The following is a 57,490-nucleotide window of genomic DNA, read 5'->3' as shown; positions in this document are numbered from 1 at the left end:
CCGGCATTGTCGACGGCGAAGACTGCCGCCTGCGCATGAACTTCAGCGACGAGTCCTTCCTGGAAACGGACCTGATCGTGTTCTCCGCCGGCATCCGCCCCCAGGATGCCCTGGCCCGGTCCTGCGACCTGGAGATCGGTGAACGTGGCGGCATCGTGATCAACAACCAGTGCACCACCTCCGACCCGCATATCCACGCCATTGGTGAGTGCGCCCTGTGGAACCAGCAGATCTTCGGCCTGGTAGCACCGGGCTACACCATGGCCCGTACTCTGGCAGCAGCCCTGAACAACGACAGCGAGGCCGCCTTCACCGGCGCCGACATGAGCACCAAGCTCAAGCTGCTGGGCGTGGACGTGGGCTCCATCGGTGATGCACACGCCAGGACTCCTGGTGCTCGCAACATCCGCTTCAATGACGAGAAAGCGGGACACTACCGCCGTATGGTGGTCAGTGAGGACGGCAAGAAAGTGCTGGGTGCCATCCTGGTGGGCGACAACAGCCACTACGATACCCTGCTGCAATACGCCCTCAACGGCATCGACCTGCCGGACAATCCGGAATCCCTGATCCTGCCTGAGAGCCAGGGCGGCGCCCCGGCCCTTGGGCCGGATGCCCTGCCGGAAACAGCCTCCATCTGTTCCTGTCACAACGTTACCAAAGGTGATATCTGCTGCTCCATCGACGCTGGTGCTACCGACCTGGGTGCCGTGAAAGCGGACACCAGGGCCAGCACCGGCTGTGGTGGCTGTGCCGCCCTGCTCAAGAATGTGGTGGACAGTGAACTGGAGAAACGTGGCGTGGAAGTCAGCAAGGACATCTGCGAGCACTTCCCCTACAGTCGTCAGGACCTGTTCAACATCGTCAAGGTGAACGGTATCCGCACCTTCCGCACGCTGATCGAACAGCATGGTCGCGGCCATGGCTGCGATATCTGCAAGCCGGCGGTGGCCTCCATCCTGGCCACCTGCTGGAACGACCATATCCTGGCCACGGACCATGTGCCCCTGCAGGACACCAACGACACCTTTATGGCCAACATGCAGAAGAACGGCACCTACTCCATCGTGCCCCGGGTGCCCGGAGGCGAGATCACCCCGGAGAAGCTGATCGTGCTGGGTGAGGTGGCCAGGGACTACAACCTGTACACCAAGATCACCGGCGGCCAGCGGGTGGACCTGTTCGGCGCCACCCTGAGCGAACTGCCGGAGATCTGGGAAAAACTGATCGCCGCCGGCTTCGAGACCGGCCACGCCTACGGCAAGTCCCTGCGCACGGTGAAGTCCTGCGTTGGCAGCACCTGGTGCCGTTACGGGGTGCAGGACAGCGTGGGCATGGCGATCTTCCTGGAGAACCGCTACAAGGGCCTGCGCTCCCCACACAAGATCAAGATGGCGGTGTCCGGCTGTACCCGCGAGTGCGCCGAGGCCCAGAGCAAGGACATTGGCGTGATCGCCACCGAGAACGGCTGGAACCTGTACGTCTGCGGCAACGGCGGCATGCGCCCCCGCCACGCGGATTTGTTCGCCACCGACCTCAGTGACGAGGAACTGATCCGGGCCATTGACCGGGTGCTGATGTTCTACGTGCGTACCGCCGACCGCCTGCAACGCACCAGCGTGTGGATGGAGAACATGGAGGGCGGCCTGGAATACCTGCAGAAGGTGGTACTGGAAGACAGCCTGGGCATCGGTGAGGAACTGGAACAGCACATGGCGGACCTGGTCGGCACCTACCAGTGCGAGTGGAAGACCGCCGTCGAGGATCCGGAGAAGCGTAAGCGTTTCCGCGAGTTCGTTAACGCGCCCGAAAAGAAGGACCCGGTGCAACAGTGGACCACCGAGCGGGAGCAGCGCCGTCCGTTGCTGGAGCCGGCCTGAACATTCAGGTTCGTCGTGACACCGTTGTGGCGACCCTGGGAGCTATTTCTTCCGGAAATCGAAAACTCGCTGCGCTCAGACAACGATTCCCTGCAGAAATAGCTCCCAGCGCCACCACAACTCCTGGATAGACCGCATGACCTATTACGATTGATCGAAGGAGAGATACCATGAAAACCACCAGTCAATGGAACATCGTCTGTACCGTGGATGACCTGGTGCCTGAATCCGGCATCGCCGTCTGGACCCAGGATGGGCCGGTCGCCATTTTCTATATTCCGCACCGCCTGCCAGCGCTATTCGCCATCAGCCACACCGACCCGTTCAGCGGCGCCAATGTACTGGCCCGGGGAATCACCGGCGACCTGAAAGGTCAGCCCGTGGTGGCATCGCCCCTGTACAAGCAACACTTCAACCTGGTCACCGGCCAATGCCTGGAAGACGAGGACGTCAAAGTAAAAACCTATCAGGTACTGCTGGATGGCAACGCGGTACGGCTGGAAGTCAGCAAGGCCAGGGCCGACTACGAAGCGGCCTGAAAGCATTATTGCCGGAACGGTTCCTGACCTCACTGGACACAACCCCGCTGTTCCCCTTATGCCGGGGTGGAAATCACACCCGCCCCGGCCTTTTACTTACCTGATCGTCAACGCCCCTCAAGCCGGAAACAAAACCGTCAATACCAGCATGATTCTGCTACAGTTAAAGCGGTGTTCTGTAGCGGCCAACCCATAAGGACCTCATCTATCCCCGAATTAATGGACCTGTAGGGTTGCAGGCGATATTTGTAATGCGCTGGCGTCTCAATGGTCCGATTTCGTGATAATCTTGGCGCACTTTAAAACAACTGTATAAAAATCGTTCGAAACATGTCGGCAGAAAGCATCGAACAAAGGATTCAGCGTGCCCAGTCCCTCCGCCTGAAACGCATGATCTGGGGGTTTGCCAATCACGCCTGCACCGCCCTGGCCGTCACCGGCCTTTATCTGGGGGGCTTCCTGCCGCTGGCTCCAGTGATGGTGTTCTTTGCCAGCAGCATACTGATCGGCACACTGTTGGTGCTGGTATTGCAGTTCGGCATCAACCTCCGCTTTCGCGACCCGAGTATGACCATGTTCCAGATCCTCTGGCCCGTGGTGCCCTCGCTCTATGTCATGTTTTTCGTGGCCCTGCCCCAGGGGCGCCTGGTTTTCCTGCTACTGGCGGTGGGCGGACTGATGTTCGGCACCCTTGCCCTGAACCGTCGCCAGATGCTGACCATCGCGTGGTTGTTCTGGCTCGGCTACCTGTCGCTGGTCCTCCTGCTCACCTGGCTGAGGCCGGATTACGTCTATTGGCCACTGGAAGCCGTCACCCTGTTTGCCTATGGTTCGGTACTGTCCATCATCGCTTACCTGGGCAGTTTCATCTCCCACCTTCGCCAACAGCTCGGGACCCGCAACCGGGAGCTCAAGCATGCCAACCTGGAACTGGTGGAACTGGCCACCCGTGACCCCCTCACCAGCCTGCCCAACCGCCGTACCGTGATGGAACAGTTCGAACGGGAAGTCGCCCGCAGCGACCGGCAGACCGCCGGCCCCAAGGCCCTGGGTATCAGCGTGCTGGATATCGACCACTTCAAGCGTATCAATGACACCTACGGGCATCAGGCGGGGGATGAAATACTGCGCAAGGTCAGCCGCACCATCGAGGCCACCATCCGCAAGGGGGATTACATCGGTCGGATTGGCGGCGAGGAGTTTCTGATCATCTTCCCGGAAACCTCACCCGATATTACCGTGCCCGCCGCGGAGCGTATCCGTCGCGCGGTGGAGGCCCTGAGGTTCGATGCCCTGCCGGAAGGCTACCGGGTGACCGTCTCCCAGGGCGTGGCCCTGCATCAGCCCGGGGAATCCCTGGAGATCACCTTCAAGCGGGCCGACGAAGCCCTCTACCAGGCCAAGAACAGCGGTCGCAACCAGGTGCTGGCGGCCTGAGCGTGACCATTCCAGGACACTCATGGCACGGACGCTATTGCTCACCACCCAGCAAGTGATCCAGTGGCTGGCTATAGCCCGGCGCGAACACCTCCAGAAAGTAATCCACCTCCGGCAGGTTCTCCTCTTCGAGTCGTTGCCGTATCTGCTGGGCGGCGGGTTCAAATTCGCGGTTGCCCGCCTGTATCTCCGCCTCGCACTTGAGCAGCGCGGACAGGCGGTCGGCAGCCTTGACCAGTTCCGTGACATCACTGTCCCACCGGGATTCCTGGATATAGGGCGCGAAGTCCCCCCGCAGATGCTCCGGCAGCAGGGCCAGCAGTTCGTCCGACGCCTTGTGTTCAATGTCCCGGAATGCCTCCCGCATGACCGCAGAGTGATACTTCACCGGTGTTGGCATGTCACCGGTGATCACTTCCGTGGCATCATGATAAAGGGCCGCTGTGGCTACTGTCTCCGGGTTGACGCTGCCGCCACACACCCGGTTGCGGATGACGGCCAGGGCATGGGCGATGGTAGCCACTTCCCAGGAATGGGTGGCCACGTTTTCCTCGATGGCGTTGCGCATCAACCCCCAGCGGCGAATCCACCGCAGGCGACCAATGTAGGCGAAAAAATGGCTGGCGCGCCGCCCGCTCATCTTGCCTCCAGCTGGAACTCGATGGCCACCTGGTCAGCCTCATCCTCGCCCGGCTCCACCCTGTGGGCCCGCAGGAAAATCTGCTCGGCGGGCACGTCGTATTCGTCTGTCAGCAATCGCCTGAGTGTCTGCCCCCGCTGCTCGGCCAGACCTTCCAGGGCCCCCTCCTGCAGGGTTTCATCTTCGGCCAGTCCGGCTTCCAGGGCGGGCAGGTCAACGGATTCCAGGGCCCGGCCACGAATAGCCAGAACCAGCCCCTCACGGGCCTTGAGCGCCTCGGCAACCGTTTCCATTTTGGTGTATTCACCCATCACCAGTGTGGTCTCCCCCGGCAGGAACGCCACCTCACCCAGTTCATCCGGGGAAAAGCCCGCCAGGTCGACCACGGAGCCCAACAGGCTGAACGGTGACATGGCCGTCTTAACCAGCACACTGCGGAAGGTTCTCATCATCACCGGCCCCAGATCGAACTCCGGGTCCGCCAGGTCGCCGTTGACCGGCAGATCCAGGGTGACCCGGTTATCGTCATCACGCAGCAAGGTCAGGCCCAGCTTGACCGGGGCCGTTACCGAGCTGTCACTCTGCACGGCCTCTCCCAACTCCAGCCGATCGAGGGTCAGGGTGGTATCGGATTCAAGCCGGGTTCCCCGGAGTGTGTAGTTACCGTCCGAGGACAGCTTGCCACCGTCGACCCGATAACCCAGATAGAAGGCAAAGTAGGGGTTCAGCACCGGCATGGACAGGCCGTCCATGGTCACGGACAGGCGTGAGGGGTTGTCGGTACCCAGGGTGGCTATAGTGCCGTCCGCCTGCAACTCGCCGGAGTCGCTGACGGTGGCCCTGAGGTTGAATTGCCCTTCCTGGGGGGTGATGTTGCTGAGATTGGAGACCGACGCTTCCAGGTCATGGACCCTGCCACTGAACGCCGGCTGCGAAACGTAGTCGGTGTACCGGATCTCGGCATTGGCCAGTTCCAGTTGCCCCAGCCGGAATATCAGCCCCTCATCGGGGGCGTCGGTCCCGTCAGCCGCAGCTTCCCCATCCGCGGCAACACCATTGTCAGGGACCACCGGCTGCAGCAGACGGGTGACATTGTGAGGTCTGTCGCGATAGTTGATCACGCTCAGTTCCGGTTCGGATACCGTGACGCTGCCAATTTCCAGGCGTGCCGGTGCAAAGTTGTATTCGATGGGATCCAGGCGCAGTTCCCGCCACACCACCACCGGTTCGTCCTCATCCGGGAACTGGCCGTTGAAATGGCTGATGCTGCCACGGCCACTGAAGGTACCTGTCAGGGGGTCATCCTGCACATCGATATCGATATTGCCGGCCAGGTTCAGGGTGCCGTCGTTAATCTGCAGCTGACTGCCCTGTTGTATATAGCCGTTGAAGGGAGCCAGCACCACCTGGTCCAGGTTGACGCCGCCCTCGAAGGTCAGCGGGTGCAGGGTGAACTGGCCATTGGCTGAGGCACTACCACCCCCGGCGAGCGCCGTCCGGAGTTGGTAACTGATGGGTTCCTCCAGTTGTTCGGTCATGGCGCCGAGGTTGAGCTCCAGCTCCTGCAGGGTCAGCTCCACCGGCGAGTCCGGACGATTGTCCCGCCAGTCCACGGTGCTGTTGCTGATGGCGAGGTTGCCCACCGACCAGCGAAAGCCACTGCCAGCACGTCCGCCATCGTCCTCGTCCCCGGACATGACTTGTAATGGCCTGGTGAGGTTCAACTGCCCTTCCTGGTCCATGACGGCGTTCAGGTGCAGCTCTTCCCCCTGGATCATGGACACCACCAGCTCGGGGCCCTCCAGATTAAAGGCCACGCTGTCCAGGGTCAGGTGGCCGGCACTCGCCAGGGTCTCCTCCGGCGTGTCCGGGTCCGCCAGTGCCAGTCGGCGGGCCGTCACCTGGCCATTGCGGGTGGCAAGGGCCGCCCCCTGGTCGTCATAGGCGAACTGGAAGGCGGTGGACAGGGAAAGTCGCCCATCCTGCAACGACCAGGGCAGATGGTGCCCAAGCCACTGCTGCAGGGTCTCCGCTGACACATTGGAGAGAGACAGGCGACCGTTGGACCACAACGGCACCAGGTTGAGAGTGCCACTCCAGTCCAGCACCTGCTCACCCATGACCGCCTGCACGGTGTATTCTCCGGGCTCCTGCTCCTCACGCTCGCGGCTGGTCACGTCCGACAGGGTGAGCCCCAGGGACTCGATGACGATTTCCCGGGATCTGCCGTTGGCGCCATCGGTAAAGTCCCGGAACCGCAGGCGCCCCCCATTGATCAGGGCTTCATCCAGCACCACGTGGTAGGGCACAGGCTGTTCCGCGTCCTCGTCGCCGTCACCGTCGTCAGTCGCCTGTTGCTGATTACGCCAGTCCTCGATAAGGTTGAGCCGGCTGCCCTCCAACAGGTCCACACGCAGGAACGGGTTATCCAGTTCCAGGTGCTCCACGTGGATCGTCCCCCGTATCAGGTCGATCAGCCCCAGGTTGAGCTGGAGTTCCTCAACCGCCAGTACCCGTTCACCCTCCGGGTCGGTGGCGGAGAGTTCCTGAACCGAGAAGGAAAAGGTAAACGGATTGAAGCCCACCTCGTCGAACCCGGCGGTCCAGCCCAGGTGCTGCTGCAACCGCTCGGGAAGGGCCGAGGAAAGGTACAGGGGGATCAGGCCGAAGCCTGTCACCAGATAGACCAGCCCCAGAACCAGCAACCAGAACCACCACCGGCGGTAGGCGGGCTTGCGTTGGGCAGTTTCGGTCAATGCATCGACTCCTTTGCGGTTCTCAAGTGCACCTGATCCTGAAAGAATATAGAACCGACGATCCGAACCCAACCTTTATAGCAGGAAAGCCCGATGGACATAGGTGATATGCGCCGCGATTTCGAGAGTGAAGGCCTTGATCGCCAGCACCTGGACAGCGATCCTGTCCGCCAGTTCGAGCACTGGTTCGACGATGCCCGCAAAGCCGGCATCCTGGAACCCAATGCCATGTCCCTGGCCACCACCGGGTCGGACCTGCAGCCGGACCTGCGCACGGTGCTGCTGAAATACTTCGATCACGAAGGCTTCGTATTCTATACCAACTACGGCAGCCGCAAGGCCAGGGAACTGGAAGAAAACCCGAAGGCTGCGTTATTGTTCCCGTGGATCGGCCTCAACCGGCAGGTGATTGTCCAGGGCGAGGTCAGTCGCGTCAGCAAGGCGGAGTCCCTGCGTTACTTCGCCAGCCGCCCCCGGGGCAGTCAGCTCGGGGCCTGGGTCTCCGAACAGAGCCGGGTGATCCGTTCCCGTGGGTTGCTGGAACAGAAGGTAGCCGAAATCAAACGCAGGTTCGGAGAAGGGGAAGTGCCGCTACCCTCGTTCTGGGGCGGCTACCGGGTCGTTCCCCACCGCATTGAATTCTGGCAGGGGCGACCAAGCCGCCTGCACGACCGTTTCGAATACCTCAGGAGCCCCGATGGCTGGAACATCCAACGACTCCAACCCTGAGCCGGTGCGCGCCAGCGTTTCCGTGTGGCTGGGCCGCCAGCCCCTGGAGCCGTACGACTTCCCCGACTGGCTGGGCGAGTATGAGCGTGAGGTGGCCTCCAGCATGGCCACCGGGCGGCTCATGGAATACGTCCACAGCCGATGGCTGATTCGCCAGTCCCTCTACGGCGTCAGTGGCAAGGCACCCCATCTGTGCCGGCCGGTGCATGGCCGACCGGTTGCCTCTGCCGACCCGGAGGGCTGGTTCCTGTCCCTCAGCCACAGTCACGGCATGTCCGCCTGCGGGATATCCTCCCACCGGGGTATCGGCGTGGACATCGAACCCGTGTTCCGGGATTCCAACTGGCGCCGGATCGTACGCCGCTGGTTCACGGAAAAGGAACAGGACTGGCTGCTGGCCCAGTCCAGCCAGGAGTCGTTCCTCAAGGCCTGGACCCTGAAGGAGGCCTGGCTGAAGGCCACCGGGCGGGGCATTGCCAACAACCTTCGCACCCTGGAGGTCACCGCGGACCTGGAACTGACCGGAGACCGGCCCGGAGAGAACTGGCACGCTGCCCTGACCGAGGCGGAAGGCTTCATGATTGCGGTGGTCTGGCAGGACGAATCCGCCGAGGCGGCGCCCCAGCTCCACCTGGTCCACAACAACGACGAAGCCCACATGCAGCCGGCGGAACTGGAGCGATTGGGGGAACAGCCCTGGGTGATCTGCCCGCTGCAGCAGACAGCAGCGGCAAAGGAGAACGGACAGTGACGGTCATGAATCAGCCAAACGACGATGAACGCTGCCCCTGGTGCGGTACCGACCCGCTCTATGTGGATTATCACGACACCGTCTGGGGCCGACCGGAGACCGACGACCTGGCCCTGTTCGAGAAGCTGTGCCTGGATGGCCAGCAGGCGGGCCTGAGCTGGATCACCATCCTGCGCAAGCAGCAGGGCTACCGGGAGGCCTACGATCACTTCGATCCCGAGAAGATCGTTCGCTACGATGACGCAAAGGTGGCGGAACTGCTGGCCAATCCCGGCATTATCCGCAACCGGCTAAAGGTGGAGTCCATCATCCGTAACGCCCGCGGTTTCCTCGCATTCCGGGAACGGGACGAATCCTTCGCCGAATTTCTGTGGTCCTTCGTGGACTACCGTCCCATCCAGAACCAGTGGCGGGCATTCGAGGAGGTTCCGGTGACCACCGGCGAGGCCGAGTCCATGTCAAAGGCACTGAAGAAACAGGGGTTCAATTTTGTCGGGCCGACCATTGTCTACGCCTTCATGCAGGCCACCGGCATGGTCAACGATCACCTGGTGCAGTGCCCGGCCCACGGGCCCTGCCGCGAGCTGGGGACGAAAGCACCCCTTTTCTGAGCCGCCGGATGATCCCCACCTGACCCGTTCCCGTACAAACCCGCATATGGAACCGTTCCTTCACCACCGGGGATCTGCCTGTGCGTATTACCCTCGCCGAACTCTACCGGGCCGATACCGGCCCGGTCACGCTAATGGAAATCCTGTCCCTGGAGGGCCAGCGCTATATGGCTCGCCTGCGGATCGGAGACCAGACCCTGATACTGTCCGACCCGAAAGGCCGCACCCGGCTGTTCCGCAGTAGCTGGGAAGTCCAGGATACCCTGAGGGAGATCCCCATTGCCCGCACCGAGGTGGTACACGCCTCGGCCTACAACGAAATGGTGGGTATGGCACCGTCCCCGGTGGCTCCCCTGCGCATCCGGTTGCAGAGGCAGGACCGGTGATTGCCGTCAAGCGCCTGGCCATCCTGGTGGGGCTGACAGGCCTGATCCCGTTCCTTATCGGCGCCTTCGGACTATTCCTCGTACCGGCCTACAGCGACTGGCTGATGAAGTGGTTCTACATCTACAGTGCCGGCATCCTGGCCTTCATGTCGGGGGTCTACTGGCCGGTGGCCATGCAACTGGAGAACCGCTGCTACCCCCTGTCGCCCATGGTCACGCTGATGATCAGCCAGGTGCTGTTCCTCACCGGGAGCCTGACGCTGCTGCTCCCCCTGGGCTGGCGGGCGATCATCTACCCACTGCTCTACATCGCCCTGTGCCTGATCGATGTACGCTGGCTCTACAACTACTGGCCACAATGGTATCGCCAGCTAAGGCTGTTGCTGACGGCGGTGGTGGTTATCTGTCAACTGATGGTGCTGGCAGGGACCCGTCTTCTCTGAGAGCAGGATCACGACGTTCGGGCACTCTATCGAAGCGGCACAACGGGGGCGCGGGTCAAAGGACTGTGCTGTCAGGGTATGGCGGGAAGGGTAGAGGGACCAGAGGACACCCGGCACATTGGTACCGGGTGTCCTGGTCAGGAGGCAAGACATCCTCCCTTACCAGCGGGTGAAGCGACCGGTTCCACCCGCCAATAACCCGTCCGCCCGAGGAGGGGCACTCAGGCCGCCACGATGGCGTATTCGTGATTATGGGGCTCGATCAGCACACCGTGGAGGGCCACGATGGCCTTCTCGTAGTGATCCTCGTCCACCACGAACTGGATATCCACCTGGCGCATGCACTGGTGCAGGGCCAGCACACTGATTTCCTCATCGGCCAGCGCCTTCACCGAGCGGGCCAGAATGCCCGGCACCTTCATGTCACTGCCAATGGCGGACACCAGGGCCACCTTGCGGGTGCTGAGTTCGGCATTGGGGAACTCTTCCTCCAAGGCCTTCACCACACGCTTGACGTGTTTCAGGGTGCTGTCCACGTAGTGGGTGATGGTGTTGGCGTTGGTGTCCTTGGACACGAAGCGCACCTTGAAGCGGGTCAGGATATCCAGGATCCGCCGATCACAGCCCGGCTCCCCCTGCATGTCCTGATCGAACACCTCGATGGCGAAGATGCCCTTGGCGCCGGCGATGATTTCCACCCGGGCCTTCTCACTGACGTAGTCGCCGGTGATCAGGGTGCCGGTATGCTCCGGCTCGAAAGTGTTCATTACCCGCAGGGGAATCTCGTTCTGGCGCATGCCCTTGCCGGCCCGGGGATGGATGGCCTCCATGCCCAGGTTGGCCAACTGGTCCGCCACGTCGTAGTTGGTGCGCCCCAGGGGGACCACCTTATCGGCACCGACGATGTTGGGGTCGGCGGAACTCAGGTGATATTCCTTGTGGATAACCGCTTCGCGGGCTTCGGTGATCACCGCAACACGGCTGAAGGTCATCTCGCTGTAGCCCCGGTCGAAGGTGCGCATCAGACCTTCCTTGCACTGGGCATAACCGGTCACGATGGGCAGTTCGCGGGTCAGGTCGACCGCATCGAAAGCCTGCTTGAGCTTCTCATCCAGGGGCAGCAGTTCGTTGTCGCGCCAGCCGGTGAGATCCACGAAGCGGGCGTTGATGCCTTCCTGCTGAAGCTTCAGCGCGGTGTTGAAAGCGCTGTGAGCCTCACCGATACCTGCCAGCATTTCGCGCACAGTCAGCAGGTGTTCCTCAAGCTGGAACTGGCCGTAGGAACACAGCCGCTGCAGATCGATCAGGCAGCCGCGGACCCCTTCAATACGATCGGTGATGAACTGGTCCGCCTGCTGCTTGAGCATGGGATCGGCGAACAGCTCGCCGTTGATATCGGTGAGGAACTTCACCAGCTTGGTGAGATCGTCGCCCCAGGCCCAGTCGGACTCGGCATCGGCAAACAGGGCGTAAACGCCCGGCTCGCCGGTCTTCTTGTGTTCCAGGAGCTCGTTGGTGACGCCACCGTAGGCAGACACCACGAAGATGCGCTGGTACAGCTCATCCTTCTTGCGGCCACCGATGATGATGTTATCGCGGACCGCCTCGTAGTTGCTCATGGAGGTACCGCCGATCTTCTCAACGGTATGCAATTGGCTAGTCATGGTGTTTCCGTCATTAACCTGCAGAATGAATGGCCAGGGAGGTTGGAGGTATCTTACGACGCCTCGCTGATCCCTTCCTGCATGATTTCGTCCACACTCTCAGCCAGAATCTTAGCACCTTTTTTCAGGTCATCCTCACTGGTGGTGAGGGGCATCAGGCACTTGATGACCTCATCGTTGGGACCACTGGTCTCGATGATCAGCCCCTTCTCGAAAGCGCGGCCGGTGATCGCGTCGGTCAGCTCGGCGTTCTTCGCCTCGATACCCCGCATCAGGCCACGGCCCTTGACGTGGAACTCACCCGGATACTTGTCGCAGATGGCCTGCAGGGCGTCGCCCAGCACCTGGGTCTTGGCTTTCACCTCGTTGGCGAAAGCATCGTCCTTCCAGTAGGTTTCCACCGCGGCACGGGCGGTCACAAACGCCATGTTGTTACCCCGGAAGGTACCGTTGTGCTCACCGGAAGCCCAGATGTCCAGTTCCGGCTTGAACAGCACCAGCGCCATGGGCAGGCCGTAGCCGCTCAGGGACTTGGACACGGTGACCATATCCGGCTTGATGCCGGCAAACTCAAAGCTGAAGAACTCACCGGTACGGCCGTTACCGGCCTGGATATCGTCCAGGATCAGCAGCATGTCGTGCTTTTCGCAGAGCTTCTCAAGACCCTGGAGCCACTCGGCGCGGGCCACATTCAGGCCACCTTCGCCCTGTACCGCTTCCACAATGACCGCCGCCGGGGTCTCGATACCGGAGGAACCGTCGGAGAGTACCTTGTCCATAATGGCCAGAGTATCGACATTTTCGCCCAGGTAGCCGTCGTAGAACATGAAATCCACATTACCAAGCGGCATACCCACGCCACCGCGATGGTGCTTGTTACCGGTGGCGGCAACGGCGCCGGTGGTCACCCCGTGGAAACCGTTGGTGAAGGAGATGATGCCGGTGCGGCCTTTCACCTTGCGGGCCAGCTTCATGGCCGCTTCCACGCAGTTGGTGCCGGTGGGACCGGTGAACTGCATTTTGTAGTCCAGGCCACGGGGCTCAAGGATGTGCTTCTTGTAGGACTCGATGAAGTCGTGCTTGGCGGTGGTAAACAGATCCAGGCCCTGGCTCACACCGTCGGATTCAACATATTCGAGCAGTGCCTTCTTGAGCACGTCGTTGTTGTGGCCGTAGTTCAGGGAACCGGCGCCGGCGAGGAAGTCCAGGTATTCCTTGCCGTCTTCGGTGTACAGGTGCGCGTTCTTGGCCCGGTTGAAGATCACCGGAAAAGCCCGTGAATAAACGCGTACTTCGGATTCAGTAGACTTGAAGATTTCCATTGTCTTGCCTCTTAGCATGTATAGGTTCGAGGTGGAAATGCGGCTGCCGGACGGGGATCGGTCGCGACCGGCAGTCCGCACAGTGTCAGGGGCATCATTGGCAGAGGTTCCTCTAACCCTCTGCCGGCCCGTTGAAACGGTGTGGTTGCGGTCGACTCAGCCCTTCTGGGTAAAGGGCCCGATACGAAGCAGGAACTCGGAGTCGTGCTGGCCGCCGAAGTGCATTTCCTTCTCGAAATGCTCGTGATACTTCACTTCAGCACCCATGTCCCGGGCGAAGGAACGGAACAGCGCCCAGGAGGCTTCGTTGTCCTCGGTAATCGTGGTTTCCATATGGGTTACCCGGCGACACTCGTCGCGGCCCACGATTTCCTTGAGCATTTTCTTGGCGAGCCCCTTGCCGCGACCTTTCTCATGCACGGCCACCTGCCAGACAAAAACGGTATCGGGCTGCTGGGGAGGAATATAACCGGAGATGAAGCCGACCAGTTCGCCGTTTATCTCCGCCGCCACGCCGGTGTCGGCAAAGTGGCTGCACTGCAGGAGGTTGCAGTAAATCGAGTTGGGGTCCAGCGGGGGGCATTCCGCCACCAGCCGGTGAAGCCGGTAGCCATCATCCTTCACCGGTTTGCGGAGGGTGATGGCGGTGGTATTTGAACCTTCGGTTGTCATGCTCAGCCTTTTCGCTGCAAACGTTAGTGGTGAATTATATAGACCACAAAAGAAAAATCAACCGGATGCCCTGCGGCCACAAACCCGGGGCGCACGGCCACACTATCCTTTTCATGTCCCACTACCGTAAATATTAGATGATTTCCTCAGATATTCCAGTGCCCGCCCGCAATTGCTCCTGGGTCAGGGAAGTACCGCCCAGAATACGATGGCGATATGACAATGCAGCGTCAGTATTCTCAGGCCACAGGGCATCGAACAGCGACAGCCAGGGAGACAGCGGAAACCGCACCGGTTCCAGGGCGGCACTGACGGGAAGACTGGAAGGCAGCCCGTACGCCGCCTCCGACGGTGCGGACCGGGCAATCCTGACCAACAGGCCGGCGCTGCTACCAGCCAGGTTGCCCATTCCCGCCGAGCCGTTGTTGAGGAATAACCGCTGTCGGCCATCCACCTCCAGGGCCCGCATCACCGGCAGGCAGGTGTGGGTGCTGACCAGGACATCGGCCCCGGTCTGGCGAAACCAGCTTGCCAGTTGCCCGTTGCCCCGAGCGCCCAGTTCCTCGTGGGACAGCCCCCACCCTGCGAGGGATTCGGGATCACCATGGAGGACCACAACCTTTAGTCCTCCAAACATCAGGCACCGGTAACGGGGTAACCGGGCCAGCCGTTGCTGGAGTTCCGGGTGGTTGGCGGCAATGCCCTGCAGACGCACCATGATACGGTTGGACCGCTCCACCACAGCATCGTCCACGAAATCCGGATAGGCGCAGCCGCAACCCGCGCCATCCCCTGGCCGGGCCAGTTCGTACTCCACATTGCCGGTGATGGTATCATGGTCCAGTACCCGGTGGTTGATGGTGACAAACAGCTCGTCGCTGGCGTTGAACCAGTTGAAATCGCCATTGAACAGCAGATGCACCCGATGCCCCGACGCCCGCTCCCGTTGGGCCATGGCCTCGATTTCATCCAGCACCAGGGGATTGCCATAAAGGCCACCGACCACATAGAGCACGTCAGCGTCGCAGGCCACGGGCTCGCGGGTCAGGTCTTCGGGCCGGTACCGGTAATGCAGCGGACAGGCGCGCCCCTCACTCATGACCCGGCCTCGGCGGCGGGAACAGAGCGCCCGGCCAGCCGGCGGATCACCAGGGGCAGGAAGAAGCCGCCGGTGCAGATCAGGATGCCCCAGGCGTTGGTGCCCAGCAGCAGGGCATAGGCGCCCTCGCCAATGGCCCAGGAGTCCGGAATCCAGCCCACGGTCAGCAGCACCCCGAGGGTCAGGCCGCTCCAGAAACTCAGGTGGAAGCTCCAGGGCGACCAGCGGGTGAAGCCATAGAACAGGAACACCGGGGCCAGGCCCATCACCATGGTACCGGAGATGGTGGTGGCCTTGAGGATATCGGTCCCCGCGAACATGGGCAGGTTACCCAGGATGGCGAAGATGATCATCACCACCGCCCCCACCTTCATGCTGGGCAGCCTGTCGGCGGCCCGCCGCGCCAGCCGGGGCAGGTCCACGGCGATGGTCTTGGAGAAGGATGAGAAGGTGGAATCCAGGGTGGAGCCAGCGGAGGTCATCATCACCACGCTCATCAGGAACAGGGCGGTCAGCCCCAGGGCCTGGCCCACGGCCGCCGGGGCATTGCCGCCCGCGTCGATGCCATTGAGGCGGGCATGCACCCCCACCAGGCTGAAGATAAAGACCGCCACGAAACCCAGCAGTCCCGCCACCACGAAGCTTTTGAGCATGGTCTTCTCCCGGTTCACAAAGCCCCGATCGGTGAGGACCGGATCGTGGAACGGATAGCTGAACAACTGCAGCCCGGCCACCAGCAGCAGGTCCATGCCAGCATCCAGGCGGAACTCGCCGTTGGTCAGCAGGGCACCCGTGTCGTTGGCGGGGATGATCAGGAACAATACCGCCGCCACGAAGAACACGAACACCACCGCCTGGATCATGTCGGTGAAAATGGAGCTGCGCAGGCCGCCCTTGAGGCTGTAGGCGAGGGTGAAGGCGGTGAACACCACGGCAGCGGTGTAGTAGGGCCAGTCTCCGGGGCTGCCGAAGTAACCACCCACCACGGCGGTGTTGCTCCAGACCTCGTTGTAGAGCCGTATCAGGATGGCGGCGGCAAAGCTCAGCGCCGCCAGGCGCCCGAAACGGGAGGTCAGGAATTCCTGCAGGCTGCCAGCCCCGGTCTGGGTACGGATCAGGTAGATGATGTACCCGGCCACCGGAATCGACAGCCAGTAGGCGGCGTAGGCCAGGCCACCGGTGACCCCGTAGGCCGCCCCCAGGTTGGCAGCATTGGTCACGGACTTGGCGAAGATCCAGCTTATGAAGATGGAGGCGGTGAGTGACCACTGACCGACTGGCCGGCCCTGGTCATCGGCGCCCCGGTAGAAGGACGCCGCATTGCGGCTCCGGGGTGAAAGGGCGTACATCACCACTCCGTATACGATGAGAAATCCCCAAAACAGGGTGGCTTCGGTGCCGGTCATTCCTTTTTTTCCTCTTCCTCTGTTGTTGGCGGGTGTCACTGGCCTGGTTGTTGTGGGGGCGGCGCCTTGTTGCTGCTATTCCGGCGCACTACAACTCGCACCAAAGCGATAGCAGGCAAAGCACCGATGATGCCGCAGCATGATGCGCTCATCCATGCTTTCCGCCAGGGTGCCGCCCAGGTCGTATTCCGGGTCATCATCCACCAGCGTGCAGGCATAGACCCGGACCTGGTCGTTTTTCTTCACCAGCATGCGGGTATAGGTACACATGAAGTGGGACCGGCTCTCACGGGTCGGGTACTTTTCCATGCAGGTTTCAGTGATCTCGGGGCTGCCGTCATCGGAGCCCGGGGTGCCCAGGTCCGGGAAGGCGGTAAAGGCCAGGGTGTCGGGAATGCCCCAGTCGCGGAAAATCGACCGGAAGGCGTCCTCTATCTGCCCGGGCTCTTCCTGGTTATCTGTCTGGCGGGCAATAGACACCTTGAAGCCCTGGTCCACCAGCCAGCGGATTCCCTCTAGGGCCTTGTCGAAACTGCCATCCCCCCTATCCACGTCATGACGGGCCGCATCCGGGTAGTCCAGACTGACCCGGAAATGGATCGGGTAGGGATTATCCAGTAGCGGCAGCACCTGGTGCCGGCGCTTCAGCAGGGGGTCGGTGGCATTGGTCAGTACGAAACAGGGGCGGTGCTGGCTGGCGTAGTCCAGGATATTGACGAAATCCCGGATCACGAAGGGTTCGCCGCCAGTGAAGGAGAACTGCTCCACGCCCATATCCAGGGCCTCGTGGATAAATGGCTTTACATCGCTCAACGTCATCCCCGGGATGCGGCCATCGCCGGGGTGGGAGCCTTCCAGACAGAAAGGGCAGGACAGGTTGCAGGCGGTACCGGTGTGAATCCACAACTCCTTCAGGCGGTCGGAGTCGATGTAGCCACGGGGCTCCCCCGCCCGGGTATGGGTCCAACTGTCCCGGGCACGGGGCTCCAGCACTTCAGTCGTAGGTATGATTCTCTCTGCGGTCAGGGGCATAGGTGCTCCACTCTTGCCTGTTATGACTCCTCGGACACGGGAATCCGGCTTATGTTACAGATTCATCCTGTTTACGGACGCGGTCAGCGGATCGACCAGCCCCCAGCCGCCACCGGTGGAACTTCGCCAGCCAGCCCAGCACGCCTTCCGGGGCATGGGCCTGTTTCCACTGGCCGGCGGCAAATTTGGCGGATTCGTTCCAGGTGGGATAGGGGTGGATGGTCCCCAGGATCTTGTTGAGCCCGATGCCATGCTTCATGGCCAGGGTGAACTCCGCCAGGATCTCAGCGGCGTGGGTGCCAACCACTACGGCACCCAGGATGCGATCCTTGCCCGGTGCCGTCAGCACTTTGATAAAGCCGTGGTCTTCGTCCTCGGCGATGGCCCGGTCCAGGTCATCCAGCCCGTAGCGGGTCACTTCGTAATGGACACCCTGCTGCTGCGCTTCCTCCTCGCTCAGGCCCACGCGGGCCACTTCCGGCGCGGTAAAGGTCACCCACGGCAACACCCGGTAATCCACCCGGAAGCGTCTGAACTGACCAAACAGTCCATTCACCGCCGCGTACCAGGCCTGGTGGGCTGCCGCATGGGTAAACTGATAGGGGCCGGCCACATCGCCGCAGGCAAAGACATTGGGGAAGCCCACGGACATATCCTCTTCCACCGGCACGGTGCCATTGCGACGGGGCTCGATACCCAGGGCCTCCAGGTTCAGTCCCTCGGTATTGCCAGCGCGTCCCACCGCCACCAGCACCCGGTCAAAGGGGATCCGCACCGGTTCGCCGTTACGCTCGCAGACGGCCACCCGTTCACCGTCTTCCTCGGTGAACTCCACAACCTTGTGCCCCAGCCGCAGATCGATACCGTCAAGGCGCAGGCTGTCCGCCACCAGTTCCGCCACCTCCGGGTCTTCCTTCATCAGCAACCGGTTCATGGCCTCCACCTGGGTAACGGTCACGCCCAGCCGGGCAAACGCCTGTGACAACTCGCAGCCGATGGGCCCGCCACCCATCACCAGCAGGTGTTGCGGCTGCTCCTCCAGATCCCACAGGTTCTCGGAGGTGAGCGGCGCCATGGCATCCAGCCCCGGAATCGGCGGCAAAAAGGGCTTGCCGCCAGTAGCCACCACAATGCTGCGGGCGCTGAGTCGCTCCCGGCGACCGTCATTGTGGGTAACGTCCACTTCCCAGGGGGACACGAAGGCGGCGCTGCCGGCAATGCAGTCCACCCCGATACTCTGATAGCGCTCCACCGAATCATGGGGCTCGATCTTGCGGATCACCCGCTTGACCCGAGCCATGATACTGGTGAAAGAGCCGGACACCGGCACCGAGTCCAGCCCGTAGCGGTCCGCATGGCGCAGGGTGTCCGCCGCCCGGGCACTACGGATCAGCGCCTTGGACGGCACGCAGCCGGTGTTGAGGCAGTCACCCCCCATCCGGTCCCGCTCGATCAGGGCAACCCTGGCCTTCACCGCCGCACCGATATAGGCGGATACCAGGCCGGCAGAACCGCCGCCGATCACCAGCAGGTTGTAGTCGAAGCGCTCAGGTTTGGTGAACCCCCGATAGGCGCGTCGACGGCGGATAATGTCCACCACGACCTTGGCGATCAGCGGGAACAGCCCCAGCAGCGCAAAGGACAGCAACAGGTCGGCGGACACAATATCCCCCATGCTTTCGATCTGAGCCAACTGGGTGCCGGCATTCACGAACACAAAGGTACCCGGCAGCATGGCTACCCAGCTCACCAGTGCGTAGGTGCGAAGCTTCATACTGCTGAGGCCCATGGCCAAATTAATCAGAAAGAAAGGGAAGGCGGGCACCAAACGCATTGACGCCAAGTAGAACACCCCATCTCTATCGATGCCTTCATCGATGCGTTTGATAGTATTCGCATACTTCTTCTTCAACGTATCGCGAAGCACAAAACGGGCAACCAGAAACGCCAGGGAGGCCCCGATGGTGGAAGCCACGGAAACCGCCAGCAGCCCCACCACATTGCCAAAGAAGGCGCCGGCGGCTAGTGTCAGCACCGCTGCCCCAGGCAGCGACAGGGCAGCGGCAACCACATAGATCAGCACATAAACCGAAACCGCCAGCAGCAGATGGCCGGATATCCACTGGTCTAGGGACGTCTGGTGGCGTTGCAGGTTCTCCAGCGTCAGCAGCTCCGGCCCGCCAAGCAGCAGGAAAGCCGCCACCAGGACCACGATAATCGCCAGCAGGATCAGTTTCGGTTTGGACATCGTCTATCGGTTCCGTTTTGACATATAAAGGTGTTACTCAGACACCGCATTCCGCCATCCATTACAGACTAGCTTGCAGACCTCACAAAATAATAACGGGAAAGTCGCAATTGCATCCGGTCAGGGGGCGTCGTGAGTATCACAAAAAAGGGGGCCTGAGCCCCCTTTTCTGACGACATCACGTTATGCCTATGCCGTCGCTCTCTGCCTCTTCACCTTCATCGTCGTCCGGCTTACCCGCATTGTGGTCACGGGCCAGCAGGATATAGAACGCCGGCAGGATGAAGACCGTGAAGAAGGTGCCGATGCCCAGGCCCGCCACGATGGTCAGGCCGATGGCGAAGCGGCTCTGGGCGCCCGGGCCGATGGCGACCAGCAGCGGCACCATGGCGAAGATCAGCGCCAGCGACGTCATGATGATCGGCCTCAGCCGGATGGCCGCCGCTTCCAGCACCGCCTGGCGCTTGTCCAGCTTGCGGTCGATCTGCAACTGGTTGGCGAATTCCACGATCAGTATGCCGTTCTTCGCGACCACGCCGATCAGGGTGATCAACCCCACCTGGGTGTAGATGTTGATGGTGGCGAAGCCCAGTACGATAAACGCCATGGCACCAGCCACCGACAGAGGCACAGACACCAGGATGATCAGCGGGTCACGCCAGCTCTCGAACTGGGCCGCCAGCACCAGGTAGATCACCAGCAGCGACAGGGCCATGGTAATGGCCAGGGCACTGCCCTCGGTGGACAGTTGCCGCGTCTGCCCCATGTAATCGGAACTGAAGCCCTGGGGGAAGATCTCGCTGGCGTTCTGCTCCATCCAGTCCATGGCGGCCCCCATGGCCACACCCGGCATGACCACGCCCTGCAGGGTGATAGAGTTGAGCTGGTTGAACTGGGTCCGCTGGGACGGCTCCACCCCTTCCTGGAAACTGACCACGCTGCCCAGGGGTACCAGGTCCCCGGTATCCGAGCGGATGTAGTAGTCGTTCAGGGCCGCCTCGCTGATGCGGAAGTCCTGCTGCACCTGCGGAATCACCTGGTAGGAGCGGCCTTCCATACTGAAGCGGTTGATGTAGCCGCCACCAAGCATGCTGGACATGGCCTGCCCCACATCCTGCATGGACAGGCCCAGGTCCGCCACCCGGTCCCGGTCCACCTGGATCTGGACCACCGGCTTGTCGAAGGCGATGGACTTCTGCAGGAACATGAAGTTGCCACTCTGCATGGCGCGGCCCTGCAACTCGCTGGCGATCTCGTTGAGCTGCTCGTAGTCGCCACCGGTGGTGATCACGAACTGGAACGGCAGACCGCTGGAACCCGGCAGGGACGACGGGGCGAAGACCGCTGTCTGCAGGCCGGTGACCTTGTTCAGCTCGGCATTCAGCTTCGGCTGGATATCGAACTGGGTGACCGTCCGTTCGCTCCAGGGCGCCATCTTGAAGCCGCCAAAGACCTCGTTGGGGCCAGTGATACCGAGGATCATGAAATCCTCCTGGTAACCGTCCACCGTGGTCATGCGCTGCTGCACTTCACTGCCCTCTTCCTGAAGGTATTCCAGGGTTGACGTCTGCGGCCCTTTGCCCTGATAAAACAGGATACCCTGGTCCTCTTCCGGCGCCAGCTCGCTCTGGCTGAGCATGACCATGAAGAAGATGGAGGCAAAGATCATGAAGGCGAAGAAGATCACCACCGAGATGGTGGACATCAGCGAGGCCAGCGCACGCTTGTAAGCATTGGCCAGCCCGTTGAACGTCTTCTCCACGAACTGCTCGAAGCGGCTGGGATTACCATGGGGCTTGAGGATGGCCCCGGACAGCACCGGCGACAGGGTGAGGGCGACAATGCCCGAAATCACCACGGTGCCCGCCAGCGTAAAGGCGAACTCGATAAACAGCGAGCCGGTCAGGCCGCCCATAAAGCCAATGGGCGCGTAGACCGCCACCAGGGTGGTGGTCATGGCAATGATGGGGATCGCCATTTCCCTGGCGCCATGGAGGGCCGCATGGAATCTGGTCTCACCCTGCTCGATGTGGCGGTGGACGTTCTCCACCATGATGATGGCATCATCCACCACCAGGCCGATGGCCAACACCATCGACAGCAGCGTCAGCAGGTTCAGGGAGAAGCCCATCATCAGCATGATAAAGGCCCCGCCCACCAGCGACAGGGGCACCGCCACCGACGGCACCACCGCGGCACGCAGCGACCCCAGGCACAGGAATACCACCACCAGCACGATCACCAGGGCTTCCAGCAGGGTCTTGATCACCTCGTTGATGGAGTCGTCGATAAACTCGGAGGCATCGTAGGCCAGGCGCACGTCCAGGCCGGAGGGGAGTTGTTCCTCGATGTCCGGCAGCGCCGCCTTCACCAGCCCGGCCACGGTCAGCGGGTTGGCGCCGGGGGACATCTCGATGGCCACGTAGGTGGCCGGCTGGCCCTTGTACATGGCCAGGTGGTCGTAGCTCTGGGAGCCCAGCTCCACACTGGCGATGTCCCGCAGGCGGATAATGGAACCATTGGCCTCCTTCACCACCAGGTCCCGGAACTGGTCCAGGTCCGATACGTCGGTGTCGCTGGTCAGGCTGATCTTGGTGTACTTGCCTTCGGTGTTACCCACGGCCGCCTGGTAGTTGTTGCGCAACAGCACGCTGACCACTTCCTGGGGCGTCATGTCCACCGCCGCCAGGCGCTCCGGGTCCAGCCATGCCCGCAGGGCAAAGGTGCGCCCCAGCAGGTCCGCCTTGCCGACGCCGGCCAGGGCCTGCAGCTTGGGCTGCACCACCCGGGTCAGGTAATCGGTGATCTGGGGTACGTCCAGGTCGTTACTGTAGAAGGCGATATACATCAGTGCCGTGGAGTCCCCGGTCTCGGAGGTGATAACCGGGTCCTGGGCATCCGCCGGCAGCACGTTACGCTGGCTGGCCACCTTGGCCTGGATTTCCGCCAGGGCGGCGTTGGCGTCGTAGTTCAGCTCCATCTTGGCATTGATGGTGGACTGGCCCTGGGAGCTGGTGGAGGTCAGGTAGTCGATACCACTGGCCTCGGCCATGGCCTGCTGCAATGGCGTGGTGATAAAGCCCTTCACCAGCTCGGAGCTGGCACCCGGGTAGGCCGTGGTCACGGTTACCGTGGTGCTTTCAAGCTGTGGGTACTCCCGGATTTCCATCTCCAGGGCGGCACGGGCCCCAAGCAGCAGGATCAACAGGCTGACCACCGTGGCCAGCACCGGCCGGTGGACAAAAACGTCAGTAAAGCGCATTACTCGGACGCCTCCGCCGGCTGCTCATCATCCTGCTGGATCTCGATCGACTGGCCCGCCCGTAGTCGCAACAGGCCCTTGGCGACCACCTGGTCACCTTCCTCAAGCCCCTTCTCAATAGCGACGCGTTCGTCCCGGACCTCACCAGTCTGTACGGAACGACGGTTGACCGTGAGCTGGCCGTCGTCGTTCTCACCAATCAGGAACACATAGTCACCGTAGGTGTTGTAGGACACCGCAGTGCGGGGCAGGGTCAGCACCGGCCGATCTTCCGGCTGGCGCGTCATCACCGTGGCAAACATGCCCGGGCGAAGCTTGCCATCGGGGTTGGCGAGGGTGGCCCGGATACGCACGGTGCGGGTTTCAGGATTCACCGAGGTATTGATGGCGCTGACCTCCCCGGTAAAGGTTTCCCCCGGCACGGCGGCGACGGTCGCCCGAACCTCGTAACCACGGTCAACGCTGGGCAGGTTGCGCTCCGACAGGGTGTAGTCCAGGTAGATGGGATCGAGCATATTGATCTCGACAATCGGCGTGCCGGTGGGGACGTACTCCCCCTGGTCCACAAGCCGCAGGCCCAGGGTGCCGTCGAAGGGCGCGCGGATCACCTTTTTGTTGAGCTGGGCCTCGGCCTCGTTGACCCGGGCACGGGCAGCGTCATAGTTGGCCTTGGCTTCATCGTACTGGGACTGGGACACGGCACGGCGGGGCAGCAGGTTTTCAATGCGCTTGAACTCCTGGGCCGCCAGTTGGGCCTCGGCACGACGGGTTCGCAGGGCAGCTTCGTCGATCTGGGAATCCAGACGGATCAGGATGTCTCCCTGCTCAACGGTATCACCGGATTCAAACCCGATTTCCTCAATGACGCCGGGCACCTCATTGGCCACCCGGATACCGTTGACTGCCTCGACACTCCCCACGGACTTGATGGCGGGTGTCCACTGCTCCAGGGCGACGTTCGTGGCGCTCACCGGTGTCGGCGGCTGGGGCTGGGACATCATCTCCTTCATCTGGCCGAACTGGTAGAACTTGTAGCCGAAAATGCCACCCAGGATAAGACCCAGAAGGACAATGACAATCAGAAAACGGACAAAGGTGCGCATAGGTTAGACATCCTGATCAGAAAACCCGGCCCTGGGATCATGCGGACATGCAACAAGACCGATACCGTAATTGAGGCAATAAACTAACGATGATTATTTCATTATAAAAGCAAGCAAACCAGTGCCTTGCCCAGTTACCCGCCCCTGGAGTCTGCGCGGTAGAAATCGCGCCAGGCGAGAGCATCCCACATTGAGGCCATTTTGACGGTCATTTGAGGCGCAAAGTGGTTCTATGTAACGAAAATGAGCGCTCAAAAGGGACCAATGTGGGGCGGTCGCAGCGGTGCAACTTTCTACCGCGCAGGCTCCCAGACTGCCATATCATTTGCTACCGGAGGATGACCAGCGGCTTCTCCGCCGTCTTCAGCATGGTGGTCGTGGTGCTGCCCACCAGGAACTGCCTGATGCGGGAATGGCCATAGGCACCCATCACCAGCATGTCGATATCGTGCTCCGCCTGATAGTGGTGGAGTGCGGGTTCCACATCGCCAGCGCGGATGGCCAGGGTAATCTCCCCGCCCAGGTCCGACAGCATGGCTTCCGCCTGTTTCAGTTGCTCCCAGCGGTCACCGGTTTCCGGTCCGATCATCACGATATGAAGCGGCATGCCCTTGAGAACCGGACTGCCCGCCAGCAGTTCAACGCTGCGGAAGGCGGTCTTGCTGCCATCGAACGCCAGCATCGCACTCTTCGGCGGCGTAAACTCGTCCGGCACCAGCAGGATAGGACGATGCAGGCTGCGGATCACGGTTTCCAGCTGGCTGCCGATGTGCAGGTCACGGTCGGAACTGCTCTCGCCGTGCAGCCCCATGACCAGCAACCGGGTCTGACTTTCCAGGGTCAACAGGGATTCGGTCAGGTCCCCGTGGCGCTGACGCTTGATGACATCGGCGGCACCCGTGTCCATCACCCGCCGTTCCGCCTGCTCCAGCAGGTGGTGGCCCTGCTCCAGGGCAACCTTGCTGCGCTGCTGATCCAGGTCCGCCAGCTCCTCCAGCAGGTGTTCCCGACTGCCGAGGCCGATATTGCCGGCCAGGTCCGGGGCTACCGGGTAGCGCTCCTCGTCGAGCACATGAAGCAGCATGAGGGGAACCCCCATATGCCGACCGGCCCAGGCAGCATAGTCACAGACCGCCGGAGCGGCCCGGGAACCATCGATACAGGCAACGACTCGTAGCATGGCATTCTCGCTCTGATTGTCATTATGGTTGTTATTCTGACCGCGATCGCTATGGCTTTGCGTGTTCTCTGTCATATCAGTGCCCCATCAACTGGTCGACGGCGTCCGGCTTGTCATGCACCCCGAAACGGTCAACGATGGTGGCGCTGGCCTCGTTCAGGCCAATCACCTCTACCTCGGCGCCTTCACGGCGGAACTTGATGACCGCCTTGTCCAGGGCCGCCACGGCGGTGATATCCCAGAAATGGGCCCGGCTCAGGTCAATGATCACCTTATCCAGTGCTTCCTTGAAGTCAAAGGATTCGGTGAACTTTTCCGAGGAACTGAAGAATACCTGGCCCACCACGTTGTAGGTACGGGTATCAGACGTTTCATCGTACTCGGATGTGACCAGCATGTAGTGCCCCACCTTGTTGGCGAAGAACAGGGCCGCCAGCAGCACCCCGGCCAGCACACCGAAGGCCAGGTTGTGGGTGGCCACCACCACGACCACGGTCACCACCATCACGATATTGGTGGACAGCGGATGGTCCTTGAGGTTCTTGATGGAACCCCAGCTGAAGGTACCGATGGACACCATGATCATCACTGCCACCAGCGCGGCCATGGGAATCTGCACCAGCCACTGGTCCAGCACCAGCACCATGATCAGCAGGAAAACCCCCGCTGTGAGGGTGGATAGCCGTGTACGGCCGCCGGACTTGATATTGATGATGGACTGGCCAATCATGGCGCAACCCGCCATGCCCCCAAGCAGCCCTGAACCGATATTGGCAATGCCCTGTCCCCGGCACTCCCGGTTGCGGTCGGAGGTGGTATCAGTCAGGTCGTCCACAATGGTGGCGGTCATCATCGACTCCAGCAGGCCAACGACCGCCAGGCCCACGGAATAGGGCAGGATGATCATCAGCGTCTCCAGGGTTAGCGGCACATCCGGCCACAGGAACACCGGCAGGGTATCCGGCAGTTCGCCCATATCCCCCACGGTGCGGATATCCATGCCGTACCACATGGCCACCCCGGTCAGCACCACAATGCACACCAGAGGCGATGGAATCAGCTTACCCACCACCGGCAGGTAGGGGAACAGGTAGATGATGCCCAGGCCCGCCGCCGTCATGGCATAGACATGCCAGGTGACATTGGTCAGCTCCGGTAGCTGGGCCATGAAGATCAGTATCGCCAGGGCATTGACGAAACCGGTGACCACCGAGCGGGACACAAACCGCATCAGGCCGCCCAGTTTCAGGTAACCGGCACCGATCTGCAGCACCCCGGTCAGCAGGGTGGCCGCCAGCAGGTATTCCAGTCCGTGCTCCTTCACCAGGGTCACCATCAGCAATGCCATGGCACCGGTGGCGGCGGAGATCATGCCGGGACGGCCACCGACAAAGGCGATCACCACGGCAATACAGAACGAGGCATAGAGGCCGACCTTCGGGTCAACGCCGGCAATAATGGAAAAGGCGATGGCTTCCGGAATCAGGGCCAGGGCCACAACGATACCGGAGAGCAGGTCACCACGAATATTGGACAGCCAGTTGGCTTTGAGGGTTTTCACCATAACAACGGGGTTCCATGGGTTTCAGACATCTTGGGACGCTGGCCGCGCAGCGTGAACATGACAGACAGCTCCCCATGACCCGCCTGGACCAGGCCGGTAGATCGGGAAGGCAGCATGTCGAAAACAGGCCGACTAGGGGAGAGCCGGAATACTAGGGCGGAGTGATCGTCACGATGGGCAGCGTACTGTTCGGTTGATGGATGTCAGGTGCCTGACATATCGGGGGCGCGAAGCTTACCAGAAGCCCGCTCGAAAAGTAACCGGCAGACTCCTAGATCCGGTTCACCTGCTCCAGAAACGCAGCCGGCAGGATGTCGATCACCGGGCGACGGTCGCCACTCACTTCCGGGGCCGGCGCCGATGGTTCGGTGGCAATAATCGATGGCTGCTCGGACCAGTGCAGCAGTTCCAGTTTGCCGTCCGCATTTTCCACCAGCGCGGTGCAGTGCTCCACCCAGTCGCCGTCGTTGCAGTAGAGTCCTTCCTGGCTGCGCAGGAATCCGGCGGAGTGGATATGGCCGCAGATGAAGCCGTCGTAGTTGCCCTTCTCGGCGGCGGTCAGCGCCGCCAGCTCGAAGCGGCGGATAAAGGTCCGCGCCTTGCCGATACGACCTTTCAGCCAGGCCGCCAGCGACCAGTAGGGCTTGCCCTGCAGACGGCGCCAGGCATTGAACCAGCGGTTAAGCCGCAGCAGCAGGCCGTGGGCCCGGTCCCCCACCAGCAGCATCAGCGGGCTGCAGCGCACCACCTGGTCAAACTGATCACCGTGGCACACCATGAACCGTCGGCCATCGGCGGTGGTGTGGATGATCTTCTGGTGCAGTTCCACGCCACTGATGGTCTGACCGCAGAAGCGCCGCATGAACTCATCGTGGTTACCGGGCACGTACACCACCCGCGTGCCGTTGGCGGCCATGGCCAGCAGGCGGTGCACCACCGCTTCGTGGGATTTGGTGAAGTGCACCCGCCGCTGCATGGCGATCAGGTCCACGATATCGCCCACCAGGTACAGGGTGTCGCAATGGACGTTGTCCAGGAAGTCCAGCAGGTAGTCTGCCTGGCAGTCCGGAGTCCCCAGGTGAACGTCGGAAATGAAAACGCTGCGATAGTGTGGCATGTCTGCCCCTGACGGTTACCCTTGTCATGACACAACGTGACAAGCACACATGACGTGTCGGTGACACTTCATGGTCAGTCCTGTGAAGATTGCTCCACAGGGCTTTGGGGAATCCGGGCCGGGTGTAACAAACGGCGATTTCAGGTGTCTGACGGAATAGTCATTACAGGAAGAAGGGGAATCTGATGCCACGCCTGCGAACCACCATCCTCGGCCTTCTGTTGCTGGCGGCCCCCGCCCTCGCTCTGGCCACGGACAATGCCTCACTCTTCCAGCCCTATCAGACCCTGCTCGAGAGGCACCTGACCGAACAGGAACTGCCCGGCGACGGCCTTGTCTCCGCGTTCGATTACGAAAAAGCCCTGCAGCAGGAAGACACCCAAACGCTGCTGGGCCAACAGGCGGACGCGCTGGCGGCCTTCGACCCCGCAGGCCTGGAGGGCAAGGCCCGGTCGGTGGCCTTCTGGATTAACGCCTATAACTTTTTCATGATCCACCAGATCCTCACGGAGCGGCCCGACGGTGAGCTGGTGTCGTCGGTGTGGGACTACGGCGGTCGGCGAAACCCATTCCGGGACAATATCTTCCAGCGCCCCCTGTTCACCATCGGCGGCCAGGACTACAGCCTCGACCAGATGGAAAAGGACATCCTGCTGGGTGAGGACTACCAGCAAAGAGGCTGGATGGATGCCCGGGTGCATTTCGCCGTCAACTGTGCTGCAGTGGGCTGTCCGCCCCTGCGGAAGACCATCTACACCGGGGATAACCTGGAAACCCTGCTGACGGAGAACACCCGCCTGGCCCTGAATACCCCCCGACACCTGACCATAGACGGCAGAACCCTGAGGGTCAGCGCCATCTTCGACTGGTACCGTATGGATTTCGGGGAGGAAGCCGGCTCGGTCAGGAGCTTTATCCGGCAGTGGGCGGACACCGACGTCGGCGCCCGGGCGAACCAGACCAATGCCATTGATTACATCGACTATGACTGGGCCCTGAACCAGCCCGACAACTTTCCGGAGTTGTCGCAATAACCGGCCCTGATCGATCCAATCCCCGGATTCACACAGGATTGGTGGCCAGGATTTTCTTCAGGAAGTCCTTTGTCCTGGGATCCTGGGGGTGATAGAAGATCTCGCTGGGCGGCCCCTGCTCCACGATCCGCCCGCCATCAATGAAGATCACCCGGTCGGCTACGTCCCGGGCAAACGACATTTCATGGGTGACCACCATCATGGTCTGGCGTTCGGCGGCCAGCTTTTTCATCAATCCCAGCACTTCTTCCACCCACTCCGGGTCGAGGGACGAGGTGGGTTCGTCAAACAGGATCACCTCGGCACCGGCGGCCATGGCCCGGCCAATACCCACCCGTTGCTGCTGGCCACCGGACATGGACGCCGGGTAGGCATCCGCCTTGTCGGCCAGGCCAATCTGTTCCAGGATCTCCCGGGCCCGCCGATGGGCCTTTTCTTTCGGCCATCGGTCCACCACCAGCAGGCGTTCGGCGATGTTCTGTAATGCCGTCTTATTGGCGAACAGGGCATAGTTCTGGAACACAAACGCGGTTCGCCGGCGCATGGAGAGGATATCCGCCCGGCTGGCCCGGTTCACATCCACCGTCAGGTCACCCACGGTCATGGTGCCTGAGGTAGGTTGCTCCAGGAAGTTGACGCAGCGCAGCAGGGTGGATTTCCCGGTGCCCGAGGGACCGATGATGACGACGATTTCGCCCTTCTCAATTGTCAGGTCAATCCCGTCGAGGACCACCGTCTTGCCAAAGTGCTTGCTGAGTGAGTCCAGTCTGATCATCGGCTATAGGCCCGGTTCAGGCGAATTTCCAGGTAGTGCTGGAGCTTGGACAGCAGCTCCACCACGATCCAGTACATGATGGCCGCGACGATGAAGGCCTCGAAGTACAGGAAGCTGCCGGACGCCTCCTTCTGGGTCGCCCCCATCAGTTCCGTCACCCCCAGGGTAAAGGCCAGGGAGGTGGCCTTGATCATGTCGATGAAGTAGTTCATCAACGTGGGCAGCGCCACCCGGGTGGCCTGGGGCAGGACGATCCGCCGCATCAGTTGGCCGTTGGTCATGCCGATGGACAGCGCCGCTTCGGTCTGACTGCGATCCACCCCGATGATGGCCGCCCGGATGGACTCCGCCATATAGGCGGAGAAGTGCATGGTCAGGCCCATGATGGTCGCCGTAATGCCGTCAATCACCGTCAACGCGCTGACTAGCTGCGGCAGGCCGTAATAGAACAGAAACAGCTGCACCAGCAGCGGCGTACCGCGGAAAAACGAAATGAACAGGATGGTCAACTGGTTGAGCACGGGAATACGCAACACCCGGACAACCGCGAACAGGCACGCCAGGATGAGGGCCAGCACCATGCCCACGCCGGCAAGCTCCAGTGTCAGGGGCAGGTACCGCAACAGGATGGGTATCAGCCCGATCATGTACTCGACGTTCAGGACGTCCATAGTGAAAGCCGCCTAGGTGCGCCCCTCAGGGCCGGGTGATATCGGTGCCGAACCATCGCTCGGAGATCGCCTTGAGGGTGCCATCCTCCCGCAGGGCCGCCAGGGCCTGGTTCACCTCGTCACGAAGGGCCCGGCCCTGGTCCGTGTCCCGAAAGGGGTAGGCGTTGGTGATCTGTGAGAAAGTCGGCCCGGCGAGTGCCAGCGGCATGGGCTTGTCCTTGATGATCTGGCTGGCGCTGACCCGGTCCATCACAAAAGCATCGACGCGCCCCAGGGCGGTATCCCGCTCGATATTGCTGTCGTAGGTCTTGATGTCGATCTGGTCGGCGTAGGGCAGCTCTCGCAGCAGTGCTTCGAAATTGGAGCCCAGATTCACGGCAACGGTTTTCCCTTTGAGGTCTTCCACCCCCTTGATCTCGTTGTTGCCTTTCTTGGTCACCACCTGGGCCCCGTCATAGACGTAAGGGTCGCTGAAAATATACGCTTTCTGTCGCTCTTCAGTGATGGTGATCTGGTTAGCAACGGTGTCAATGCGCCCGGATTCCAGCATGCCAAACAGGCCGGAGAAGTTGGCGGTTTCGTATTGAATGTCACGCCCCATTTCCTCACCAATGGCATCCATGACATCGACGTCGAAGCCCTTGAGCTCATCCTGCTCTACAAAGGTGAACGGGAAATACTGGCCGGACATTCCGACTCGCAGCGGATCATCCTGTGCAGACAAAGGTGCGCTTGTGAGCAGGACCATCGTCAATAACGTGTTGATCAACAGCGTTTTCATAACAACCTCCTCCCGGCGTGGATCCTACCTGAAGCATAGTCGTGGCTGAAAATTGGGCAATCATAGTTGTCATTGGCTGTTAACCAGACGCTCGATATCGGTGAGGATATCAGGAGCACCGGTGACCCTCGCCAGCCAGCTGAGCGGGATGCCACACTCGCCGCCAACACCATGCAGAGCCGCCATGGCCGGCCCGATGATCCAGGCCCGGCCACAGGAATCTCCGCCGCAATGAATGTTGGCGCGGACGGCTTCGGTATAGCTCGCGGCATGGGTGAGGATGTGAAAGATCACCGGCATGGCCTCATACAGATAGCAGGTGCGGCCGAAGGTGTCGCCGGCTTTTATGGCATCCAGTGACGGGCCGGACTGGGCGTTGCTCAGGCTTTGCTGATCCGGCGTCTCGGCTTTGGCCGTTTCCAGGGCTGTCGCCAGGGGTTTACCCCGGAAAAGCTGGTCCAGAAGTGTCGCGGCGCATTTTGCCCAGGCCACCGCTTCATCATTGTGAGTAGTCACCCGCACGGCGGCTTCCGTAACCTCCAACAGCCTGTCGCTGCCACAGTAACAGGCAACCAGTGGCGGTAGTTTCGACACCGCAGGCAGCTGCATGTCGTCGGCGCCGCTTTCCGGCAACAGGTTCCGGTCGATGGTTTCGGCGAGGTAAACGCCTGCTTCCTGTATCCCGGATTCCTGATAGGTCAGGCTGATGGCCTGGCGAACCGGGTCGGCCAACTGATCACCGCTCAGTCGCCGGGTGTAGGGCAGGACCTTCTGCACCAGTATCCGTTTCTGCTGTTCGGTCAGCTCGGCGGAAATGCCCGACTGGGCCTCCTCAATGGCTTTCTGCTCGATGGTGTTCAGGTTATTCAGAGTGACCCGGGTAGGATTGTCGATATAACCCTGCCACTGGCCACCAGGGCCGAAAAACGCCCGGAAGCGCCGCTGATAGTCGCGGATATCCAGCCTGCCCTCACGGGCCAGGAGGCTGTCAGTCAACACCCCGGTGGCCGCTCCGTAATGGCTGATATCCCCGGGCTGCTTGCCCTCGTGTGCAAAATACCCGAAACCACCAGTGAAATAATCGGCCTTCGGCGGCAGGAACTCGGGGGACTGACCACCAACTTCGAGGATACGCCGACTGTCATAGAGCCAGTGCAGACCGAGGCTGGCCGCATCCGACACCCAGCCGCCGGCAAGAGCGGCGATGACTGCCGGTTTTCGTTCGATGAACAGGTTGCTGGCCATTGGAAATCCTCATGGGTTATTTTCAGAAATTGAGATCAAGGAGATCACTCATATTTCCTGATTTCTGGTGCCACTATCTTATTCCCGCATCAGCACCTCAACCACTCAAGTGCCCGGTAATCAAAGCCCTGTGCAATGGTGGGTTTTATGATCTCGAAATAGGGCGAGGCATCGAAATCCCTTGGTACGAAAAGGGAGTGGTGCCGAATCCGGTAAAACTCCCGCTCACACTCCCGGCACTTCGGGTCGTCAGAAGGCATGGCGATCACCTCCGGCAGGATGGGGTAGTGGATACTCTGAAACCCCTGCGCGATAAAGGATGAACAGATCGCCCGGGTGGGGTCACCACTGCCCAGTGCCAGCATTCTCCGCCGGTACCGAACAGGTACCGGCGGTGTGGGCAACAGATAGCGAGCCAGGTCGACGATGTTCTTGAGATCATACTGGTGGCCAAGGCGCTCACGGGAATACAGCGCCAACGCCTCCAGGGCTTCCCCTCCCAGATCCACCGGACGACAGATTCGGGTATGACGGTGACGGTAAAAGGACAGGGAAATGGCCCGGATGCCCGCCTCCAGATCGGCTTCCACCATAGTATTGGCCTCGCCGTTTTCGTTGTAACCCAGCCCGGCAGCTTCCCCCAGATACAGTGCGGCATGGGACCAGGTGGACTGGGTTAGGTACTTGATGGCAACGCTTACACGGGTGTCCCCTTCCACCAGCAGTACATCGCCGGGCTGGATGGTCGCCTGCAGTGCCTCCCAGGTTGACGTACTGATGGAAAAGTCAGCGACAGGCTTGGAGAGGTAGCGGGCCAGGGCCCGGGAGATCCAGTTGAACATGGTTCCGGCTCTTCTTGTTTTTGGTGACCGCCAATACCAGGCGCACGTCTATGCATGGACACGCCACCCGACCGTTCGTTACGCAAGATAATGCCGCTTTTTTCTGAACAACTTCAACAAATTATCTTGTCATCGGCAAAGTAACAACCCGGGCTTGCTGCGTGTCTATTATCCGAACTCACCAAGAGTCGGAAAGGAGAAAACATCATGAACACTGCAATCACACTCAGGAAGCTTGCCGTTATCACCGCAGGCCTGGTACTGGGCGCAACGGCTTCCATGGGCCATGCCCAGCAGAAGTGGATGGAAGAAGTCCTTGAACGTCAGTTCCAGGAGCAACAGCTCGCCGGGGAAAAAGCCAGCGATAACACGGACCAGAGGCACAATAAAAACGACGCTGAAAACCCGGAAAAGAAAGCTCCGAAGGACATCGACGTTTCCAATACCTATGACGACGAAGGAAACCCGATCATCTGACAGAAACGGTCTGATCCCCTTATGGCCCCATTCCAACGAATGGGGCCTTGTTACGTTTCCGACACCATGATCACGCTGTGCTAGAATTTGAGCAATTGCTCAAAGGACTGCCCATCCAGGTCCAGGGTCATCACCAGGTCATCGGCTCGCCAGGGCAGCGTGTCGGAAGGCTCCACAAACACAGGATCGTCCAGGGCCGGAATGCCGTCCCGGGGTGGGCCACCGTGGAGTATGGTGTCAGGCTCGACCAGGGCATTGCCCAGATCGAAGCCGTTCTTCTGCTGGGCCAGGGTGGACTGGGCCAGGGTGGACTGGGCCAGCAGCATCAAGACAAGGGCAAGGATACAATGGATGCGATTCATGGCAACTCTCCCGCAGCCTGCGTTACTACAGACACCGGGAGAGCGCGGATATTACACGACTAGCGAAGATTCGGGTTCAGGGTGTAGGTTCCGGTCACCCGCTCGCTGGCCAGCACATGCCCTTCCATGGCCTTGCTGACAGCCTCGCCATCAAACTCGCCGTCCAGGCCCAGGGTTTCCACATCCAGGGCGTGCACCTCGTAGTGATAATGGTGGATCAGCTCGTCGTTCCAGGGGGGGCAGGGGCCGTCGTAGCCACCGTAGGTTCCGGCCATATCCGGGTTACCGGCCAGGAACTGGGTGAAGTTGTTGACGCCACGGATGCCAATGGGGCCGGGGCCGGGTTCCTTGCCCTTGGGGCTGACGCCGTCACTGTCCTCCCCTTCCGGAATCCGGTTGACGGACGCGGGGATATCCACCAGCAGCCAGTGGAAGAAATCCACCCGCGGAATCTCGTTGGAGACCACCTTGCCCTCCTGGTTGACGTCATCGGCAATGCTCGGCACATCGGGATCAAACATCATCACCACAAAGCTCTTGGTGCCTTCCGGGGCGTCTTCCCAGGTGACTTCGGGGTTGCGGTTGGGACCGAAACTCATATGGTCCTCTTCGCTGAATACGCCAAACGCGAATTTCTCGGGGACCGGCTGGCCCTCGGTAATGCCATTAAAGTGAACCTTCATGGTCTGCTCCTGTTGGCTTTCGATCGGTGACCCGGTTTTAGCAGTTGCGCCGAGGATTTGTCCAGATCATCCCGGCGGAACGGTTCGGGTATACCCATCACAATAGGGCTGTAGCGGCCAAAAAAAAGGGGCACGCAACGATCGTCGTGCCCCCTGAAGGGGTTATTCACCATTGGCAACGCGTTTCAGCCTGCCCGCCGGAGGTGTCAGACCTGCTTCTTCCAGGCAAATTTCTGGAATGGCTCGTCGATCGGGGTCTCGGCAATGTGATTGACGTAGTTGCTCATGGTCTTCTGGGCCACGCCGAGGACCACTTCCAGTACCTGCCGCTGGCCATAGCCGGCGCCGTAGAAAGCGTCGAGATCTTCCTTGCCAACATTGCCACGTTTGCGAACAACCGCCAGGGTGAACGTGCGCAACGCTTCCAGCTTCTCGTCGGGCAGAGCGGTCTCATTGCGCAGGGCTTCGGTAATGTCTTCCGGTACCTTCATCATGTGGGCAATGCCGGTATGGGCCGGTACGCAGTAATGGCACTCGTGCTCGACATTGATGGTCTGCCAGACCACTGTCTGCTCATTGGCGTTGAAACTGGTGTTGGTGAACAGGCCGTGAAGGGTCTGGTAACCCTCCAGCAGACCCGGCGCCTCAGCCATGACGGCGTGCAGGCTGGGGATCATCCCCATATTCTTTTTCGAGCCTTCCAACAATGGCTTGGCATCTGCCGGTGCGGAATCGATATCGTGCAGCGTAAAGTCAGTCATGGGAACCTCCGTTTTTGAGTGATCACTCAATTTCAAGCTCAGACTATCTGTATTTGAGCAATCATTCAAGTTATAATCTGTACAAAGTCTGAACGGTGCTGTTTTTCATGCCAAGAATCGCGAAGTTTGACCGGGACAAGGCCCTGGAAGATGCGGTGCGGCTGTTCTGGGAGCGGGGTTACAGCGGCACCTCCATGAAGCACATTGAAAAGGCCCTGGACATGCGCCCGGGTAGCCTCTATGCCACCTTCGGCAACAAGGATGGCCTGTTCCGGGAGGCCCTGGATATCTATACCGGTCGCATGTCCCAGTCCATGACGGAGGCCCTGGAGGCGGCTCCGACCGTCATGGATGGTCTCTTTGGTTACCTGCGCGCCCTGTCGGAAGAGATCACCGCGCCCGATTCCCCCGCCCGGGCCTGTCTGGTGGTGAAAACCCTGCTGGAAGTCACCCATGAGCAGGAGGAACTCCGCGGGCTGGTCAACCGGCGCCTCCGGGCCGTCGAGGATCACCTCACGGGGCTGCTGGAACAGGCCCGTGACCAGGGTGAACTGAAACCAGGGGTCGACAGCCGACGCCTGGCCCGGCTGGTCCAGGCCCAGATCATGGGTCTGAGGTCGCTGGCCCAGCGGGATATTGATGCCGACAGTGTCAAAATCCTCACCGAAGACATCATCATTGCCCTGGGCGCCTTTACGCGGGACCCTGCCACGCACTAGTCTCTTGGAATTACACGATCCACGAGAGAGACACATCATGACCGACGACAAGCGACGCCGTCATTCCGCCCCGGTGGTTGACGGCCTGGGCAAGTCCGCCAGCCGCGCCATGCTGCGGGCGGTGGGCTTCACCGATGAGGACTTCCGCAAGCCGCAGGTGGGCATTGCCTCCACCTGGAGCAACCTCACCCCCTGCAACATGCATATCGACGGTCTGGCCCGGGAGGCCGCCAAAGGCGCCGACGGGGCCGGGGGCAAGAGCCTGATCTTCAACACCATTACCGTGTCCGACGGTATCGCCAACGGCACCGAGGGCATGAAGTATTCGCTGGTGTCCCGGGAGGTCATTGCCGATTCCATCGAGACCACAGCCGGCTGCGAGGGCTTCGATGGCCTGGTGGCCATCGGGGGCTGCGACAAGAACATGCCCGGCTGCGTCATGGGCCTGGCGCGCCTGGACCGGCCCTCGGTGTTTGTCTATGGCGGCACCATCCAGCCCGGTGAGAACCACACCGATATCATCTCGGTATTCGAGGCGGTGGGTGCCCACGCCCAGGGCAATATGGACCTGATCGAGGTGAAGCAGATCGAGGAAACCGCCATTCCCGGCCCCGGCTCCTGCGGCGGCATGTACACCGCCAACACCATGGCATCCGCCATCGAGGCCATGGGCATGAGCCTGCCCGGCAGCTCCGCCCAGAATGCCGTCTCCGACACCAAGCTGGCCGACTGCGAGGCAGCCGGGGCGGCGGTACTGGAGTTGCTGGATAAGGACATCAAACCCTCGGACATCATGACCCGGGAGGCCTTCGAGAACGCCATCACTGTGGTCATCGCCCTGGGCGGCTCCACCAACGCCGTGCTGCATCTGCTGGCCATGGCCAGCACCATCGGTGTCGAGCTCTCCCTGGAGGATTTCGAACGCATCGGCAAGCAGGTACCGGTGCTGGCTGACCTGCGCCCCTCCGGCCACTACATGATGTCGGAGCTGGTGGCCATCGGTGGCATCCAGCCGCTGATGAAGATGCTACTGGACCGGGGCATGCTCCATGGCGACTGCCTGACCGTCACCGGCAAGACCCTGGCGGAGAACCTGGCGGACGTCGAGCCCTACCCGGACAGCCAGGACATCATTCACGCCTTCGACAATCCCATCAAGGAAGACAGCCACCTGCGCATCCTCTACGGCAATCTGTCGCCTACCGGGGCCGTGGCCAAGATCACCGGCAAGGAAGGCACACACTTTACCGGCAAGGCCCGGGTGTTCCATTCCGAGGAGGAAGCCCAGGAGCGCATCATGGACGGCACCGTGGTGGCCGGCGATGTGCTGGTGATCCGCTATGAAGGCCCCAAGGGCGGCCCCGGCATGCGGGAGATGCTCACCCCCACCTCCGCCATCATGGGCAAGGGCCTGGGTAGCGATGTGGCCCTGATCACCGACGGCCGCTTCTCCGGCGGCAGTCATGGCTTCGTGGTGGGCCATATCACCCCGGAAGCCGCCGAGGGTGGCCCCATCGCGTTGGTGGAGAACGGTGATACAATCACCATCGATGCGGTCAACAACACCATCGAACTGGACATCTCCGATGACGAGATGCAGCGGCGGCGTCAGGCCTGGCAGGCACCCGCCCCCAGGAAGACCCGGGGCGTGCTGGCCAAATATGCCCGCACAGTCAGTTCCGCGTCCGTCGGTGCGGTGACCGACTTGCCATAACAACCAGAGAGTGCACGACCCTGTCACGCTCGCTCGCCAGTTTGCGATAGCTCTGTGCAACTACGTACCCGATAGATATGTAGTGTGCTAATGGGATATCGTAAACTGGCACGCGAGCGCACAGGTCGAAGGCCCTATGGACCGGGCCAGAACCATCAACGCTCCCCCGATAGTCCCCCTGTCGACCAAGAGTGATGAGAGCCAGCCGTCCTGTCATTGAGGGCGTCTGCCTGTCCTCACTTACAGGAAAGCTGTCTATGGAACATACCCATCATATTGTCGTGGTCGGCGGCGGCGCCGGCGGCCTGGAACTGGTCACGCGCCTGGGCAACAAGCTCGGCCGCAAGGGCAAGGCCCGTATCACCCTGGTGGACGCCGGCCTGACCCATGTCTGGAAACCCCTGCTCCATGAAGTGGCCTCCGGCTCCCTGGACGCCAGCGCCAACGAGATCAACTACCGGGCCCACGCCCGCAAGCACCACTACGAATTCCAGCTTGGTCGCATGTCCGGGATCGACCGCCAGAACCACCGTATTGTCATCGCCCCCTTCCTGGACGAGGACGGCGACGAAGTCGTACCGGAGCGGCATATCCACTACGACACCCTGGTGATCTCGGTGGGCAGCACCGCCAATGACTTCGGCACCCCCGGCGCAAAGGATCACTGCCTGTTCCTGGACAGCCTGCCCCAGGCCCGGCGCTTCCATAACCTGCTACTCAATGCCTTCCTGCGCACCAACCACGATGCCAAGGAAGGCCAGGACCACCAGCTTCCCATCACCATCATCGGTGCCGGCGCCACCGGCGTGGAACTGGCGGCAGAACTGCGGCTGGCATCCCGCGAGCTGCCGGTCTATGGCATGAACCATCTTGCCCCGGAGGATATCCGCATCTCGGTGATCGAGGCGGCGGACCGTATCCTGCCGGCACTGCCCGGTCGCCTGTCCCTGGCCGCCACCCGGGAGCTGGAGCGCCAGGATGTGCGGGTGCTGACCGGCCAGCCGGTGTCCGAGGTACGCGAGAACGCCATCGTGATGAAGGATGGCACCGAGATCCCTTCCCAGATGACCATCTGGGCCGCCGGCATCAAGGCCCCGGAGTGGCTCGGCCAACTGGACCTGGAAACCAACCGGGGCAACCAGCTGGTGGTGAAACAGACCCTGCAGTCGGTCACCGACCCGGACGTGTTCGCCCTGGGTGACTGCGCCGCCTGCCCGCAACCGGATTCCGACCGCCCGGTACCACCCCGGGCCCAGGCCGCCCACCAGCAGGCGGATACCCTGTTCAAGACCCTGCAACACCGTATCGAGGGCGGCGAACCGGTACCTTTCGTCTATCACGACCATGGCTCGTTGATCAATTTCAGCCGCTACACCACCGTGGGCAACCTGATGGGCAACCTGTCCGGCCGTTCCATGTACGTGGAAGGCAAGGTGGCCCGGCTGTTCTATGCATCGCTGTACCGCATGCACCAGAACGCCCTGCACGGGCCGCTGCGAACTGCCATTATCTGGGCCATGGACCGGGTCAGCCGGGCGATGCAGCCCCGACTGAAACTGCACTGACACCGGAGCTTAACCCAAGGAAAGAAAGGGCCGGACCAACTCATCCGGCCCGGCAGGATGTATCAGAATTTCTTGCGCTCGACGGTCCAGCCTGATGCGTCGCAGGCGCCGGTAAACACCTCGGCGGTATCAGTGATACCACTGCGACACACTCTACGCCAAGCAAATGGGAAGGCTGGAGCGGGTGAAGGGAATCGAACCCTCGTCTTAAGCTTGGGAAGCTTCTGCTCTACCATTGAGCTACACCCGCGCTGGCCTCAATATAAGCCCGCCCGCCAAGACAGGCAATACCCGGTAACATACCGTGTTCGCAGGGGCTAAGAGTCAGCTAGTATTTAGGGAGTCTCCCGACGGTTCCAGGATCACATGCCTCCACGGTGGTCCGGGCGTATTGGAGACTGGTTGGAAGTCACCCCGCTTGGAGAGTTAATGGACCCCCATCTGATCCTTATCGGCGCCGCCATGCTTGTGATGAGCATCCTGCTCAGCCCGCTGTCAAGCCGGGTGGGCATGCCGGTACTGCTGATTTTCCTGGTGGTGGGCATGATGATGGGGGAAGACGGGGCCGGGGGCATCCGTTTCGATGATTTTGAACTGGCCTTTGTCATCGGCAACCTGGCCCTGGCAGTCATCCTGCTGGACGGCGGCATGCGGACCCGGGCCGAAACCTTCCGGGTGGGCCTGAAGCCTGCCCTGGTACTGGCTACCATCGGTGTGTTCGTGACCGCTGCCCTGGCAGGTCTGTGCGCCTGGCTGGTGTTCGACCTGCACTGGATGGTAGCCCTGCTGATCGGCGCCATTATTTCGTCCACCGATGCGGCGGCGGTGTTCTCTCTCCTGCAGGGCCACGGCCTGCACCTCAATGAACGGGTCAGTGCCACCCTGGAGATCGAGTCCGGCTCCAACGACCCCATGGCCATCTTCCTGACCCTGATGCTGGTCAGCCTGCTCAGTGCCAACGGCGCCTCCAGCCTGGCCGACGGACTGCTGATGCTGGTACAGCAGTTCGGCATCGGCACCATTGTCGGAGTGCTGGGTGGTTTCCTGATCGTGGAAATGGCCAACCGGGTACGACTGACACCGGCGCTGTATCCGTTGATGGTAGGAGCAGCCGGGTTGTGCGTTTTCGCCGGCACCAACATCGTCGGCGGCAGCGGCTTTCTCGCCATCTACCTGTCCGGGGTCATCGTGGGCAATCGCCCGGTACGGATGATGCCCATGATCCTCCAGGTTCATGACGGCCTCGCCTGGCTCGCTCAGCTTTGCCTGTTCCTGATGCTCGGGTTGCTGGTCAATCCGTCGGACCTGTTGCCACTGGCCGGTGGCGGCCTGGTGCTAGCTCTGACCCTGATCTTCGTGATCCGGCCACTGGCAGTGTTTGGCACACTCTGGCCGTTCGGGTTCAACCTGCGTGAGCTGTTCTTCATAAGCTGGGTAGGACTGCGGGGGGCGGTGCCCATCGTGCTGGCGCTGTTTCCGATCATGGCCGGTCTGCCGGAGGCACGGGATATTTTCCACTTTGCGTTCTTTATCGTGCTGGTGTCCCTGATCGTCCAGGGAACCTCACTGGCGCCACTGGCCCGCAAGCTGAACCTGGAGGTGCCCTCCACCGGGGAACCCTATCGCCGCCTGCCACTGGATGTGCCCGCCACCGGCGACCACGAGCTGATGCTGTTCCCGCTCAGGGGGGATCGCTGGGAAGACCCACGCCCCCTGGGCCAGCTATCGTTGCCGGATAACACCGCCATTGCCGGTGTATTCCGTGATCGCCAGTGCCTGCAGCCGACACCGGACCTGAAGATATCCCAGGGCGATGTGGTAGCGGTGTTTGCGGTGTCGTCCGCCCTCAAGGAACTGGGTAAATCACTGTCAGGCAGGCAGCCACCACGGCACCTGGCGGACCGCGCCTTCTTTGGTGACTTCGTACTGAACGGGGATGCCCTGCTGGGAGATGTGGAGCAGGTGTACGGGATCGAGTTCGACGAACTGCCCCCGGAGCTGTCCCTGGCGGAATGTTTTGCCAAGCGCACCAAAGGCCACCCGGTGGTGGGTGATAAGGTCACCCTCGGGCCGGTCATACTGGTGGCACGGGCGACAGACGCCGACCAGGTCACCAAGGTGGGCCTGAAAATGACGGACGCCTGACACCAGGCGGAAACACTCTGCAACCCTGGCAAGGTTTTGTGACATATCCCCACAAAAGTTACCTGCGTGCAACCTTAGCTTTGTGCTATAAGATAGCGGAATCGTGACCAATTCAGACCCGATATCCATAGAGCCATGCGTATTTTACTTTCTAGCTTACATACATATATAGCCGTTCCGGTGCTCCTGGCCCTCACTATCCTGGCCAGCGGAGCCCAGGCTGCCGGCAACCGCACGCTCGCCATGGCGGAGACCGGCACCACAACGGACATCAATCAGCTTGTCGTGCACAAGGACGAGCGTCGTCTTTATCTGATGTCCAACGATCAGATCATCCGCAGCTATCGCATCTCCCTGGGCAAAACACCGGAGGGTCACAAGCTGTATGAGGGTGATAGCCGCACGCCGGAAGGCAGTTACACCATCGACTTCCGCAACCCCAACAGCGAGTATTACAAGTCGATCCGCATTTCCTACCCCAATCACAAGGACCGGAAACTGGCCGAGGCCTGGGGCCTGCAGCCCGGTGGCAATATCATGATCCACGGCCTGCCCAACGACGTGGGAGACATGGCCTTTGCCTATCAGGGCCTGGACTGGACTGACGGGTGTATTGCCGTCACCAACGAGGCAATGGACGAAATCTGGCGGCTTGTCGAGGTGGGAACACCGATCCGCATACTTCCCTAATACCCCCTAAAAACGCCGCAGATTCATAAAGTTCCTGAACCTATACTTAAGTTTATGTAATTACCTAAGAATTTTTACGTATCCCGAGTTAACATTTTTGTGTGGAGTGTTTTACACTGTTTATGAATCCGGTGGGCATCTACCGGAACCGACATAACAGGATGTTATTCATTCAGAACTTCTGCACCACAGGAAGTATAACGACCAACAAGGGGATACTAGACATGCGTAAGTTGACGATCGCAGGGTTTGCACTGGCCACCGCACTGACTGCCGGTTGTGCCACAACTGATCAGGCTGCTATCGATGAGGCGACTGCAACTGCCAACTCCGCAGAGCAGACCGCCAGCAACGCCCTGAGCACTGCAAACAACGCCGACCGCAAGGCCAACACTGCCCTGCGTCGTGCCGAGCAGGCCCTGGCAGAAGCGAAAGAAGCCCAGAAGTCTGCAGACGAAGCAAACGAGCGCGCTCGTCGTATGCTTCAGCAGTCCAGCCAGAAGTAATGGCTGGATAGCATCTGCAAAGACGGAGGCCGGCACTAGCCGGCCTTTTTTATGGCTGCCATCCCGTCAGGTTTACGAATCCTCCTTGTCCGGATCATCCGGTGCCGCGCGGGGCGCCCCGGCACCCGCCGCCTTCTTCCTGAAAGCTTCCATCAGATCCATGGGTAACGGAAAAACGATCGTCGAAGAATTGGCGTTGTTGGTGCTCATATCGGACAGCGTCTGCAGATAGCGCAACTGCATGGCACCTGAGTCGGTGGACATGACTTCCGCTGCCTCCACCAGTTTCTTCGAGGCCTGCAGTTCGCCTTCGGCGTGGATCACTTTGGCCCGGCGCTCACGTTCCGCTTCCGCCTGGCGGGCAATGGCGCGGATCATGGACTCGTTCAGGTCCACGTGCTTGATTTCCACATTGGCCACCTTGATGCCCCAGTCCTCGGTCTGGGCGTCGATAATCTCCTGGATGTCCGAATTAAGCTTGTCCCGCTCCGACAGCATCTCGTCGAGGTCATGCTTGCCCAGCACCGAACGAAGCGTGGTCTGGGAAAGCTGGCTGGTGGCGGACCCGAAATCCTCAACCCGCAGGATAGCCTTCTCCGGATCCACCACCCGGAAGTAGAGCACGGCGTTCACCCGCACCGTCACGTTATCCTTGGAGATCACATCCTGGCTGGGCACGTCCAGGGTAATGACCCGCAGGTCCACCCGCGTCATCTGCTGGATGCCCGGAATGATGATAATCAGCCCAGGCCCCTTCACACCCTGGAAACGCCCCAGGAAGAACACCACACCCCGCTCGTACTCCGGCAGGATGCGGATGGCCGAGCCCAGGATGATCAGTAGCACCACCGTGGGTGCAATCCAGGGAATCAGTTCACCGATCATAATGCCTCCTTACTGTCATGCGGCCCGTCTCCGGGGCTCACTGTTACCGTCAGGCCGTCAACCCGGTCAACCCGCAGCCACTGGCCACGGGGTACCGGTTCATCGCTGACGGCCTTCCAGCGTTCTCCACCGAGTTGTACGTGACCGCGATAGTGTTCCCCATCACGCTCGAAATCGTCCAGCGCCCGGCAACGCTCCTCGCTCATGTGCTCCATACCCACGGCCGGGGCCTTGCGACGCAGCCCCATGAACCGGGTCACGGTCCACAGGATAAAGCCGCCCGCCACCGCCGCCGTGCCACCGATCGCCGGCAGCGAAATGTTCTGGTGACTGCCATCCATCAGGATAACGGACCCGAGCACAAAGGCGATGATGCCGCCGATACCCAGCATGCCAAAGCTGGGCATGAACGCCTCCCCCACGATGAATGCCAGCCCCAGCAGGATCAGCGCCAGGCCGGCATAGTTCACCGACAGCACCTGGAAGGCGAACAGGGCCAGTACCAGGCAGATGGCGCCGATCACGCCTGGATACACGCTACCGGGGTTGGCCAGCTCAAAGATGATGCCGTAGAAACCGATAATCATCAGGAAATAGGCGATGTTGGGGTCGGTGATCACAGACAGCAGGCGGGTGCGCCAGTCCGGCTTCTGGCGCACGATGGTGAGGTTCTGCGTATCCAGGGTCTGCTGGCCGGTAGCCATGACCACAGAGCGGCCATGGATCTGGTTCAGCAGGTCATTCAGGTCGGCGGCCACCACATCGATGACGTTCTGCTCCAGGGCGTCCTCAGCCCCCAGGTTCACCGCCTCCCGGACCGCCCGTTCGGCCCAGTCCGCGTTGCGCCCGTGGCGGTCCGCCAGTCCACGGATGTAGCTCACCGCATCCTCCATGACCTTGCGCTCCATGGCGGTGCTGTCATCGGAGGACGATTCACTGGCATCCTCGGCGTTTTCACCATTGCTGGAAGGGGTATCGTCGTTATTGTCGGGAGGATCGCTGCTGCCGGGCATACCCCCCATCTGCACCGGCGTTGCCGAGCCCAGGTTAGTGGCCGGTGCCATCGCGGCCACATGGCTGCCATAAAGGATATAGGTACCGGCACTGGCCGCCCGGGCGCCGGACGGGCTGACCCAGGTGACCACCGGCACGTCGGAGGCGAGGATGGTCTTGATGATGGAACGCATGGAATTCATCAGGCCACCGGGGGTATCCATCCGCAGGACAACCACGGCGGCGTCCTGCTCACTGGCCTGCTCGATCCCGCGGACCACGTAGTCCATGGTGGCCGGCCCGATGGCCCCGTCTACCGACAGGACAACGGCAGAACGGCTGGAGGACGATTGCGCCAGCACCCACTGGCCAACAGACAGCCCGAAGGCCAGCACCATCAGCCCGGCCCACAGGCCAATGCGAAACCGCGAGGGTTCTGTCGGGGTTCTGAGTCTATCCATTCCGTGCTCCCATGCATGGAACTATCGACCACCACCCCGTTTAACGCCAGTCAACTTGCTCCGACGGATGCTACTCAGAACCAGCGCTGCGGAGAGGGCGGGGATGTTTCGGATGGACGGGTGGAAACCTGCTCCGGGCGCTCACCCGCCGCTGCCGCATCGCCATCACGACTCGCGACCCGGGGCACCCTTTCCCCTATCATACGGGGAATACCGTCGGCCTTATCAACCGTCAGTTCCACGGCCCGGCGCTGGACCTCCAGTCCGTCCACTTCTTCGGTAACACTGGCGAGCTTTTCGGTAACCTGTTGCCAGAGCTCTTCCTTCTCCGCTTCGGTGTACTTCTCATCGGAGCGATGGACTTCCAGCCACAGTTGCCCATTCTGCATACCCACCTTGACCGGCTGGCGTATTACCTGGACCGGGGTGCCCTTGCCCACCTGCTGCGCAAACCCGGTGATATCTTCATTGTACATGCGGAAACAGCCGTGGCTGACCTGGGTACCAACACCGAATCCCTTGTTGGTGCCATGGATCAGGTAGCCGTCCTCACTCAGGATCAGGGCATAGGGCCCCAGGGGATTATCCGGCCCGGGTGGGATCATGCGCGGCAGGTACTCGCCGTTGGCTTCGTACTCGGCCCGGATACTGGCCGGTGGGTACCAGGCGGGGGATGCCACTCCCAGAGTCACTTCAGCATCGGTGATGGGGGATGGGTTGTCATCAGTGCCCACCCCGACCGGAAATACCTGAACGCCACCATCGCGGAAATAATAGAGGCGGTATTCCGCCAGATTGATCACAATGCCCTCACGCCGGGAATCCGGCAGGACATATTTGCGGGGCAGGGTAATACGGGTGCCGTCCCCGGGAAGCCAGGGATCAATATCGGGGTTGGCCTTGACCAGCTCCAGGTAACCCAGGCTTCGCTGGCTGCCAATGGCGGCGAAGGTATCTTCTTCCCGGGTCGTCATGGTCTGCAGCTTGCCCGCCAGGTCGCCTTCCAACACCCAGACCGGGGATTCCGGACGAGTCTGCTCACCAGACTCGTCGGCTTGCCCGGTTTGTGCAGGGCTTGCCTCGGACGATGCACTCCGGGCCTGCCGGCCATCGGTGTTCGCCTCGGCCATGGCCGAGGCGGCCCCCATCCACATCAGCAGGCTGAAAACCGTGATTCCGATACCTTTGGTGTTGACCATTCTGGTGTTCCCGATATGACTGTAAGCCCGCTGCCGGGGCTCGTTAACTCTTGTGTATGACACCCCGACACAACCGGAGTTCCGGGGTGCCGGTTCCGACCGACACGGCTCATAGTCCATTGTAGGCTGCCACAACCGTAATAATAGCCAGGCAGACAAACAGAATACTGGCGCCGATCCTCGCGGTCGCCATCGGCAGCCGCTGCATCAGCCATTTTCCGGCCACAATAACCGGAATGTTTGCCAACAGCATACCAACCGTGGTGCCCACGATCACCCAGAAAGTAGCGTCGTATCGCGCCGCCAGTACCACCGTTGCCACCTGGGTCTTGTCACCGATCTCTGCCAGGAAGAACATTACCGTGGTGGCAGCGAAGGCTCCCAGGCCCAGCAGGGTCGACTCGTCGCTGTCGTCCCGGTCCGGGAACAGCAGCCACAGGGCGATGGCCAGGAAACTGAACGCCACCAGCCACGGCACCCATTCCTGGGGTAACCAGCTCGCCACCCAGGCACCCAGCAACGCGGAAAGCCCGTGATTCACCAGCGTAGCCACCAGGATTCCCATGATAATCGGTGTACGGCGGTGGAATCGGCTGATCAGGAAAAGCGATAACAACTGGGTCTTGTCGCCAATTTCAGCAATGGCGACTGACAGGGTAGAAGCGAGAAAGGCATCCATGATGTTTACAGGGCTCCAAGGCGGATCATCGAGACACAGGAAGCCATCACTCTCCGCCTATCGGAAGTGACAGCTCCCCGGGTCTTGCCAGTTCCGCCTGGCATTGCCTTTCAGCAATGCCCGGGAACGTGATGGCCATGGGGATGTGCCCCAAGTATGTTGACCATCACCCGCAGCATGTCACTGCTGCGGAGACTACTCCCCCGAAGGAGATCAAGAGCATAGCGGGCCGGCGACAGAATCTCAACCGGCACAACCTGACTATTTTTTCAGGTTGACGGCGTTTTCCATAACCCGTTCGAAGATACCAAGGGCCACTTCCAGGTCCTTGTCCTCGATGCCGGTCAGCAGTTCATCCCGCAGTATATCGCCACGCTCGTTCAGGTCCTTCATGAACCGCTCGCCAGCGCTGGTCAGGTACAGCCGACGGGCACGTCGGTCACGCTTGCAGGGCCGGCGTTCGATCAGACCCTGTTCTTCCAGGCTGTCGAGCAAACGCACCAGGGTGGGGTTCTCGATGGCCATAAGGTGAGCCAGCTCCCGCTGTGTCAGCCCTTCGCCACCACGCTGGAGATACACCATGGTGGACCAGCGCGCCTGGGTCACCCCCAGGTCCTTGAGGCGCTCATCCAACAACTTGCGCCAGCGTCGGGTTATCCGGGCAACGGCGAACGGAAACTGGTCTCGGATAGTCTGCTGATCCATGTGTCTTTGTCCTGTGGCCTGTCGATTCAGCAATAGTAAGCTAATCATTGAGACGAACACAAGTTACACATTGATCATACTTGTGCCAGATCAAATAGCGTCAGCCTGTCTGCCTGACCTCCTCCATATCCACTTCCGGGCCTGGATGGAAATCCTCGTTGCGGGGGTCGATTTCCGCCAGTACCGACGACGCTTCCGGCATGGTCGCCACGAAGTGCTCCTGCTCCGCCACGGGCACGTCCGGTGTGTGGCTGATCCGGTAACTGGTGGCGATGGCCAGCAATACCAGGAACCCCGCACTGCCCCAGAACAGCCCAGAAGGTCCGAGGGCCCCCATCAACTCGGCCATGACAATGGGACCGATAACACTGCCGATCCCGTAACTCAGAAGCAGCGTGGCACTGGCCGCCACGATCTGGTGCGACTCCAGCCGGTCATTGGTGATGGCCACCGCAATGGGGTAGAGACTGGCGGAAAACCCGGTGAACACCCCCACCAACACCATTAACACCGGAATGCTCGCGCTACCGGTCGTTGCCACCACCACAGCGGTCGTGGAGGCAATCATGGAGGCCATGAACATCACCCGCCGCCGATCGAAGCGGTCGCAGATGCGCCCCAGGGGCCAGGCAAGGAGCATGGCGGCGACGATGGCCACCGCCATGAACACCGAGGTCTTTGACACATCCAGACCGGCCATGGTGGCGTACACCGGACCCAGGGCGTAAAAAGAGCCAATCAGCACCCCGCACACCAGCGCCCCCGCCGCACCGGTGAAGGAATCCCTGGCCAGAGTAAAGAAGGATAACCGTTCGGCGGACTCAATCACCGGCGCGTCCATCTGGGTGAGGGAGAGCGGAATAAGTGCCAGGGTCAGCAGGATAGCCGCCAGGGTAAAGGGCATGAAGTTGGCCGGATCCCCCAGGTTGACCACCAGTTGGCCACCTGCCGCCGAAATGTAAAACACGATCTGGTAGACCGCGAACAGGGCGCCGCGGTTACTGCTGGTGGCTCGGCTGCTGAACCAGCTTTCAATCACCACCAGCACACCGGCGATGCTGAAACCCGAAAGAATCCGCAAAAGCGCCCAAAGCACCATGGTGACCGACAGGGGGTAGATGAGAGCGGTGACCGCTGCCAGCGCTGCAAACACGGCAAAGGCACGGATATGGCCGACACGGGTGATGACCCGGTGCACATAGAGGGTCCCCAGGACAAAACCCACGGAATAGCACACCAGAACCCAGCCGATCACCGACGGCTCCACACCTTCAATACTCAGACGGATACCCAGCAGGGTTGTCAGAAAGGCATTGCCACTGACCAGAAGCAGGATGCTCAGGATCAGCGCCGACAGTGACGCCACCATTCGGGTCATCGGTAACTCTCCGGGAAGGGTACGGTTTTTCGCAAGGACCCGCGTTCCACGGGCAATCAGGTGCCGAATCAACAGCAACCTTCATTTAAGCATCCATTGGCATTCGCAGCTATTACGCAGATGCCGAAACCCTCTTCTGAATGCTTTCCAAAAACCTCTGGAAGGCGCTCTGCGCCTGCGTTTTACAAAATTTTACATTAAGGGCCCGTAACACACCGACGTACCTTAATGCTGCTAACATCGGTCGGGTGATCATGGATCGGTCGCTGTCGACCCGACCTCTGTTAGCCATCACCAAGAGCCCGACACTATGAAAAAAACGGAATGGCCCATTCGCTGGGATCTGCTGCTGCGTTATCGTCTGATAGAAATTGTTGCCCTCTGGGAAGGTCGTCTTACTACCAATCACATCTGCCACGGTTTTGGCATTGGCCGTCAGCAGGCGTCAAAGGACATCAATACCTATCTGAGAGAACTGGCACCCGGCAACCTGGTGTACGACAGGCACTTGAAAGGCTACATCCCCGCCACGGATTTCCAGCCCGTGGTTACGCGGGGACAGCCGGAAGAGTATCTGGAACTGGCCTGCCGGCACCAATCACTGAGTGACTGCTTTGAGAATCTCGACATCGGACTGCCGGACAGCTGTGTGGTGCGGGCCCCCTGCCGTCAAGCCAGCCCCGAAGTCACCCGCGCCGTCATTACCGCCTGTCGCCAGAAGCGCAAGCTGGAAGCGCGCTACCTCACCCTTGACCACCCCGATGGTGAGCCGGTGGTCCTGGAACCCCACACCCTCGTCATGACCGGCCAGGGCTGGCATGTGCGTGCCTGGAGTGACCGCAAGGAAGGCTTCGGCGATTTCCGCCTCAGCCGCCTGACCGGCAAGCTCCAGGTATCCCGGGACAAGTCCCGCCACCGGGAAGAACACGACGAGCGCTGGAACCGCATGATCAGCCTCCGGGTCCAGCCCGCCGCCGGTCTCGATACAGCCCGTCGCCGACTGGTCTGTGCCGACTATGGCCTGGAGGACGGCCCCATGGAAATCCGCTGTCGTGAAGCCATGGCTCCCTGGCTGATGCCCATGCTGGGACTGTCTGCCGGTGGTCGCGAGGACGACATTGCCGCCACCCCCCTGGAACTGACCAATGGCGACGCCCTGCCGGCCTGGCTGAAGACAGACACCCAGCAACCCGCCAGGGCGACGCAGGCCGACGCTGTCTGACCGGAAGAAGACCCGGTCAGTGACACCTGCTGTTGCCCGCTGCCGGAACCTTCCCGGAAACGGTCTCGTGCTTCGAACGGTTGTTGCACTGTTGCTGTACACAACCATGGGTCCGCTGTGGGCAGCCTCCTGTGGCGACGCCCACAACCCGGTCTCCGATATCCAGGGCCGGGGCGGAAAATCCCCCATGGCTGGCAGGCAGGTCACGGTGGAAGGCATCCTGACCGTGGACGTGCGTCAACCGGGTGGCTTCCAGGGCTTCTACCTCCAGCAGGCGCTGGCGGAGCAGGACGAGGACCCGGCCACCTCGGAGGGGCTGTTTGTCCATACCCGGGCCCGGGAGGGCAAGCCGGGGGACCGTGTGCGGGTTCGTGGTGAGGTCCGGGAGTATTACGGCCTGACCTCACTCACCAACGTCCGGCAGGTGGCAACCTGCGCCAGTCCGGGTTTGCCCGCCCCGACCGCCCTCCAGCCCGGCCAGTTACCCGAGGGTGGTCATGAGGCCCTCGAGGGCATGCTGGTACAAACCACCGAACCCCTGGTCATCACCGACACCTGGAACCTTGCCCGCTTTGGTGAACTGGTGCTTGCACCCTCCCTGCAGTGGACGCCGACCCAACGCCTGGAACCGGGGCCCGAGACACACGCCTTGCTGGCACAACAGGAACAGCAGCGCCTGATACTGGATGATGGTCTCCGCAGGAAATACCCCCGCCCCATCCCCTACCTGCCCGACGGAACGTCACCAGGCAATCCCCTGCGGGTCGGCGACAGGATCGCCCCTGTCGCGGGGGTCATGGACTACCGTTTCGGGAATTGGCGCCTGCAGCCCCTGACGCAACCCGATATCTACCACGCCACCCCCCGGCAAATGCCACCAACACGACACCGGGAGGCCAACCTGCGGGTCGTCTCTCTGAACCTGGGCAACCTGTTCAACGGCGACGGCCAGGGCCAGGGATTTCCCACAGCCCGCGGTGCCCGTGACCACGCATCCTATCAGCAACAGTTGGCAAGATTATCCCGCCAGATACAGGCCACTGACCCGGACATCCTCGCGGTTTCGGAACTGGAGAATGACGGGTACGGCGACAACAGCGCACTGGCGGAACTGGCCCGGACCATCGGCGACCACTGGCGGTTTATAGAAGGGGGCACCGACCAGGACGACGATGTCATCCGCAATGCTCTGCTGTACCGCTCAGACAGGGTACAACCAACAGGACCGGCCACCCTGATCAACGACGGCGCCTTCCGGCAGTGGCACCGCCCGGCGCTGGCCCAGGCGTTCCGGCGTATCGACGGTGGAGCGGCACTGACGGTGATCGCCGTACACCTGAAATCCAAGGGTTGCCACAATGCCCCGGCGGCACAACAGGACCGCCGGGATGGCCAAGCCTGCTTTGCGGAGGCGCGGGAGTCCGCTGCCAGGGCACTGGGACGCTGGCGTCCGGATGGCAACGGGAAGGATCACCTGATACTGCTGGCCGGAGACTTCAACGCCTACGCCCGGGAAGCCCCGCTGCAGGTCCTGGGCGATACCGGCTATACCGACCTCATTGCCCACTTCCACGGTCTCGAGCAGGGAACATTCCGCTACCACGGACGCCTGGGTACCCTGGACTATCACCTGGCGAACGACGCGCTGATGAAGCGGGTAAAGGCCAGTCACATCTGGTCGGTCAACGCCGAGGAGCCCCGGCTAAGGGCCTACAATGCCACCACGGACACCGATGTACCGGAGGACTCGCCATGGCGGGCCTCGGACCACAACCCGGTGATGACCGACCTGAGGCTATAGCCCGCCTTGATGCCGGCATCCGGTCGGGTCAGTCAATACCGACAATCTTGTGCATCTGGATGGTCAGCCGCCACTGGGGGTGCTGCAGGCAGTAGTCCACCGCCTTGCGGGTATTGCTGGCCTTGACCGGATCCCGGCCATCGTCCGGGGTGATCGGCGACGCCATGGGGGAGAGGAAGTAATGATGGGCCCGGATCGACCGGAAGCGCTCCGGCATGGCCAGGGGCTGCGGATAGACCACCTTAAGTTCATCACACTCGCGGATCACCACGGTGGCATCGGCCTTGGGGCTGACGCAGAGCCAGTCAATACCCGACGGTGCCGGCAGAGTGCCGTTGGTTTCCACCCCCACCTCGAACCCCTGTTCGTGGAAGGCGGCGATCAGGGGCTCATCAAGCTGTAGCAGGGGCTCACCACCGGTGCACACCACGTAGGGTCGAAGCCCGGACTCGCGGACCGACCGGGTGTCCGAGGGCCACAGCGACGCCACGTGGGCCGCCAGGGCGTCGGCGGTGTCAAAACGGCCTCCATTCTGGCCATCGGTACCGACAAAGTCCGTATCGCAGAAATCACACACCGCCGTGGCCCGGCCGGACTCCCGGCCATTCCACAGGTTGCACTTGCTGAACCGGCAGAACACGGCGGCACGCCCGGCCTGGGCGCCTTCCCCCTGGAGGGTGTAGAAGGCTTCCTTCACCCGGTACATCAGTTGCGGACCTCATAGGGCAGGGGGTCGGTAACGCCGTGGGAGGCAAAGGCTTCCAGCCGCTCGACGCAGGAGCCGCAGACACCACAGGCCCTGTGCCGCCCGTTGTAGCAGGTCCAGGTCTGGCCATAGTCGAGGCCCATGGCCAGGCCTTCGGCGAGTATCTCCGCCTTGTCGGCGCGTATGTAGGGGGCTTCGACGGCCACCGGCTCGTAGTTAGCCACCCGGCACACCGCATCCATCTTCTCGACGAATTCCGGTCGACAGTCGGGGTAGATGGCGTGATCGCCACCATGGGCACCGAACCAGACCGCATCCGCCGCCACGGTCACTGCATAGCCGGTGGCCAGGGACAGCAGGATCATGTTGCGGTTGGGCACCACGGTGGATTTCATGCTCTCTTCCTCGTAGTGCCCCTCTGGCACCTCGCTGCCCCCGGTCAGGGCAGAGCCCGCCATCACCGCCTGCAGGGACCGGATATCCAGCACCTTGTGGGGCAGGCCCAGGTCGCCGCAGACGGCGGAGGCCGCCTCCAGTTCGCGGACATGGCGCTGGCCATAGTCAAACGACAGCGCGTGCACCCGGTGCCCTTCCGCCAAGGCCCGGTGGAGCAGGGTGAATGAGTCCATCCCCCCTGAGTAGATCACGACAACGGTTTTCGACACCTGCCCTCCCGCTTGCAAAATGGACAATAGTGCACTGTTTGGTTACCCGGTATTGGGCCAGCATCAGCGCATCCCTCGAACGTACCCCTCGGAAGTACCGGACTGTCGGAAATCCTGCGCCGGGGTATGATCGACTTTCTATTGTAACAGCCACCCGACAGTATGGGTTCGCGTCAAGACACATGGACGGTTACACTTTGCAGACAGCTCAACGACTAACTGATTTGCCGATGACCCAGCCCAACGCACCGGCCTTTATTGACTTTGAGGCTTCCAGCCTCGACCTGATCGCCAGTTACCCGATCGAGGTTGGCCTGTGCCTGCCGGATGGTTCCCTGCATAGCTGGCTGATCAAGCCCCACGTACTCTGGCACGACTGGTCGGACAGTGCCGAGGCAATCCACGGCATCAGCCGCGATACACTGAAAGCGGAAGGTCTGAGTGTCAGACAGGTGGCCCACCACCTCAACGAACTGCTCGACGGCGAGGTGTTCTGCGATGCCTGGACCTTCGACAGTTTCTGGCTGCACCGCCTCTACCGGGCGGCGGACATGCGCCCCGCCTTCCAGCTCGAGTCGGTATCGCTGCTGCTTTCCCCGGCTCAGATCCAGCACTGGTCCGCCACCCGGCACCAGGTGATCGAAGACCTGGGACTGCCGGTTCACCGGGCTGCCAATGATGCCCGCATCCTCCACTCCACCTGGTGCCAGGTAACCGCCGCCGTCGGAAGTGACCAGCACGCCCCCCTGGGCAAGCTGTAGATCTCTCACGCAAAAAAAAGGCGCTGCGGGAAGCCCGTAGCGCCAAAACAATAAAGGAGAGATCACACAGTAACTGACGTGATACTGCGGATTGCACAACGTAAAACACGTGACACTGATTATTCTCCGTATCGCTCCCCTGGCCGTCTGTACGCGTTTGCCGAAGGCAGGGTTTGTGCTTATGCCCGCCGCGCGCCTACCCATTTGCAAACCACCACCTCCGCGATACACTGATACGTCGTCGGCCCTTCGGTGGCCGGCCGTCCACTGAACAGCATTACCTGACTATGAAACCGTACGGAGAGTCCCACATGGGCTTGAAGAAACATCGCTATCCATTGTTCACGGGTACACGGCGCAAGGCCCTGATGCCGGTCCGTGGCATGGTGATTTTCAGGTAAAGCTTTCGGTTCTGCCCGGAAGCTCAGGCGACCGGGCATGCAGTCTCCCGCATGAAGACCCGGTCCCGTGAGGCCGGGTTTTTCGTTTTTTGCAGCCGCAAAACGGTAAGGAGATTGCTATGAGCAGCGCCATGAACAGACCAACAACCAGACGTGCCGCCAACGTACCGGCCAGCCGCAGGCCCGGCCCTATCCGCCGCCCGGAGAAAATGCCGCTGCTGGATGCGATCTGCAGGAAACTGAACCAGCGGGTCAATCTTGACGATGAACGCAGCGTGCTCGGTCTCTATGAACGCGGCTGGATCTTCAACGGCGTGCTGGCCAGCCTGGATGGCGCCGAGGCCCGTTACGTCAAGGCACTGGCGAGCCGCTACGACTCCTGGATCGCCCGGCAGGTGGCGTAACGGCGTTAATGCTATAGTCTGGTTCATGATAACAAGGAGCATGTCATGAGCCAGACTTCCGTTGCCGATACCCTGCGGGAATACCTTTCTCTCCTGGAAATCCTCGACGATGCTTATTGGGAAGCCAGCACCATCCAGAACAAGGACCTGCTGTACGACATCATCAGCATCTTCCATCAGGAAGTGGCGGAACTGAACAAGCTCAGCGTGCAGGACCACCACTACCCCTACGAAGTGATCACCGAGGGCATCCGCCGGGTGGTACCGCAACTGGAACGACTTGACGAGGAACGTCACGACATTATCCAGCGCACCCAGACCCTCACCGATTTCCGCGACATTGTCTCCTCGGTGCTGGGTATCCTGGAGGCCCAGCTACGCACCATCTGATTCGGTTACGTACCACCTGATTCGATAGTACCCGGCACCTCACTCACCACCACGGTGCGGTTACGGCCGCGCTCCTTGGCCTGGTACATGGCCTTGTCCGCCATACGGCACAAAGTAGCCGCCGAACCGGCGTGATCGGGATAGACCGCCACCCCGATGCTGATGGTCAGGTTCAGGGTTTCACCCACCGAGGTTCGGACTGGCTCGTCGGCAATGTGCCGACGCAGACGCTCGGCAATATCCCAGGCCTCCTCCACGGACATCTCCGGCAGGACCACGATGAACTCCTCGCCGCCGAAACGCCCCAGGGTATCCACGGTACGGACACTTTCGGCGAGACGCAGGCTGATGGTGCGAAGCACCTCATCCCCCACCTCGTGGCCCCGGGTATCGTTGACCTCCTTGAAGTTATCCAGATCAATCCACAGCACCGCCAGCCGACGTTCATAGCGCTCCGCCCGGGCCACCTCCTCCTGCAGGATGCGTTCGGTTTCCCGCCGGTTGAACTGACCGGTCAGGGGATCCAGGGTCGCCAGTTCCGACAGGCGGGCTTCCAGGGCCTTGCGATCGGTAACATCCAGGATAATGCCTTCGAGCACCAGGCCACCGTCATCCTTGACACTACGCCCGCGCTCCCAGACCCAAATCACCTCACCATCCGCCCGGCGCAGCCGATACTCCACGGAAAAAGGCTCGGCGGATCCAATGGCGGTCTCCACTGCCTGGGTCACGCTGACGGCGTCCTCCGCCAGTATCAGGGTGGCCCAGGACACCTCCTGATTATCAATCAGGTCCTCGGGGGCATGGCCGGTCAGGTCCCGGCAGCCGCTGGAAATGAACTTCATGGTCCAATGTTCGTCGTACAGGCACCGGTAGGCCATGCCCGGCAGGTTATCCATGATGGTGGCCAACTGCCGTTCCCGAGCCAGAAGCGCCCGCTCCGCAGCCTTGCGTTCGGTAATGTCGATCCCCAGGGCAATGGAGCCTACCACCCGTCCATGGACATCCCGGAACGCCTTGGAATGCCAGGCCATCACCCGTTCACCGTTCTGGCGGGTCTGGATGGATGTCTCCAGGCCTTCGGCCTCTTCACGACCGGCCAGGATGCGATACACCCTGTCCCGCACCCACTGCCGATATGGGGGGTCTGGGTAAAGGGCCTCCCAGATGGTGTCATTGCCGATGGCCTCGTCACTGGTATAACCACTGATCTGTTCCGCTGCCCGGTTCCAGAGCTGGATGCGGCCATCCTGATCCAGCAGGTTAATCCAGATATTGGCGTTGTCGATGACACTGCGCTGGAACTCGCTGAGTTTGATGATCTCCTGCTGTTGCCCGTACTGGCGTTCAAACAGTTCCTGGTCGCGGCGGAACTGCCGCAACATGGCCAGGAAAAGGACGGCGGCGGTTACCGCGACAAAGCCCCATCCCTTCCAGGTCTGAGCACGGGTCAGCATCTGGGGGTCATTGACCAGCCGTTCAACGGCAGCGTCTGAGAACAGGATCCAGACCCCGCCAGCCAGGAGGTAGGCTAAAGCAATAATGAGTGACCGTTTTAACGGTAGTCGGTCTCTTCGGGTGTGGTCCATCAAATAGCGGTCCATCATACTGCCAGGCAATAGCCTTTATCACTGTCGCGCCGGGGCTCCGGCAAACGCGAGGAGGTACAGTTTCATTGCCCGGGGCGTTACCGGGGATACTCTTAACAGTAGTGTGTCACCTCTGTAACGTCGACCGCTTCCACAATTTTTTACGACTGTCATACTGCGGGAATACAAAGTTTCCAGAAGACATCGCTACAGGGATACTTCACATGACATCCGGTCACCCGGGATCCACTGCCAAGGAAAACCGACGGGCGCTCTGGTCATGGGCACTCTATGACTGGGCCAACAGTGCCTTCTTCACCATCATCCTCACCTTCATCTTCGCCCGCTATTTCAGCCAGTCGGTGGTTCAGGACGATGTCGCCGGCACCGAAGCCTGGGGCAACATCGTCGGGCTCTCCGGTCTCGCCGTGGCCATCCTC

The 57,490-nt window shown here is 61.2% G+C and carries 53 protein-coding genes and 1 tRNA gene (2 of these 54 running past the window's edge); 22 read left to right on the top strand and 32 right to left on the bottom strand.

The genetic code is table 11. The annotated features are described in order from the left end of the window. The 3 genes from nirB to ACJO2E_RS06050 all read left to right on the top strand — a co-directional run. On the top strand, positions 1 to 1,880 hold the 3' portion of the coding sequence (gene nirB / locus ACJO2E_RS06060) for a nitrite reductase large subunit NirB (protein WP_406962799.1). Its footprint begins 628 nt before the window's first position; 1,880 of the gene's 2,508 nt are visible here — the last part of the coding sequence; the start codon falls outside the window, past its left edge; its stop codon occupies positions 1,878 to 1,880. Between the two features lie 170 nt (positions 1,881 to 2,050). Then, positions 2,051 to 2,419 carry a nitrite reductase small subunit NirD gene (gene nirD / locus ACJO2E_RS06055; protein ID WP_406962798.1) on the top strand — a complete coding sequence of 123 codons (369 nt, stop codon included), beginning with the start codon at positions 2,051 to 2,053 and terminating at the stop codon, positions 2,417 to 2,419. A 330-nt stretch (positions 2,420 to 2,749) separates the two neighbouring features. Beyond that, on the top strand, positions 2,750 to 3,856 hold the full coding sequence (locus tag ACJO2E_RS06050; protein WP_406962796.1) for a GGDEF domain-containing protein: 1,107 nt from the start codon (positions 2,750 to 2,752) through the stop codon (positions 3,854 to 3,856). 34 nt (positions 3,857 to 3,890) lie between these two features. Here ACJO2E_RS06050 and yfbR read toward each other — a convergent pair whose 3' ends face one another. Beyond that, positions 3,891 to 4,496 carry a 5'-deoxynucleotidase gene (yfbR, locus tag ACJO2E_RS06045; RefSeq protein WP_406962794.1) on the bottom strand — a complete coding sequence of 202 codons (606 nt, stop codon included), beginning with the start codon at positions 4,494 to 4,496 and terminating at the stop codon, positions 3,891 to 3,893. After that, positions 4,493 to 7,252, bottom strand: a complete 2,760-nt coding sequence (locus ACJO2E_RS06040; protein WP_406962792.1) for a DUF748 domain-containing protein — start codon at positions 7,250 to 7,252, stop codon at positions 4,493 to 4,495. The genes yfbR and ACJO2E_RS06040 overlap by 4 nt, the downstream gene beginning before the upstream one ends. Positions 7,253 to 7,345: 93 nt before the next feature. Between ACJO2E_RS06040 and pdxH the strand changes: the two genes are divergently transcribed. From pdxH to ACJO2E_RS06015, 5 genes are all read left to right on the top strand, one after another. Continuing rightward, positions 7,346 to 7,981, top strand: a complete 636-nt coding sequence (gene pdxH, locus ACJO2E_RS06035) for a pyridoxamine 5'-phosphate oxidase (RefSeq protein ID WP_406962790.1) — start codon at positions 7,346 to 7,348, stop codon at positions 7,979 to 7,981. Beyond that, positions 7,950 to 8,732, top strand: a complete 783-nt coding sequence (locus ACJO2E_RS06030) for a 4'-phosphopantetheinyl transferase family protein (RefSeq protein ID WP_406962789.1) — start codon at positions 7,950 to 7,952, stop codon at positions 8,730 to 8,732. Before pdxH ends, ACJO2E_RS06030 begins: the two co-directional genes overlap by 32 nt. 5 nt (positions 8,733 to 8,737) lie before the next feature. After that, a complete protein-coding gene (locus ACJO2E_RS06025) occupies positions 8,738 to 9,343 on the top strand; it encodes a DNA-3-methyladenine glycosylase I (protein WP_406962788.1) in 606 nt (201 codons plus the stop codon). 80 nt (positions 9,344 to 9,423) lie between these two features. Next, positions 9,424 to 9,729: a DUF6482 family protein gene (locus ACJO2E_RS06020; RefSeq protein ID WP_406962786.1), complete on the top strand. Its 306-nt coding sequence runs from the start codon at positions 9,424 to 9,426 to the stop codon at positions 9,727 to 9,729. Beyond that, positions 9,726 to 10,172: a DUF3429 domain-containing protein gene (locus tag ACJO2E_RS06015; RefSeq protein WP_406962784.1), complete on the top strand. Its 447-nt coding sequence runs from the start codon at positions 9,726 to 9,728 to the stop codon at positions 10,170 to 10,172. Before ACJO2E_RS06020 ends, ACJO2E_RS06015 begins: the two co-directional genes overlap by 4 nt. A 221-nt stretch (positions 10,173 to 10,393) precedes the next feature. Here the strand turns inward: ACJO2E_RS06015 and ACJO2E_RS06010 are convergent, their stop codons facing one another. From ACJO2E_RS06010 to ACJO2E_RS05955, 12 genes are all read right to left on the bottom strand, one after another. Next, a complete protein-coding gene (locus tag ACJO2E_RS06010; RefSeq protein ID WP_406962783.1) occupies positions 10,394 to 11,836 on the bottom strand; it encodes an aspartate kinase in 1,443 nt (480 codons plus the stop codon). 53 nt (positions 11,837 to 11,889) lie between these two features. Next, a complete protein-coding gene (gene ectB / locus ACJO2E_RS06005; protein ID WP_406962781.1) occupies positions 11,890 to 13,158 on the bottom strand; it encodes a diaminobutyrate--2-oxoglutarate transaminase in 1,269 nt (422 codons plus the stop codon). Between the two features lie 156 nt (positions 13,159 to 13,314). After that, positions 13,315 to 13,830 carry a diaminobutyrate acetyltransferase gene (gene ectA / locus ACJO2E_RS06000; RefSeq protein ID WP_406962779.1) on the bottom strand — a complete coding sequence of 172 codons (516 nt, stop codon included), beginning with the start codon at positions 13,828 to 13,830 and terminating at the stop codon, positions 13,315 to 13,317. A gap of 133 nt (positions 13,831 to 13,963) precedes the next feature. After that, positions 13,964 to 14,929, bottom strand: coding sequence for a metallophosphoesterase family protein (locus ACJO2E_RS05995; protein WP_406962777.1), 966 nt, complete (start codon positions 14,927 to 14,929; stop codon positions 13,964 to 13,966). Then, positions 14,926 to 16,335: a sodium:solute symporter family transporter gene (locus ACJO2E_RS05990; protein WP_406962775.1), complete on the bottom strand. Its 1,410-nt coding sequence runs from the start codon at positions 16,333 to 16,335 to the stop codon at positions 14,926 to 14,928. The genes ACJO2E_RS05995 and ACJO2E_RS05990 overlap by 4 nt, the downstream gene beginning before the upstream one ends. Positions 16,336 to 16,410: 75 nt before the next feature. Then, complete coding sequence (locus tag ACJO2E_RS05985; protein ID WP_406962773.1) at positions 16,411 to 17,367, bottom strand: radical SAM protein; 957 nt, start codon at positions 17,365 to 17,367, stop codon at positions 16,411 to 16,413. 49 nt (positions 17,368 to 17,416) lie between these two features. Further along, complete coding sequence (locus ACJO2E_RS05980) at positions 17,417 to 19,615, bottom strand: dihydrolipoyl dehydrogenase family protein (RefSeq protein ID WP_406962771.1); 2,199 nt, start codon at positions 19,613 to 19,615, stop codon at positions 17,417 to 17,419. 178 nt (positions 19,616 to 19,793) lie between these two features. Further along, the gene (locus tag ACJO2E_RS05975) at positions 19,794 to 22,877 is read right to left on the bottom strand and encodes an efflux RND transporter permease subunit (RefSeq protein ID WP_406962769.1); all 3,084 of its coding nucleotides are present in this window, start codon (positions 22,875 to 22,877) and stop codon (positions 19,794 to 19,796) included. Continuing rightward, entirely contained in the window at positions 22,877 to 23,980 is a 1,104-nt protein-coding gene (locus ACJO2E_RS05970; protein ID WP_406962767.1) for an efflux RND transporter periplasmic adaptor subunit, read from the bottom strand. The genes ACJO2E_RS05975 and ACJO2E_RS05970 overlap by 1 nt, the downstream gene beginning before the upstream one ends. Before the next feature lie 328 nt (positions 23,981 to 24,308). Next, positions 24,309 to 25,160, bottom strand: a complete 852-nt coding sequence (locus ACJO2E_RS05965) for a universal stress protein (protein ID WP_406962812.1) — start codon at positions 25,158 to 25,160, stop codon at positions 24,309 to 24,311. 76 nt (positions 25,161 to 25,236) lie between these two features. Beyond that, on the bottom strand, positions 25,237 to 26,724 hold the full coding sequence (locus tag ACJO2E_RS05960; protein WP_406962765.1) for a SulP family inorganic anion transporter: 1,488 nt from the start codon (positions 26,722 to 26,724) through the stop codon (positions 25,237 to 25,239). A gap of 271 nt (positions 26,725 to 26,995) precedes the next feature. Next, a complete protein-coding gene (locus ACJO2E_RS05955; protein ID WP_406962763.1) occupies positions 26,996 to 27,841 on the bottom strand; it encodes a UDP-2,3-diacylglucosamine diphosphatase in 846 nt (281 codons plus the stop codon). A 185-nt stretch (positions 27,842 to 28,026) separates the two neighbouring features. Here ACJO2E_RS05955 and ACJO2E_RS05950 point away from each other — a divergent pair, with 185 nt between their 5' ends. Next, positions 28,027 to 28,875, top strand: a complete 849-nt coding sequence (locus tag ACJO2E_RS05950; protein WP_406962761.1) for a DUF547 domain-containing protein — start codon at positions 28,027 to 28,029, stop codon at positions 28,873 to 28,875. Positions 28,876 to 28,903: 28 nt separating this feature from the next. On the opposite strand, the gene ACJO2E_RS05945 is transcribed toward ACJO2E_RS05950, so the two are convergent. From ACJO2E_RS05945 to ACJO2E_RS05925, 5 genes are all read right to left on the bottom strand, one after another. Then, on the bottom strand, positions 28,904 to 29,650 hold the full coding sequence (locus tag ACJO2E_RS05945; RefSeq protein ID WP_406962759.1) for an amino acid ABC transporter ATP-binding protein: 747 nt from the start codon (positions 29,648 to 29,650) through the stop codon (positions 28,904 to 28,906). Beyond that, entirely contained in the window at positions 29,647 to 30,321 is a 675-nt protein-coding gene (locus ACJO2E_RS05940; protein WP_406962757.1) for an amino acid ABC transporter permease, read from the bottom strand. Before ACJO2E_RS05940 ends, ACJO2E_RS05945 begins: the two co-directional genes overlap by 4 nt. A gap of 25 nt (positions 30,322 to 30,346) precedes the next feature. Further along, a complete protein-coding gene (locus ACJO2E_RS05935) occupies positions 30,347 to 31,102 on the bottom strand; it encodes an amino acid ABC transporter substrate-binding protein (RefSeq protein WP_406962755.1) in 756 nt (251 codons plus the stop codon). 69 nt (positions 31,103 to 31,171) lie between these two features. Then, positions 31,172 to 32,347 (bottom strand): ADP-ribosylglycohydrolase family protein, encoded by a 1,176-nt coding sequence (locus tag ACJO2E_RS05930; RefSeq protein ID WP_406962753.1) that lies wholly within the window; start codon positions 32,345 to 32,347, stop codon positions 31,172 to 31,174. A gap of 89 nt (positions 32,348 to 32,436) precedes the next feature. Then, positions 32,437 to 33,189: a YiiX/YebB-like N1pC/P60 family cysteine hydrolase gene (locus tag ACJO2E_RS05925; protein WP_406962751.1), complete on the bottom strand. Its 753-nt coding sequence runs from the start codon at positions 33,187 to 33,189 to the stop codon at positions 32,437 to 32,439. A 207-nt stretch (positions 33,190 to 33,396) separates the two neighbouring features. Here ACJO2E_RS05925 and ACJO2E_RS05920 point away from each other — a divergent pair, with 207 nt between their 5' ends. Then, entirely contained in the window at positions 33,397 to 33,666 is a 270-nt protein-coding gene (locus tag ACJO2E_RS05920; RefSeq protein WP_406962749.1) for a hypothetical protein, read from the top strand. An 80-nt stretch (positions 33,667 to 33,746) separates the two neighbouring features. On the opposite strand, the gene ACJO2E_RS05915 is transcribed toward ACJO2E_RS05920, so the two are convergent. From ACJO2E_RS05915 to ACJO2E_RS05905, 3 genes are all read right to left on the bottom strand, one after another. Continuing rightward, positions 33,747 to 34,028, bottom strand: coding sequence for a hypothetical protein (locus tag ACJO2E_RS05915; RefSeq protein ID WP_406962816.1), 282 nt, complete (start codon positions 34,026 to 34,028; stop codon positions 33,747 to 33,749). A gap of 59 nt (positions 34,029 to 34,087) precedes the next feature. Next, positions 34,088 to 34,711 (bottom strand): YbhB/YbcL family Raf kinase inhibitor-like protein, encoded by a 624-nt coding sequence (locus tag ACJO2E_RS05910; protein WP_406962747.1) that lies wholly within the window; start codon positions 34,709 to 34,711, stop codon positions 34,088 to 34,090. 206 nt (positions 34,712 to 34,917) lie between these two features. Next, on the bottom strand, positions 34,918 to 35,472 hold the full coding sequence (locus tag ACJO2E_RS05905; RefSeq protein ID WP_406962745.1) for a carboxymuconolactone decarboxylase family protein: 555 nt from the start codon (positions 35,470 to 35,472) through the stop codon (positions 34,918 to 34,920). A gap of 107 nt (positions 35,473 to 35,579) precedes the next feature. On the opposite strand from ACJO2E_RS05905, the gene ACJO2E_RS05900 reads away from it, so the two are divergent. From ACJO2E_RS05900 to ACJO2E_RS05890, 3 genes are all read left to right on the top strand, one after another. Further along, positions 35,580 to 36,191 (top strand): TetR/AcrR family transcriptional regulator, encoded by a 612-nt coding sequence (locus ACJO2E_RS05900; protein WP_406962744.1) that lies wholly within the window; start codon positions 35,580 to 35,582, stop codon positions 36,189 to 36,191. A gap of 37 nt (positions 36,192 to 36,228) precedes the next feature. Beyond that, on the top strand, positions 36,229 to 37,905 hold the full coding sequence (ilvD, locus tag ACJO2E_RS05895; RefSeq protein WP_406962742.1) for a dihydroxy-acid dehydratase: 1,677 nt from the start codon (positions 36,229 to 36,231) through the stop codon (positions 37,903 to 37,905). 257 nt (positions 37,906 to 38,162) lie between these two features. Next, complete coding sequence (locus ACJO2E_RS05890) at positions 38,163 to 39,470, top strand: NAD(P)/FAD-dependent oxidoreductase (protein ID WP_406962740.1); 1,308 nt, start codon at positions 38,163 to 38,165, stop codon at positions 39,468 to 39,470. A 176-nt stretch (positions 39,471 to 39,646) separates the two neighbouring features. Here the strand turns inward: ACJO2E_RS05890 and ACJO2E_RS05885 are convergent. Next, a tRNA-Gly gene (locus ACJO2E_RS05885) sits at positions 39,647 to 39,720 on the bottom strand. A gap of 179 nt (positions 39,721 to 39,899) precedes the next feature. Here ACJO2E_RS05885 and ACJO2E_RS05880 point away from each other — a divergent pair. The 3 genes from ACJO2E_RS05880 to ACJO2E_RS05870 all read left to right on the top strand — a co-directional run bounded on the left by ACJO2E_RS05880 (position 39,900) and on the right by ACJO2E_RS05870 (position 42,811). Next, the gene (locus tag ACJO2E_RS05880) at positions 39,900 to 41,615 is read left to right on the top strand and encodes a potassium/proton antiporter (protein ID WP_406962738.1); all 1,716 of its coding nucleotides are present in this window, start codon (positions 39,900 to 39,902) and stop codon (positions 41,613 to 41,615) included. Positions 41,616 to 41,858: 243 nt separating this feature from the next. Beyond that, a complete protein-coding gene (locus ACJO2E_RS05875; protein WP_406962810.1) occupies positions 41,859 to 42,305 on the top strand; it encodes a L,D-transpeptidase family protein in 447 nt (148 codons plus the stop codon). A gap of 224 nt (positions 42,306 to 42,529) precedes the next feature. Then, positions 42,530 to 42,811: an Lpp/OprI family alanine-zipper lipoprotein gene (locus ACJO2E_RS05870; protein WP_328185395.1), complete on the top strand. Its 282-nt coding sequence runs from the start codon at positions 42,530 to 42,532 to the stop codon at positions 42,809 to 42,811. 72 nt (positions 42,812 to 42,883) lie between these two features. On the opposite strand, the gene ACJO2E_RS05865 is transcribed toward ACJO2E_RS05870, so the two are convergent. From ACJO2E_RS05865 to ACJO2E_RS05840, 6 genes are all read right to left on the bottom strand, one after another. Then, positions 42,884 to 43,696 carry a slipin family protein gene (locus ACJO2E_RS05865; RefSeq protein WP_406962736.1) on the bottom strand — a complete coding sequence of 271 codons (813 nt, stop codon included), beginning with the start codon at positions 43,694 to 43,696 and terminating at the stop codon, positions 42,884 to 42,886. After that, a complete protein-coding gene (locus ACJO2E_RS05860; protein ID WP_406962734.1) occupies positions 43,693 to 45,150 on the bottom strand; it encodes an NfeD family protein in 1,458 nt (485 codons plus the stop codon). The genes ACJO2E_RS05865 and ACJO2E_RS05860 overlap by 4 nt, the downstream gene beginning before the upstream one ends. A gap of 74 nt (positions 45,151 to 45,224) precedes the next feature. Further along, complete coding sequence (locus tag ACJO2E_RS05855) at positions 45,225 to 46,349, bottom strand: L,D-transpeptidase family protein (protein WP_406962732.1); 1,125 nt, start codon at positions 46,347 to 46,349, stop codon at positions 45,225 to 45,227. 109 nt (positions 46,350 to 46,458) lie between these two features. Then, entirely contained in the window at positions 46,459 to 47,028 is a 570-nt protein-coding gene (locus ACJO2E_RS05850; protein WP_406962730.1) for a TMEM165/GDT1 family protein, read from the bottom strand. 261 nt (positions 47,029 to 47,289) lie between these two features. After that, positions 47,290 to 47,718, bottom strand: a complete 429-nt coding sequence (locus tag ACJO2E_RS05845) for a MarR family transcriptional regulator (protein WP_406962808.1) — start codon at positions 47,716 to 47,718, stop codon at positions 47,290 to 47,292. 115 nt (positions 47,719 to 47,833) lie between these two features. Next, positions 47,834 to 49,111, bottom strand: coding sequence for an MFS transporter (locus tag ACJO2E_RS05840; protein WP_406962728.1), 1,278 nt, complete (start codon positions 49,109 to 49,111; stop codon positions 47,834 to 47,836). A gap of 310 nt (positions 49,112 to 49,421) precedes the next feature. Here ACJO2E_RS05840 and ACJO2E_RS05835 point away from each other — a divergent pair, with 310 nt between their 5' ends. Both ACJO2E_RS05835 and ACJO2E_RS05830 read left to right on the top strand, forming a co-directional pair. Continuing rightward, positions 49,422 to 50,333 carry a WYL domain-containing protein gene (locus ACJO2E_RS05835; protein WP_406962726.1) on the top strand — a complete coding sequence of 304 codons (912 nt, stop codon included), beginning with the start codon at positions 49,422 to 49,424 and terminating at the stop codon, positions 50,331 to 50,333. 67 nt (positions 50,334 to 50,400) lie between these two features. Then, positions 50,401 to 52,134 carry an ExeM/NucH family extracellular endonuclease gene (locus ACJO2E_RS05830; protein WP_406962724.1) on the top strand — a complete coding sequence of 578 codons (1,734 nt, stop codon included), beginning with the start codon at positions 50,401 to 50,403 and terminating at the stop codon, positions 52,132 to 52,134. 28 nt (positions 52,135 to 52,162) lie between these two features. On the opposite strand, the gene queE is transcribed toward ACJO2E_RS05830, so the two are convergent. Together queE and queC are read right to left on the bottom strand one after the other, a co-directional pair. Further along, positions 52,163 to 52,840, bottom strand: coding sequence for a 7-carboxy-7-deazaguanine synthase (queE, locus tag ACJO2E_RS05825; protein WP_406962722.1), 678 nt, complete (start codon positions 52,838 to 52,840; stop codon positions 52,163 to 52,165). Further along, the gene (queC, locus tag ACJO2E_RS05820; RefSeq protein WP_406962720.1) at positions 52,840 to 53,505 is read right to left on the bottom strand and encodes a 7-cyano-7-deazaguanine synthase QueC; all 666 of its coding nucleotides are present in this window, start codon (positions 53,503 to 53,505) and stop codon (positions 52,840 to 52,842) included. Before queC ends, queE begins: the two co-directional genes overlap by 1 nt. A 230-nt stretch (positions 53,506 to 53,735) precedes the next feature. On the opposite strand from queC, the gene ACJO2E_RS05815 reads away from it, so the two are divergent. From ACJO2E_RS05815 to ACJO2E_RS05805, 3 genes are all read left to right on the top strand, one after another. Further along, entirely contained in the window at positions 53,736 to 54,266 is a 531-nt protein-coding gene (locus ACJO2E_RS05815) for a 3'-5' exonuclease (RefSeq protein WP_406962718.1), read from the top strand. A gap of 532 nt (positions 54,267 to 54,798) precedes the next feature. After that, a complete protein-coding gene (locus ACJO2E_RS05810) occupies positions 54,799 to 55,071 on the top strand; it encodes a hypothetical protein (protein ID WP_328185384.1) in 273 nt (90 codons plus the stop codon). Positions 55,072 to 55,116: 45 nt separating this feature from the next. Further along, a complete protein-coding gene (locus ACJO2E_RS05805) occupies positions 55,117 to 55,461 on the top strand; it encodes a hypothetical protein (RefSeq protein WP_328185383.1) in 345 nt (114 codons plus the stop codon). Between the two features lie 5 nt (positions 55,462 to 55,466). Here ACJO2E_RS05805 and ACJO2E_RS05800 read toward each other — a convergent pair whose 3' ends face one another. Then, the gene (locus tag ACJO2E_RS05800; RefSeq protein ID WP_406962716.1) at positions 55,467 to 56,918 is read right to left on the bottom strand and encodes a sensor domain-containing diguanylate cyclase; all 1,452 of its coding nucleotides are present in this window, start codon (positions 56,916 to 56,918) and stop codon (positions 55,467 to 55,469) included. Between the two features lie 356 nt (positions 56,919 to 57,274). On the opposite strand from ACJO2E_RS05800, the gene ACJO2E_RS05795 reads away from it, so the two are divergent. Further along, positions 57,275 to 57,490, top strand: the 5' end (the start) of a protein-coding gene (locus tag ACJO2E_RS05795) for an MFS transporter (RefSeq protein WP_406962714.1). 1,098 nt of this gene lie beyond the right edge of the window; the window shows 216 of its 1,314 coding nt (coding positions 1-216); its start codon is at positions 57,275 to 57,277; the stop codon falls past the right edge of the window.

This window comes from Marinobacter shunpengi, from assembly GCF_045449695.1.
Lineage (GTDB): Bacteria > Pseudomonadota > Gammaproteobacteria > Pseudomonadales > Oleiphilaceae > Marinobacter.
This window is presented reverse-complemented; position numbering and strand designations above follow the sequence as displayed.

Coding starts and splice junctions, on each gene's coding strand:
- ilvD (WP_406962742.1), top strand. CDS start 36,229: ATGACCGACGACAAGCGACGCCGTCATTCCGCCCCGGTGGTTGACGGC.
- ACJO2E_RS05940 (WP_406962757.1), bottom strand. CDS start 30,321: ATGGACGTCCTGAACGTCGAGTACATGATCGGGCTGATACCCATCCTG.
- ACJO2E_RS05975 (WP_406962769.1), bottom strand. CDS start 22,877: ATGCGCTTTACTGACGTTTTTGTCCACCGGCCGGTGCTGGCCACGGTG.
- ectB (WP_406962781.1), bottom strand. CDS start 13,158: ATGGAAATCTTCAAGTCTACTGAATCCGAAGTACGCGTTTATTCACGG.
- ACJO2E_RS05880 (WP_406962738.1), top strand. CDS start 39,900: ATGGACCCCCATCTGATCCTTATCGGCGCCGCCATGCTTGTGATGAGC.
- ACJO2E_RS05890 (WP_406962740.1), top strand. CDS start 38,163: ATGGAACATACCCATCATATTGTCGTGGTCGGCGGCGGCGCCGGCGGC.
- ACJO2E_RS05800 (WP_406962716.1), bottom strand. CDS start 56,918: ATGCTGACCCGTGCTCAGACCTGGAAGGGATGGGGCTTTGTCGCGGTA.
- ACJO2E_RS05955 (WP_406962763.1), bottom strand. CDS start 27,841: ATGCCACACTATCGCAGCGTTTTCATTTCCGACGTTCACCTGGGGACT.
- ACJO2E_RS05850 (WP_406962730.1), bottom strand. CDS start 47,028: ATGGATGCCTTTCTCGCTTCTACCCTGTCAGTCGCCATTGCTGAAATT.
- ACJO2E_RS05860 (WP_406962734.1), bottom strand. CDS start 45,150: ATGGATAGACTCAGAACCCCGACAGAACCCTCGCGGTTTCGCATTGGC.
- ACJO2E_RS05985 (WP_406962773.1), bottom strand. CDS start 17,367: ATGCCCCTGACCGCAGAGAGAATCATACCTACGACTGAAGTGCTGGAG.
- ACJO2E_RS05835 (WP_406962726.1), top strand. CDS start 49,422: ATGAAAAAAACGGAATGGCCCATTCGCTGGGATCTGCTGCTGCGTTAT.
- ACJO2E_RS05810 (WP_328185384.1), top strand. CDS start 54,799: ATGAACAGACCAACAACCAGACGTGCCGCCAACGTACCGGCCAGCCGC.
- ACJO2E_RS05910 (WP_406962747.1), bottom strand. CDS start 34,711: ATGAAGGTTCACTTTAATGGCATTACCGAGGGCCAGCCGGTCCCCGAG.
- ACJO2E_RS05865 (WP_406962736.1), bottom strand. CDS start 43,696: ATGATCGGTGAACTGATTCCCTGGATTGCACCCACGGTGGTGCTACTG.
- ACJO2E_RS05870 (WP_328185395.1), top strand. CDS start 42,530: ATGCGTAAGTTGACGATCGCAGGGTTTGCACTGGCCACCGCACTGACT.
- ACJO2E_RS05920 (WP_406962749.1), top strand. CDS start 33,397: ATGAACACTGCAATCACACTCAGGAAGCTTGCCGTTATCACCGCAGGC.
- ACJO2E_RS05970 (WP_406962767.1), bottom strand. CDS start 23,980: ATGCGCACCTTTGTCCGTTTTCTGATTGTCATTGTCCTTCTGGGTCTT.
- ACJO2E_RS05935 (WP_406962755.1), bottom strand. CDS start 31,102: ATGAAAACGCTGTTGATCAACACGTTATTGACGATGGTCCTGCTCACA.
- ACJO2E_RS05805 (WP_328185383.1), top strand. CDS start 55,117: ATGAGCCAGACTTCCGTTGCCGATACCCTGCGGGAATACCTTTCTCTC.
- ACJO2E_RS05815 (WP_406962718.1), top strand. CDS start 53,736: ATGACCCAGCCCAACGCACCGGCCTTTATTGACTTTGAGGCTTCCAGC.
- pdxH (WP_406962790.1), top strand. CDS start 7,346: ATGGACATAGGTGATATGCGCCGCGATTTCGAGAGTGAAGGCCTTGAT.
- yfbR (WP_406962794.1), bottom strand. CDS start 4,496: ATGAGCGGGCGGCGCGCCAGCCATTTTTTCGCCTACATTGGTCGCCTG.
- ACJO2E_RS05960 (WP_406962765.1), bottom strand. CDS start 26,724: ATGGTGAAAACCCTCAAAGCCAACTGGCTGTCCAATATTCGTGGTGAC.
- ACJO2E_RS06010 (WP_406962783.1), bottom strand. CDS start 11,836: ATGACTAGCCAATTGCATACCGTTGAGAAGATCGGCGGTACCTCCATG.
- ACJO2E_RS05855 (WP_406962732.1), bottom strand. CDS start 46,349: ATGGTCAACACCAAAGGTATCGGAATCACGGTTTTCAGCCTGCTGATG.
- ACJO2E_RS05925 (WP_406962751.1), bottom strand. CDS start 33,189: ATGTTCAACTGGATCTCCCGGGCCCTGGCCCGCTACCTCTCCAAGCCT.
- ACJO2E_RS05875 (WP_406962810.1), top strand. CDS start 41,859: ATGGCGGAGACCGGCACCACAACGGACATCAATCAGCTTGTCGTGCAC.
- ACJO2E_RS05905 (WP_406962745.1), bottom strand. CDS start 35,472: ATGACTGACTTTACGCTGCACGATATCGATTCCGCACCGGCAGATGCC.
- ACJO2E_RS05945 (WP_406962759.1), bottom strand. CDS start 29,650: ATGATCAGACTGGACTCACTCAGCAAGCACTTTGGCAAGACGGTGGTC.
- ACJO2E_RS05965 (WP_406962812.1), bottom strand. CDS start 25,160: ATGCTACGAGTCGTTGCCTGTATCGATGGTTCCCGGGCCGCTCCGGCG.
- ACJO2E_RS06030 (WP_406962789.1), top strand. CDS start 7,950: ATGGCTGGAACATCCAACGACTCCAACCCTGAGCCGGTGCGCGCCAGC.
- ACJO2E_RS06025 (WP_406962788.1), top strand. CDS start 8,738: ATGAATCAGCCAAACGACGATGAACGCTGCCCCTGGTGCGGTACCGAC.
- ACJO2E_RS05990 (WP_406962775.1), bottom strand. CDS start 16,335: ATGACCGGCACCGAAGCCACCCTGTTTTGGGGATTTCTCATCGTATAC.
- ACJO2E_RS05980 (WP_406962771.1), bottom strand. CDS start 19,615: ATGTCCAAACCGAAACTGATCCTGCTGGCGATTATCGTGGTCCTGGTG.
- ACJO2E_RS05930 (WP_406962753.1), bottom strand. CDS start 32,347: ATGGCCAGCAACCTGTTCATCGAACGAAAACCGGCAGTCATCGCCGCT.
- ACJO2E_RS06050 (WP_406962796.1), top strand. CDS start 2,750: ATGTCGGCAGAAAGCATCGAACAAAGGATTCAGCGTGCCCAGTCCCTC.
- queE (WP_406962722.1), bottom strand. CDS start 52,840: ATGTACCGGGTGAAGGAAGCCTTCTACACCCTCCAGGGGGAAGGCGCC.
- ACJO2E_RS05950 (WP_406962761.1), top strand. CDS start 28,027: ATGCCACGCCTGCGAACCACCATCCTCGGCCTTCTGTTGCTGGCGGCC.
- ACJO2E_RS05915 (WP_406962816.1), bottom strand. CDS start 34,028: ATGAATCGCATCCATTGTATCCTTGCCCTTGTCTTGATGCTGCTGGCC.
- ACJO2E_RS05995 (WP_406962777.1), bottom strand. CDS start 14,929: ATGAGTGAGGGGCGCGCCTGTCCGCTGCATTACCGGTACCGGCCCGAA.
- ACJO2E_RS05900 (WP_406962744.1), top strand. CDS start 35,580: ATGCCAAGAATCGCGAAGTTTGACCGGGACAAGGCCCTGGAAGATGCG.
- ACJO2E_RS05840 (WP_406962728.1), bottom strand. CDS start 49,111: ATGACCCGAATGGTGGCGTCACTGTCGGCGCTGATCCTGAGCATCCTG.
- nirD (WP_406962798.1), top strand. CDS start 2,051: ATGAAAACCACCAGTCAATGGAACATCGTCTGTACCGTGGATGACCTG.
- ectA (WP_406962779.1), bottom strand. CDS start 13,830: ATGACAACCGAAGGTTCAAATACCACCGCCATCACCCTCCGCAAACCG.